This window comes from Enterococcus sp. 9E7_DIV0242 (genome assembly GCF_002140975.2).
Classification (GTDB): domain Bacteria; phylum Bacillota; class Bacilli; order Lactobacillales; family Enterococcaceae; genus Enterococcus_L; species Enterococcus_L clewellii.
Genome location: NZ_CP147247.1, coordinates 2,082,501 through 2,140,171 on the forward strand (window position 1 = coordinate 2,082,501; position 57,671 = coordinate 2,140,171).

Sequence of the window (57,671 nt, forward strand, 5' to 3'; positions counted from 1 at the left end):
TCCGCTACCCACACCTCATCCCCGCACTTTTCAACGTACGTGGGTTCGGTCCTCCAGTGCGTTTTACCGCACCTTCAACCTGGACATGGGTAGATCACATGGTTTCGGGTCTACGACCACATACTCATTCGCCCTATTCAGACTCGCTTTCGCTACGGCTCCGACTCTTCATCTTAACCTCGCATGTAATCGTAACTCGCCGGTTCATTCTACAAAAGGCACGCTATCACCCATTAACGGGCTTTAACTTGTTGTAGGCACACGGTTTCAGGATCTATTTCACTCCCCTTCCGGGGTGCTTTTCACCTTTCCCTCACGGTACTGGTTCACTATCGGTCACTAGGGAGTATTTAGCCTTGCGGGATGGTCCCCGCGGATTCCGACGGAATTTCACGTGTTCCGCCGTACTCAGGATCCTCCTAGGTGTTGCCAAAATTTCGTCTACGGGGCTTTCACCCTCTCTGGCGGACTTTTCCAAGTCCTTTGACTATCCTGACAGACTACCATATCGGAGTCCTACAACCCCAATGAGCAAGCTCATTGGTTTGGGCTCTTCCCGTTTCGCTCGCCGCTACTCAGGGAATCGAATTTTCTTTCTCTTCCTGCAGGTACTTAGATGTTTCAGTTCTCTGCGTCTACCTCAATTACGCTATGTATTCACGTAAATGTAACATCCTATAAAAGATGCTGGGTTTCCCCATTCGGAAATCTCTGGATCATAGCTTACTTACAGCTCCCCAAAGCATATCGGTGTTAGTCCCGTCCTTCATCGGCTCCTAGTGCCAAGGCATCCACCGTGCGCCCTTATTCACTTAACCTTATCAACCTTGCGGTTGGGTTTTGACTCGTTTCTCTAGCGATAGAGGCGTCATCAAGAAAAATAAGCTATCGAACAATTTTAAAAAACTCTTCAACGCGGTGTTCTCGGTTTGTTTGTGTTGTTGATTTTCTTTCTATCCAGTTTTCAATGAACAAATAGTTTGAGAGTTGTCTCGTTTCAAAGGCGGACAGCATAAAAAATGTTGTTAACCATCTTATCAACTTTTGAGTAAACCTCTCAAAACTGAACAAAGTAAAGTTAAACCGTGTAGTTTCCGTAATATTCCTTAGAAAGGAGGTGATCCAGCCGCACCTTCCGATACGGCTACCTTGTTACGACTTCACCCCAATCATCTATCCCACCTTAGGCGGCTGGCTCCAAAAGGTTACCTCACCGACTTCGGGTGTTACAAACTCTCGTGGTGTGACGGGCGGTGTGTACAAGGCCCGGGAACGTATTCACCGCGGCGTGCTGATCCGCGATTACTAGCGATTCCGGCTTCATGTAGGCGAGTTGCAGCCTACAATCCGAACTGAGAGAAGCTTTAAGAGATTTGCTTAGCCTCGCGACTTCGCGACTCGTTGTACTTCCCATTGTAGCACGTGTGTAGCCCAGGTCATAAGGGGCATGATGATTTGACGTCATCCCCACCTTCCTCCGGTTTGTCACCGGCAGTCTCGCTAGAGTGCCCAACTGAATGATGGCAACTAACAATAAGGGTTGCGCTCGTTGCGGGACTTAACCCAACATCTCACGACACGAGCTGACGACAACCATGCACCACCTGTCACTTTGTCCCCGAAGGGAAAGCTCTATCTCTAGAGTGGTCAAAGGATGTCAAGACCTGGTAAGGTTCTTCGCGTTGCTTCGAATTAAACCACATGCTCCACCGCTTGTGCGGGCCCCCGTCAATTCCTTTGAGTTTCAACCTTGCGGTCGTACTCCCCAGGCGGAGTGCTTAATGCGTTTGCTGCAGCACTGAAGGGCGGAAACCCTCCAACACTTAGCACTCATCGTTTACGGCGTGGACTACCAGGGTATCTAATCCTGTTTGCTCCCCACGCTTTCGAGCCTCAGCGTCAGTTACAGACCAGAGAGCCGCCTTCGCCACTGGTGTTCCTCCATATATCTACGCATTTCACCGCTACACATGGAATTCCACTCTCCTCTTCTGCACTCAAGTCTCCCAGTTTCCAATGACCCTCCCCGGTTGAGCCGGGGGCTTTCACATCAGACTTAAGAAACCGCCTGCGCTCGCTTTACGCCCAATAAATCCGGACAACGCTTGCCACCTACGTATTACCGCGGCTGCTGGCACGTAGTTAGCCGTGGCTTTCTGGTTAGATACCGTCAAGGGATGAACAGTTACTCTCATCCTTGTTCTTCTCTAACAACAGAGTTTTACGATCCGAAAACCTTCTTCACTCACGCGGCGTTGCTCGGTCAGACTTTCGTCCATTGCCGAAGATTCCCTACTGCTGCCTCCCGTAGGAGTCTGGGCCGTGTCTCAGTCCCAGTGTGGCCGATCACCCTCTCAGGTCGGCTATGCATCGTTGCCTTGGTGAGCCGTTACCTCACCAACTAGCTAATGCACCGCGGGTCCATCCATCAGCGACACCCGAAAGCGCCTTTCAAATCAGAACCATGCGGTTCCGATTGTTATACGGTATTAGCACCTGTTTCCAAGTGTTATCCCCTTCTGATGGGCAGGTTACCCACGTGTTACTCACCCGTCCGCCACTCCTCTTTTCCGGTGAGTGCAAGCACTCGGTGGAAAAGAAGCGTTCGACTTGCATGTATTAGGCACGCCGCCAGCGTTCGTCCTGAGCCAGGATCAAACTCTCATAAAAAGTTTAAACTTGACAGTCTTGCGACTGTTACGCTCAATTTGTTTGCTAGCATATTGCTTGCTTGTTAAATCATGTTGTTGTCTTGATCGAATCAAGACATACTACACATTTGGTTTGTCTTACTTTGTTCAGTTTTCAAAGGTCTACTTGATTGCCTTGCAGCAACTTTTATATCATATCAAAGTTCTGATTTGATGTCAACTCTTTTTTTGAAGAAGTTGAAGTTTTTTTCTGCTTGGCTGTTGTCATTTTGTTTCATAACAACTCTTATATCTTATCAACTTTTTTGTTATTTGTCAACAACTTTTTTATTGATAAAACAAGTTTTTTCTTTTACTCAGCTGTTATTCTATTGTGCTGTTTAAAAGAAGTTGTTGTGTCTCAGCGACATGTAATAATATACCAAGATTCCTTCCTCAGGTCAACTCTTTTTTTTCATTTTTCTCAATTATTTTTTTGCTGGTTTATTTGATATGAAAACAGCTCGAATTCTCCTCCTTTACTTTCCTTTACTGTCCCTTTATTTGTGAAGCCATTTCTACTATATAATGAGATCAGTTTGGGATTAGTCGAAATGCAGTCCAGACGTAATTCATCTGCTATATCAGAAAAATGGCTTTTTAATATTGTCAGCATCTGACTACCATAACTTTTTCCTCGGTAGGCTGGATGAACAATTAGACGATGAATATAATAGCTACGTTCTGGAAAATCCAATGATTGCCACAGCTCTTTATCCCAATCTGTCGGCGTATTCCAAACAGCTGCTATTCCAACAACTTGTTGCACAACCGTAAATAGATACACATCTCCTTTTTTGATAGCACCTAACAAATCATGCTTATCTGTTCCTTCCAATACATCTGCCCATTGACTACTGCCTTGTTCGTTGAGCCATAGTGCTGTATCTTTAAGCATCCCTACTACCGTATCACTATCTATCCATTCTGCTTTTCTTATCTCCATTTTCTTCACCTCATCTTTTTTCTACCCAAATTATAGCAAAAAGAAGCAAGTTAATCCCCTGCTTCTTCGTTTCTTACTTAAGAGTTTATTTTTAGAACATTGGCATTCCAGCCATATCATAGGTTGCTAATAAACCTTTCAGACTTAACGGGCTCTCCCATATATAGGTATCGGTTCCCAATACTGCCGCTGCTCCTTCTTCCATTTCAAATACAAACAATGGAAGGTCTTCTGTTTCACTATGTGCATTCGTCAATTCAACTAAGCTGATCGAAGTTACATCTAATTGAATGTTTTCTTTAAAGAACTGTAAAATACTGGCTAATCCTGTCATTTCTTCTGAAACTTCAGTAACAATAAATTCCGCTTGTGCTTCTGTTGGGTGAACAAGAAACTTTTTGGTGCCATCCTGTAAGTTCAACATAATCGTACCGGCCACTCTTTTGTTAGACAAAACTTCCACCTCTATTGATTTTTGTTTTCATGAATACAGGAAAATTGTAACACATTTTCTGAAAAAAAACAGTTTTATTTCAGACTTAAATCATCTAAAGCAGCCAGTATCCATTGAGGTAGTTTTTTTTCTAAACTAGCAAAGCCAATTTTTTTATTTTTGTTGGTAAAATATTTTTTTCTTCTGTACCCACTAGGTTGAGGAATACTCTTTAGCGTTCTAAGAGATAGACTGACTTTTTTAGAATATTCATCAATGTCAATGACTTGTACATTTACCTTATCTCCTATGTTCAATATACTATTGATGTTTTTAGTGTATCCTACTTGAATTTCAGATACATGGATCAGACCTTGCATACTATCTCCCAAAGAAACAAATGCTCCGTATGGCTGCAAACCAGTCACTGTTCCTTCTATGATCATTCCAATTTTGTATTCCATTTGCTTCCCGCCATTCTTTTATCAGATATATATCATCTCCACTAAATCATATCATGTCCGGTAATTTATGAATAGATTTTTTATTTGGCTTTTCTCCCCTTTTTCATTTATCTTTCTTTTGATCTATTCTATACTTCATTTATAGTCATTTATAAAAATAGAAAGTAAAGGGGTAGTGAGATGGTTAATTTCGATCATGTATACGATAGAAAAGAGACAAATTCTGTAAAGTGGGACGCTGTCCAACAGATGTACAAAGAAAATGATTTGCTTCCTTTATGGGTTGCAGATATGGATTTTAAGGTTCATCAACCAATTTTAGATGCAATGTCTGAGTATATCGCTCAAGGTATTCTGGGTTATAGCATTATACCAGACAGTCTGTATAATGCTATTCAAGAATGGCAAAAGAGAAGACATCATTATATAGTAGAAAAAGAAGCTATTTTGTTCAATAGCGGTGTTGTTCCAAGTGTTGCATTAGCGATACAAGCCTACACACAGCCTGGTGATTCTGTCATGATTCATGATCCCGTCTACCATCCTTTTGCAAAAGTGATACAGGCAAATCATCGAGAGGTTGTTCGTAGTCCTTTGTACGTAGAGAACGGAAATTTTTTGATTGATTTTGATGAAATGGAGAAATTGCTGAAAAGCGAGGAAGTAAAACTCTTTATTCTTTGTAATCCTCACAATCCTGGCGGTCGTGTTTGGCAAAAACAGGAATTGGTTCGTATCGGTAATCTATGTAAAAAGTACAATGTACTTGTGATTAGTGATGAAATTCATCAGGATTTGGTCTTTCCTCCAGCCGTATTTACGACATTTACAAATGCAGATCCATCATTCAAGGATTTTTCAATTATTTTGACAGCTGCAACAAAAACATTTAATCTTGCCGGAATAAAAAACTCCATGATTTTTATTCACGATCCTGTCTTGAGAAAGCAATTCAAAACTACTCAAGAAATGAATCAGCAAAATGAAATAAATACACTAGGCTTGATAGGAACCGAAGCAGCCTACAACTCAGGTGACGAATGGCTCAATGAACTCCTTAGCTATCTTAAAGATAACATAGAAGAAGTGGAGAAATTTTTGACTATGAATTTGCCGAAAGTCCAAATGATGAAACCAGAAGGAACGTACTTAGTTTGGCTAGATTTTTCCAATTATCAATTATCTGACAAACAGTTGGAAAACAACCTGCTTCACAAAGGAAAAGTCGTGATGAACACAGGAATTTCTTTTGGCCCTTCCGGAAGTCAACATATGCGTCTGAATATTGCTTGCCCTCGAGCAACATTGCTTGAAGGTCTTCAAAGAATTCACTCATCTTTTGAGAATTAACAGGACATATGAAACCTGATAGAAACACTATCATGAAAAGTATCTGTCACTCCGATAAGCTGTCATCCCTTTAATCAAAAAAAAACGCTTTTCCAACATTCGGAAAGGCGTTTTTCTTTACATGCTAGCTTATTCAGTAATTTCTACTCCGTCAATTACAACATCAAATGTTGGTCGATCTTGTGCGTCACGTTGGACTCCAGCAATCTCATCAACGATCTCTAATCCTTCAATCACATGGCCAAATACTGTGTGACGGAAATCAAGCCAAGGTGTACCTCCACCTTTGTAGGCTTCGATGATCTCAGCTGGAAAACCTGCTCCTTCCAATTGCCCAAGCATGTTCGCAGGAACATCTAGCTTGTTGACAATAAAGAATTGGCTTCCGTTTGTATTAGGACCAGCATTGGCCATTGAAAGGGCACCTCTAAGGTTGAAGACATCCTTCGAGAATTCATCTTCAAATTTTTCTCCATAGATACTCTCTCCACCCATGCCTGTTCCAGTAGGGTCTCCCCCTTGAATCATGAAATCAGGAATCACACGGTGAAAAATCACCCCGTCATAATAGCCTTTTTTCGCAAGCTCAACAAAGTTTTGAACAGTTTTTGGTGCCTGCTCCGGGAAAAGCTGAACCTTGATATCGCCCCGATTAGTTTTAATTGTTGCTTTAGGTCCGTTTACTTCTTCTAAATTTAACTGTGGAAATTCACTCACAAATAGTTCCTCCTTAACAATCTTTACTTTGTTTATCATACCGAATAATGAAAGAAATTGCTATTTTCTTTTCTTAGATTCTCTAAAGCTTTCATTTCTTCACAAACTATCGCTTGCTTTTTCCCACTATAAATGCTATTTTGTGAAAAATGATTGAAATTTATTTTTTCTTTTATCCGATGATTTTACTTAAGAATTTTGGAGGAAATTGAATGTCACATACAAATGAACTATACGATATAACTATTATTGGCGGTGGTCCGGTTGGACTTTTTGCCGCCTTCTATGCTGGAATGCGAAAAGCAAAAACGAAAATTATTGATAGCTTGCCTCAATTAGGCGGACAATTAGCGACACTCTATCCGGAAAAATTCATTTATGATGCTCCTGGATACCCGGCTGTCAAAGCAGCTGATCTAGTTGCCAATCTAGAAGAACAGCTAGCTTCATTCAATCATGATATTCTTTTAGAAGAAGAGGTTGTTAACCTTACAAAGGAAGAAAACTATCTAGTCTTGGAAACGACGAAAGGTATTCACTACTCAAAAGCAGTGATTTTTGCAATAGGAAACGGGTCCTTCCAGCCAAGACGCTTAACTATTGATGGAGCAGCACAGTTTGAAAATCAAAACATTCATTATTACGTAAAAGATATGCAGGACTTTGCAGATAAAAAAGTTGTGATCGCTGGTGGTGGCGACTCAGCAATTGATTGGGCCCTCATGTTGGAGAAGGTCGCTCGTGAAGTCTCAATTGTTCACCGCAGACCAGAGTTTCGTGGTCACGAGCACAGTGTGGAAAAGCTTAAAAATTCAACAGTTCAGATTTTGACACCTTACATGATCGAACAGCTCAATATTGAAAATCAAGAATTCAAAGGGGTCCAGATAAAACATACCAAGGAAGAGGACTTCCAGCTATTGCAGGTAGATTCCCTAATTGTAAACTACGGCTTCACTTCTTCACTCGGACATTTAAAAGATTGGGGGCTTGATGTTTCTCGACATTCTATTATTGTTGATTCAGATATGTCCACGAATATTCCCGGTGTCTATGCTATTGGAGACATCTCCGCTTATAAAGGAAAAGTTAAATTGATTGCTACCGGGTTTGGCGAAGCTCCGACAGCTGTTAATAACGCACTTCATTTTATTCAGCCAGATATCCGTACGCAGCCGATGCATAGTACAAGCCTGTTTGAAAAATCAGCAAGCCAACAAGTATTACAGAACTAAAAAAACGATCTGAAGCCAACTTAGCTTCGGATCGTTTTTCTGTCACATCATTTCTTCCTGCCACTCACGTATTGCCACTTTAACTTTTTCTATCAGCTCTTCCGGCGTCTTTCCTGTAACTCGTTCGCCTTCAAATAATGCATAAAAGCTCTGAGCACATAAGACACATTCATTCATACATGAATAGGTGACTAAATCACTGTTCTCTTGGATAAATGCATCTTCTGAAAGAGCAAAATTGCCTTTTGATAAATTTTGTTCACAGCATTCAATTAGAGGATTCATTGATTTTCTTCCTTGCTTTTTCTTATGTATTTATTATACCATTGACCTATTATAGTAAAAAAATTGTTTTGGAGGAAATAATATGGTTATTCAGGGAGATACGTTGGAACAAACAGCTCGTGCATTACTGAAGCAACGTGGAGTAGAGATTAAGGATATAGCAGAATTAGTGATGTTTCTTCAAGAGAAATATGTAGATCAGCTCGATATGGATACATGCATTGAAAATGTTGAGGCTGTACTGACGAAAAGAGAAGTTCATAACACTATCATTACGGGTATCCAATTAGATATCCTAGCTGAAGAAGGAAAACTATTGCAGCCTCTCCAACAAATCCTAAGTGATGATGAAGGATTATATGGGATTGATGAAATTTTGGCATTATCGATTGTAAATGTCTACGGTTCTATTGGCTTTACTAATTACGGCTATATCGATAAAGTAAAACCTGGCATTCTGGCAGAACTTAACTCGCACGATGGAAAATCTGTCCATACGTTTTTGGATGATATCGTAGGTGCTATTGCAGCTTCTGCCGCAAGTCGTTTGGCTCATTCCCAACCTGATAAAAGTAGAATCACGCAATAAACACTGATACTCTTTCTATCAAAGCCTCTATCATAATAATTAAACAACAAAGAACGGCGCTCTATCCATTTATAGAAAGAGCACCGTTTTTTTTATCCGTTGGTTGAAGTTGCCATTTTTACTACTTGTATTGCATTGAAGTGATGTATTTTATAAACAATATTCTTCTTTTGCCAGACCACCGAATTGGTTTGGTAATCCCCGTTCTCGCCAACTTCTAATTGAATATTTCCATCCTGTTCCGGAACAGGCAACATATTTTCTTCTAAATGCATAACGACTTCTTTTCCAAGCTTCACTGGATCTTCACCATCAATATTGGATGCTTTGATTGTTACATTCCAATTTCCTTCAGCCCAAGTCAGGTAACTCGACCCTGCAGCGCCCTGCATATAGCCAGTGAGACCATACCCTAGATCTACTTCCGATCCCGAATAATCTTCGATTTTTCCAACCTCACTTTTTGCCTCTTCATCCGAAGCAAAAGTTATTTTTTCCATTGCAGCAATCGGTTTAAGTTCATTTAATTCCGTACTATTCACTTTTATTGGCTGATCTTCTGCATAATACAAAATATTGAAATTTGTCTGATCTCCTGCAGATGTAGTAGCTGCACTAATATAATTTTTTGTTGTGCCAGTCAATATTGAATTAGGTAGCGCATGACCAGGAAACAGCGTTGCTAACTCACTAAGTACTTGCTCCGCTTGATCGGCTGGTGTAGTTTCCGTGCTTGATGACGATAGCTGTGTTGAATTTTGTGTACTTGAATCCTCTGATTTCGTTGAAGCGGTAGATTCTTTGCTGCTACTGGCAGCAGTTGCTTCACCACTATTTTTGGTTGTTGATTCTGCAGTTTTTTCAGAACCGTTACTGCACCCAACAAGAACTCCTACTGTCAACGCTAAAAGACCCAATGATAGATACTTCCTTTTCATAACTTTCCCTCCTAAAACCTGTTGATACTTAGTAATTAACTTAGAAATGCAACAGTGAAAATAAGCATATCATAGAAATAGTGAACAAAATAAGAAATCCATATATTTTTTGTCTGGATGTATGGCAGAGTAAGGATCATCCGGCTTCCGCCAATAACAAAAAGACATTGAAGCAAGTTCCAATCATATGTCGGAAGATGCAATAGCCCAAATACAATAGATGATACGATCCAGCCAACAATTATGCCAGTTTTTCTTTTCCAAGCAAATTTTACCGTAGTAAGGTGCAAGACTGCCAAAAAAGGCAGAATTGCTAAAAATTCCTCGCCAAGTAATTGGAATAACTCCTGAAACCTTAGCTGTAAATACGTTATCCACGCATTCGGATCGTTGACATTAATTGCCGCAGGATTGTCGGTCAGCGAGCCATTAAAAAGTTCAATAATTCCTCCAATGATAGAAGCTACCGCGATTGCGCTTAGCACATAAGCAATGACCAGTAGTATATCTTTCCAACGTATTTTTTTAAATAACAATTCCCAATTTTCTCCAACTGTCAGACGCAAGCCTAGCAAAGAAAACAATAACAAAATAATTCCACTCAATAATTCATTAATATACATGGAAATAAATGGGACATAGACTTTCGTAAGTATAAGAAATCCTATAAAGGGAAACAACAGAATGATTAGCCACTGCCCTACAGAAACCTTTTGCGGCTGGTCGTCATAAAAAGGGAAATCTTCCTTCCTCCTTTCAAACCAGAAACGATTCTCCATAGCTTATCCTCCTTTTGTTTTACAACTGAAGCATAGCATAGAATTATTTTTTATTGAAAAAAAAAGATTTTCAATAAAAAAAGCACTGCCTCATTCTTTTGAACAACGGGGCTGTACTCCTCTTTTTTATGAACCCAACTCTTTCATTCAACTCAATTTCATTAAATTCAGTTAGTCCCCCAAGCTATATTAACAAGATCAATCAGATAAATGCCATATAAAAACGCAAACATCCTTTTAATTTTTACGAGAAAACAAGTGTCAAAAAAAAACAGCTCAAACTGTTTGATAATCAATCAAGAAGTGAAAACAATCCATTTCTCGATTTTTTTATCAAACAGTTGACCTGTCTTTTCTCTATAATTTTCTAGCGTATGTTCAGTTCTGGTATTCCATCCGAGCATACTTCTTCATTAACATCTACAATTAATCGAAATCAGTTGTTAAATTATCTATGCCGAGTGCTTCCATTTTCTTGAATTCACTTTGAGGAACACCCCATAAATGAACGGCTAATCCTTTTGCCTGCGCTTTAACGATCAAATCGACTTTCGATATTGCACCATCATATCTGATGTCCAGCCCAGCATTGACACCTAAGCTACTGACTTTATTGATCACATCATCTGTGAGCACTTCTCCTAACAGTTGAACCTGCATCTGAGGTGCCCGCTTCTTCACTTCTACTAAATTTTTATAGTCAAAAGAGATAACTACCGATGTTTCTAAAAGACCATATTGGCTAATTGTATTGATTAAATTATCATAATCACTTCCAGCCACATTCGTTTCTTTGATTTCAAGAAACGGTATACTTTGCTTATTCGCCATGATAGTCAAGTATTCTTCAAGTGTAGGAACAACAAGTTGGCTCTGATCATACAAGTCTTTGTTTGAACCAGTATCAATACGTAATTTTCTAATTTGTTCCAGTGTCATATCACTGATTTTACCAGTTCCATTGGTCATTCGATCAACTGTGCCATCGTGCATAACGACCCATTTTTTGTCCTTAGTTAACCAAATATCTGTTTCTATTCCCCAAGCAGTTGCTTTTTGGAATGCAGGCAGAGAGTTTTCCGGAGCTTCTTGATGATTTCCTCTATGAGAAACATATTTTATGTCATTCGACATTTCGCTGACATCAATGTCTGCCGAAGATACGTATCCTTCATTTGTTTTATAGACTTTCTGGTCGGAATTAAAAACCACAGCCTGCACATAAGCCATGCTGTTAGCGGAAATATCCTTAATTTTTTGTGTCAATCGTCTATCTTGAAACAAAGAAGTATTGTTTAAAACTCGGATACGTACAGGATGACTCATATTAATTTCGGCTGTTCCAGCTGAACTATGGGCAGTCAGTCCATTTCTACCTGTAAAATAAGCAGACGCTGTGTATAACCCATTCTCATAGGAAAAATCCTCATAATCAACATGAACCTTATAGCTATTTGCTCCTTGTCTTACCGCATCATACCATTTTAAGTCACTTTGATCTTCTTTCGACCAAATCGGTATAGAAAGCTTTTCAACATCGGATTTACTATCCACAGCTATATTGACCTCAAACTGTCCTTTGTCTACTCTGGAACCATCTATAGATGCCTGAATAGTCGGTTCCGAAACATTAAATTCTCCCAGTTTTACTTGTTCGATTTTTCCACTTTTCTTAGTTATCAAAAGATCTGTTTGATACCGACCACTTTCCTGATGCTCTTTAACAGGAATCTCCGCCTGCCAAGTATTCGTAGCAGAATCATATATCCCTTCATAAAACTTAACATCACGGTTACCATCTTTTTCTCCCCAAGCTGGAAACTGAACGCGCTCAATATGGTTGATACTTGCTAAATTGGCAATGACCTTATAAACTGTTTGTTTTCCAAAAACATCATTTAAATAGAAAAACGGGCGACTGCTGGGAACTGTTAAAAGTTCTTTAATTTGATTGCTCCATTCTTCAGTATGTAGAGCAATATTACTATACTTAGGATTTATTTGAACCTCTGCGTCATTTATCTCCTCTTGTACCGGCGCCATTGCAATCGGTGTTTTTCGTGATAGAAAATCCAATTGTGAAAACTCGTAGCCTTCATAAGACGAAGGATCTGCATCCTTCTGATAATCTAAATTAAAATAAAATAGATATCCTGCTCCTACGCCACATACCGCAATCGCAACGGCTATCATTAATGGTTTAGCCCACTTCTTTTTTTCTTCACGCTTATTCTTTTTATGCTTCTTATTCTCTTGTCTTTTTTTCGATCTATTTTCTTCCATGATGAAACCTCGTATTTCTTAGCAATTAAAAATTTTTATGATGCTCTCTGTCATGACTTCTTCTTTTCAATGCATCTGTTTCAACATATACACATTTTGTTCCTTAAGCTTTTCGAAAAAGCTTACAAACGGGATAAAAATGAAGAAAAGTCAGTTATACAAGCTTCTTATCAGCATTCACAACTCTTTACAGTATAGTATAAAATGATAAAATAGCCCATATAAAACTCAGAATTTTATAGATATTTTATAGATCACAAGCGTTTTGCTAAAAAATAGGCTTCATCTTCGTCTATTCATTTTGATTTAAATTTTCACCTGTACAGCTTTTTAAAAAGACACTGAGTAAGCTCGTGAGACTAGACAATTATGTTATGAATATCTTGGTTAATATTGATACTCTTGGACTACATATCTCTAGAGTCTCTTAACAATCAAAGAAATAAGTACTTTACTCAATTATTCCATAACCAATAATGACTGCTGAATTGACTGCATATCTTTGCTCCTTTACTTCATCGTTACTATTTCCTTCAACAGTGTAAACAACCCCATCTGCATATTTATTTACCAACCCGACATGATCACTAATTCCATCTGATTCCCAATCAAAAAAAATAATATTTCCTGGCTTCGGTTTTTCTCCAGCTGTCAGCCATTTGTTACTTTCTTTAAACATATTGACGCCTGTCGGGCAATAAGCAAATCGTTCAAAGTCGCTGTTTATCTGCTTTCCACACCAAGAAACAAACACTGCACACCATTCAACACGGTAATTATAGCCATACCAAGACCAAAATTTTTCCCCACCTTTATTTCCAAGCTCTTTCAATGCAACTTCAACAATCGAACTGCTTCCGCTTCCATTCTCATTAAAATTTGTTCCTGAAAATAGATTGAACCATTTTTGAGCCAGCTCTTGCCTTTCTGGATGATCATCTCTTGGCCGCTCACGGTTCTTTTCATACACACGTGCAGCTAATCGTGAGTCTCCTAATCGTTTAAATTCTTCTCCTGAATAAGGATATCTTTGAGTTGGGATATATCCTCGACCGCTATCACTTAATTCCCAATCAATGACTTCTACTTGAGTTGCCAACTCCTTATAATTACCAGTAATTCCAGCTTGATTGATGTGGTTCAATAAAACAGATCTCGGTGTCCACTGTATTAAACCATATCCAACACCCTCTGTTTCGTCAATGTCAGATTCAAATGTTCCACCTGTCTCTTGATCGATATTGCCAAGAATTCCTGCTCGAGCTTCCTCTGAGTAATTTTTTTGCCCCAATAGCTTCCAGATTTGTGCAGCATTTTTCTCTGGTTGAGTCAGATTCAGATCCTGAGTAGCATCAGCTTCATGTAAAATACTGCTACTTAACAAGATTCCTCCCATAAAAAGAAGAATGATCACTCCACTAAACCCACTAATAGTTCTCAACATGTCCTTAACTCTTCGAGCAGCTTATAAAATGATTTTTTCTCCTCTAGCTCTTCCATTTCATAAGAATGTCTTTCAACACTCTCATCAAGTGAAGCTATTCTAATTTTTTGCGATCTTACTTCCTCCGTACTATTTCTATCGGATATCTCGTTTTGCTCCTGCGGCTTTACTACTCTATAATAGTTTCTATTCGACGCTTGTTGTCTTTCAGTTATTTGTTCTTCTATTGTATTATCCAGTTTTTGTATGACGTTATCACTTATTTCCAGACTGGTCTCATCTTTCATTTTCAAATCTAAGTATGATCTATTTGGGGAAATCTTTGGGGCATCATTTCTAATCTTCGTCTCTGTCTCTATCTCCAGCCACTTCGTTCCCTGTTGTTCATTCATAACAAGAATATCTCTGAAATCAAAATCTGTTGCTCTTTTTTCATGCTCATCCTTGTTTTCAAAAAAAGAGTGTACAGCGGATAAAGAAGAGTCACTTTTCTTTTCTTGATTGAATAATTGCTTCCTATGCTTATAAGTAGCAGTTTCTATCTGAGTAATCGCTCCAGCAGTAATTACACTAATAATTTTTCCCTTCCCTTTTAAGAGTAGCAGAATCAGAGTTGCTTTATTCACAGTTCCCAGCATACTGCTTATTAGTGAACTGTTGCCTGCCATAGCAATGATTGAGCCATCGATCAAGGTCATTAGAAAGAAAAATATATAAACTACTAAAGACATAAACATACCAATAAAAAAGAACAACATCATTTTCCCAAGAAGATTAAATAGGACATTAGAAAATTTAGGGAGTAGACTAAGAAGACTAACTGGTGGTAAGCCAAAAATCACACATAGAATAAGTATCTTCAATAAAAATTTCAAAGCAGCCATCAGCAATAAGGGAACACCAACAAATAAATTGTTTACCCATGCATAAACAGATAAAAACCATTTATCAAGTGAACCATCAGGAGTCATATATCTATTTTCTTTCCCCTCTTCCTTCACTTTTATAAGCAGCTCTTCTTTCGCTCTCTCATTATTTTCCTGTTCATCTGTATATAAAAATAGATCAAACCTTTCTTCATAAATAGGTGTACCGAAATTGATCATTGCAAAAGCTTGTCGCACTGTCATATCGAAATAGGCATCTCTGATTTTTTGCATACTTTTTTCCGAACCTATATTTTCCGATTGCCCTTGCTCTCCTGATGGAAGAGTAACTCCTTGTAACATCAAAGTTTCAGCTTCATCAAAAATCAAATTTATATCCTTTAAGTATTCCTCCCCATTTGTATAAATAACAAAATTCATTCCGATTATAGCAAATAAAACCAACATTTTTTTAAAGGACTCCTGTGGACTCTTAAACACATAGATGAAAAAAATGATTACTAATGCTATCAGAAATAGTACAGCACCCAATGTATCAAATAGTGAGTGATACAACGTGATTGCTGTTTTGAAGACACGTCCAACGGTATCCTCAAAAACCGTATTGCTCAGAAGAAGCTGTAGACTCAAATCTACAATCTGATAAATCCAACGATTCACAGTCATTCCACTATTAATTAAAAAATTGATAAGCTGATACATTTCTTCGCTGCCTATTGCACGCCACTTTCCTTCTGTGTCAAGGAGGGAAGCATACGAATGTATTGAAAAACTATTCATTACTATTCCCTCCTTAAATGAACATTGACTCAGCTTTGCTACTACTAGTTTCTTTCACCGTATCAAATGTCTTGCTGATTTCAGGAAAGAGACAGTGAATACTTATCTTTTGCACGTTTTTATAAGGATCAAGCATGAGACACTGACCTTTTTTCATTCCAGAAAGCCATTCTCGATTTTTTCCAATAACATCAACACCAACATGCTTCAAAATCTTGTCTTCTTCTGTCGGCTCATTAAAGGCAAAAATTGTTCCAAAATTCCCATGGTCATCTTCCGCTGCTACATCTGACACCGATTGAGTTGAATAAATCAGCATATTATTTTGACTACGACCTACTCTTTTGATTGCATTCAATATTTTCTTTCCAACAGACGAAGTATTAAAGATCCAAGCTTCCTCAAAAACTTCGACCGTCTCCTGTTCATCGTCCAGCGACCCGAACTTCTCACAGAATTTTCCCAGAGGAATCATTAAAGCCAAGCTTTTCTTCTCGCTTTGTGTATAGTAGTTCGGATCATCACTTTCCTTTGGAATCGACAACCCGAGAACGCCTATTACTGTGATTCTCTTATTAAAGTTTAATCCTTGATTCCTGCCATCACTGAATCCAAGTCGAAGAACACTTCCCTTTATCTTTTCATCTAAAAGATCTCCAATCTCACTGACTGCTTTTTCCTTATGTTTCTTTAGCAGTTTGATCACTTGGAGCATCCCTACCTTCTCTCCATTTTCTTTGCGTTCGATAACTTCCCTAATCGCCTTTGATACTTCTGACTGTCCTAAACGCGTATCATCAATATTGATGATTTGATGGATCATCGCTTCAGCAGTATCCTTCGCATCCGCTCCAGATAAAAAAGTAATTGGATCAAGCACACCCCAATTATCAGAGTTTTCCGGATCGAATGTGATTAAATGGAATTGTGAGATAAGGTCATAATAATATGGGTAGCGTTCTTTATTTTCACTATCAGCAAGAAACTTTTTATATTGTTTGATTTTTTCAGTTTTTGGATCAATAAACAATCCTTTTACATTCAGCATGGCAATAAATGTGAACAATAGACTTACAAGATATGTTTTGCCCATGCCGGTTTCACCTGTCACAGCAATATGTGGGCTAGCTGTGCCCATCCCTTCATTCCATTTGTTCGCTGTAAATGGATTGGAAAGAACAATGTTATGACTGGAATAAATAGCACTTTCTAAGCTTTTAGCTCCGGACACATGTGGATCTACACGTCCTATATACCATCCTGTATGGAAACCTATTCGTTGATCAACTGCTAAAAAATTTTCACAAAATCCTTCTATCGTTGTTGTCTGTACCCATTTTGTATCGTTTGTCTCTAAGCAGACCCCTGGAAGATTTTTATAAAATAGATACACTTGCTGAGAATGTGCCAAAGACAGATTTACTTTTTTTGTTTTAAAAAGAGAGAGCACTGTGTGAATTCTCTGCCTACACTGTTTTTCATTATCAGCATAAACAACGATGCTGCCTAACCAATTGGTAATCGCATGCTCTCTATTGACTTGTTCCTTTAAATCCTCTATAACTATCCGACTTTGAGCGATTTCACTTCCTTCTGAATTGCCGATTGCTCTTGTTTCTTTTACGACGTTTTTCAGTCTTAATGCAGAACGTCGAGCTTTTCCCTCCATCCCGAAACTGCCTTTTAGACGTTGAAATCTCAGCTTGTATCTCAGTTCCACAGGAAATGGTAGGGTTTGAATAGCTTCTGCAATGTGTAGGCCGGTTACATCCAGAGGAGTATCTGCAATTGGTAGAAAAGCGATTGTACTTTCCCCTTCTATACTTCGTAAAGTTAGCATCCCGGCTTTTGAACTGGGATCAATTATACTGTCTGTCATGTTTTCAAAAGTGACAGTTTTTACTTCATTTGACGTACAGGGCATGTTTCGAATAAAATTTAGACGGTTCAAATAATACATTTCATTTTCTGACAGCCCTTCTCCTTGAAACAAACTCATCTTTCCTAATACAAGTTTTTGTACCTCTTTTACTGAGTCAAACACTTCCTCGCTATCATCCAATTGATAACCAATTCTGCTCATGATATTTTGCTGTACACTTCTATATGATTGCTTGATTCCTTCACGAATTGATTCTACCTCAAACTGAGATTTTAGAGGGATGCCTATAATCCATTCATAAGTATAAATCATGCCCATTTCTGCTTGAAGAATATTGACAGTCTTTTCAGCATAATGATTCGCAGTCTCCATACATTCACTACTAAAAGATTTAGACAGTTCTTCAAAACGTTCCTTCAAACTCATTTCTTTCGGAATCATCAAAATATCAATATTCAGGTATTCCTGCAATTCAGTGAGCAAATGTTGAAATTTCAGCTTTAGCTCTTCCTTTTTTCGATCTGAGGTTGGGGGGACACTGATTGAACGTATTCGATAATATGCCCATACTTCATTCTTGTCTGTATACATCATATTATTCCTAATATTTTTTAATGGAAATCGTAATTTCATTTCTGCACTCCTTGATCCTCCAATTTAGAAAAATTTAAGGTCGTTCCTATCTGGATTTTTTCAAAAACGACCAGCTCTTCAACATTTCTGACGGTCTCATTTTGATTGATGACTCTTTTTCTGATTTTGAAGTTGATCATATAAAAAAGATAATCGATAACATATACAGGTATCTTCAAGCCATCAGGTTCTACTTGCTCCCAAAGCATCACCGCGCCAATCGGAATCAACAAATATCCAGCGAAACTTAATCCCTTTACCAGACCTAACAACCACATAAGCGGACGAAAAACAGTAAACAAAAGTACGAGCGTTCCACCAAATACTATGATTTTTGTTAACTCAATTGGATTTTCTAATGTAAAACCACGCCAAAGCTTCTGAATCATAAATGGTAGTAATAATGCTTTTTTATAATTGTACAATCCTTTTTTTTGCATCCTTCTCGCCATCATCCTCCGAATATTTTCTTGAATAATTCGCCGATTCCATTAAAGATCGCAGCTGGATCATTCGCCATAAAAAAGATGAATGCCGCAACAACAATGACCCCAATCAATGGACCTATCTGCTGTTTTGCTGCTAGGATGATACATAAGACTAATGTCACTAGACCGATTCCAATTTGGACCTCTGTTGTAAAGTAATTGCTCAATCCAGACAAGCTTGGTAGTGCACCTAGTATTAGCTTTTCTCCAATACTCTGCAGGTTATTGTTCATTTTCTAAAGACCTCCTAAATTGTGCACCAATTTATGTGCTCGAAATTGATTTGTTTCTTCTACCAGCATTATTGAAAATGCTTCTTTATGAAGTAGCCCTGAATCCTTCTCATTAAATTGAACTTGGGTATAAACAATAATTGAGTTTTCTCGAAAATATGCCTCGACTGATTCGATCTCAACCAATTGATAGTTACCTCCCATCGCCTCAACCTCATCCATCAAGTAAGATAGCTCTTCTTTGCTTCCACTAGCATATTTTTCAAAAAAGATTGTAAGAAATCGTTTTACTTCCTCTAGCTTTTCTCCATCGACAGCCAAGTTCGCGTCTTCTTTTTTTCGAACACCGGCATCTTCAAGATGACTAACCAGCTGTTCACTGAAATAGGGATATGAAATAATGGAGAAGCTTCTATCCTGCTGGATGAAGTCAATTGACAGAAATGAAGTATATTGCTTTTTTTGATATTCTACAAAGGTTTCAACAACACCTGTTCCCTCTTGCTCTCTGGTTTGCTCTACCGGTATTTCCAATGAATAGATCACCTTATAATATGCAGTCGAATACACATCTTTGTGTACCACATTTGCAAGCTCACTAGAAATAAGTGTCCGCTTGACCATTGAGATTTCTCGATCTAAAGATACTTCTTCCGAAAAGAATGTATTCAACGTTTCAACGCGCTCATCCATTGATGAACTATCATTAGACAGAGGTATATAGTATTCAATGAATGTTTGCATAAAGAGGTTCATCTCATACGGATATTGAGCAACAGTAGTCTTTTCCATTCTTGAATCCGATGCCATCATTTCTTTTTGACCACTCTCTAGTTGATTGATTCTACCATCGAACATAATTGTTCGAATTAAGGCAATCATGCCACTTGCCAAAACAAAAACTATTGCAATGAGAAACAACTGATTAAACGTCTTACTCTTCATCTTCTTAACGGTCGGTCTTTTGATTTTTTTTACTTTCGAAAATATTTTCTTTTTTGGCTTCTCTTCTGACAACGCTTCTTCAAGTTCAACTCTTGTTTCAGCAACATGGCTCACAGGTATCTGTTGTTCAAAATCATGTATCTCTTCTATTTCAAAAAAGTCTGTTGACTGCTCAGGCTCTTTCGTTTGGCTCTCACTTACAGAAGAATCAACAAACAGCTTTCTTTGAAGAAAATCAATTTGGTTGATGTTTCTACGGTTTATATAATGCTCCCCTGCTTCATCCATGATCAAAAGCTCGTGGTCATTCACATAAAAGCGATCGTTCAAAATAAACTCTTTCGTCAAACTATCATCATAAGAGTAAAAATCATATTCCTTTGGTGTGTCATTTTCAAAATAAATTGTCAGTTTATACCAATTTGTTCGATCTCCCTTTTCCAAAAACAACTCATCTGTCCATTCATGTATGGCAGTCTCGCTATATTTATCTGTTTCTGGCATAGTTGCACTTTCTTTTCCAATCAGTCGACTCTTTGATCGTTTCAAGGTAAAAATTGTACCCATGTATCCAATAAACAGAACAAACAAGCCTCCTATCAGCAACAATTGTACCGTCAATTTTATTCCTCACTTTCCGGAGTTTTTGGACCATGAATGAGCTGTACTCTAGCCACAGCTTTATATCCTCTCTTTCTTCGTATACTTATAGGCAATGACAAACAGTACTAAGGCTATTCCTAAAAGACTGCTTAGCCTTAAAATCTCTCCTGTTTCCGGAAGCCTACCAAATGGTTTTTCTCCCATACTTAGTGGTTTTAAGGTAACGATATTAGAAGGTGTTTCTTTCCCATTAACAAGTAATTGCAGTTGATTTTTAAATGTCTGGCCTTGGTGGTCAGCAGCATATTTATAGGTAGTCGTAATCATCCAACATAATGTGCTTCGTTCAATTTTTTCAGCATATTCAGTGTGTATAGTTAAATCAATTTGCTGACCGTTAACAGAAACAGAACTATGCTTTGTGATATCTCGCCCTTCTTCATCGTAGACATTTGAGCTGACATAAGTAAATCCTGTTGGTAAGCGATCAGTGATTTGCAACGGGCTTTTTTTCTCATTGTCGCCAACATAAGCAAGTCCTTTGAATACAATGTTTTCCTCTGCTTTCAAAAGATCATAGTGCTCGACTTCCTTACCATCCTCTTTAACGATTGACTTTACAATACTATTTTCGGTAATTTTTCTATTCTTTATCGGTAACATTTCTGTAGATTCAGGTAATACTTCAGGTTCAGCTTCTTTTGATAGGTAGCTCTTATTCGACTTGTTTTCTGTAAAACCATTTTCAAATAATTGAATTTCATGCACAGGTTCATTCGTAACTGGATTATAAATAAACGGAAACTGCTCTGTGTTGAGTTGGTATCCGGCTTTAGTAGAGATTTCCTGGACATAGTATTGCTGTCCTGAAATTAGAATACCTTTGTATGCTCCGATGCCCTTTTTTATTTCGATTGTAGATACTAATGTATCTGCCTTGATTATCAGATCTTCCACCTTATAATCCTTTGCATGATACAGACCAAAAGTAGCACCATCTGACGCCTCAAACAATTCATTTTCCTGTTCAAACACTTTATTGATAATAATTTCCACTTCTTGTAGTTCATTTTCTTGATTCGCAGTGGCTTTTAACTCAGTGCTGCTATTAGCTTTCAAGGCAACGATAATCGGCTCCATATCTAGCTGAATACCAGCTGGTGCAGCAACTTCCACAAAGGAATATTCTCCTGGATAAAGATTCTTTATAGTTGCCTGTCCTTTCTCATTCGTCGTAATCTTTCCATAGTCCTGTCCCGTTTTCGCGATTACTTCTCCGTTTGGAAGTATAATATCTTTATGTGCATTTACCTGATAAGTAACACCTTCTTGTGGCCGCTTTTCCCAAATCAGCGGGTCTTCTTCAATCGACTTTTCTTTTGTTTCCTTGATACCAACCAGTTGCTTTGTTACTTTATTGATCGTGATCGATCCTTTAGGTAATTTTGTCGTGTTCTCTACTTCGTTGGTTTTCTGTGATTGTTTGTTAATTGAGGTACTGCCGCTATTTTCAATTCTCTCTTTATCGCCAATTTCTTGGTTCACTTTCGTTTTGATTTGAAGAGTATAGGTTTCATTCTTCATCGTCATATTTTTTAAAAATGCCGCGTCCCCAGTAAAAATGACTGTATGACTGTTTTTGTCATAGCTGATTTTCTCTGCTTTGATTTCCTTACCATCCTTTAAGATTTTCGCAGATAAAAACGATACTTGTGAAGGCAACGGATCATTAAAAGAAAATTCCGTGTATTTAGATGTAGTATCTTTATTTAACTCATTTACGGGTTGATCAATTTCATATATCAGAACCTCTCCTTGAAGAACTTCTTTCTTATTGATATCCTTACCATTTTCATCAACAACTCGCTTAATTGGTTTCGGAAGCTTGGATTGAGGAATTTCTGTTACTGTAGTATTTGATTCTTTTGCAGTTCCATCAATGGTTACCTGCGCTGTATTATTCAATAGAACCATACCATCAGAAAATGACAGTACTATATCCTTCCCAATTTTTGCATGAATCACTGTTGTATAGTAATGGTTATAAAAATTTGCACTTTTTAATGTAGCTTCTTTAGCTGTATAACTTACTACATTGTCGGCTATAGATAAATCAAATAACTCCTTACAGTCCTTCCCCGTTTCGTCTTCGATAGTAACTTTTTGAACCTCGAATATCGGGTCTAAAATATCTTTGAACTTATAGCTTTTATAATGGAAGTCTTCATATTCATCTGGTACTTGATGAACAACTGTATAAATTTGCGTCTCATTACGATCGATCAACGTATTCTTATCAAGTAGCGTTTCATCTGAATCACTATTCTTTTTTACAGGTGATAATGTTTCTGTTTTCAAAGGTTTTTTTGCAATATAGCCAAAGTACGCTCCTTGGTATCCGGTATCACCTATATGATCTTTTTCAAAATTCAATGTTTCATAATCCCAACCTAACAATGTTTTGTCCACACACCATTTGAATCGAAAAGAATTCTGCTCACTATAAAGAAATGTAAACGTAGCAAACAAGTCTTCATTTTCAGCACCGGTGCCCGTACTGTCAAAAAATTTATACTCTCCATTGATGTTTTCATAATTGATCCAATTATCAGTAGCGGCAACATAAATTTTATCAATAGCATTTGTTGTTTCTTTAGAAAATTGTACCCCTTGTCCGGCATCAATATCATTGATTGTCATAAATCCCGATACTTTAACCGGCAAACCTGTTGCATGGTCAATGAACTCCCATAACTGATCAACAAATTCGTATCCTTGGGCAAAATGGCTGATATCCTCTTTGGAATAGGAGATATACCCCTGATATTTTGAAAATTGATGCCAGTCTTTGATAGTGATCTTCAAATCAATTGTTTTACCATCATAGCTCCCGACATTTGAGTATATTACCCCATTCTTTCCTTTTAGATCAGCAGTTGGGCGCATAGAGAAATAACCTTCCTCTTTTCCGTCTCCCCATATGTTTTTTGTATTGCTCCACCCTGTTCCAAAAGTGCTGACCTTCGTCACTCCATTTGTGTACTTCGCAATAAAGCTGTACTTGCTTGAGATGACTTCCGAATTGTTGGGAATCGAAACATTAGGCGCATCTAAGATAGATGCTGCATCAACTACTCTTCCGCCTGCCCCCATACCAAATAACAAAAATAATAATCCGAAAAAAATCTGATAAAGCTTGTTTCTATTGTTCACACTGGTCCCCTCTTTTCTCATGCTTAATCGTTTCAGTCTTTTCTTATCAAATCCATTGGAAATAAAACTGACTTCTAATGTTTCTTAGTAAAATCTCCTCTCGTTAATAAAGTACTAAAATTTTGCTATTCTTCATTTTTTCTCTCAGTCATTTCTATGTAATTTTTCCAAAATAAAAAAGCTTCACAGAACTTATACGTTGTGTATAAATTCTATGAAGCTTTTCGATTGTATTCTGTTTTATGATTCTTTATCTAGCCAACTACCATACAGAGTGTACCAATAACAATCAATATCAATCCCAGCATAGCCTTTATCGTTAATTTTTCTCTAAAGATAAGGTACGCAAAAAATACCGTGACCACAATACTTAATTTATCAATAGCAACAACCGTGCTTGTTTGTCCATCCTGTAATGCGCGATAATAGCACAACCAAGATGCTCCTGTAGCCAAACCTGATAAAAAGATGAAAAAGAGTTCTCGTTTGTTAATCCTTTTCATTTTTACACTTTTTTTCGTAAAGAAAACCATTAACCAAGCCATAATTAAAACAACCGTTGTTCGTATTGCCGTACCCAAATTAGATTCTACGCCGTCAATTCCAATTTTTCCTAACACTGTCGTCAAACTAGCAAAGAGTGCTGAAACGCCCGCATAAAGAACCCAAGATTTATTTTTTACACTATTTTCAACTGATTGCTTTTTCACCATCATTAAGGTTCCACAAGCAATCAAAATAATCGCCGTTGATTTCATTATAGTCAACTGCTCGCCTAAAAAAATGAACGCGAACACTAAAGTAAGCACTATACTCGATTTATCAATAACAGCTACCTTGTTTACTTCACCTATCTGAAGCGCTCGAAAATAACATAGCCATGACGCCCCTGTAGAGATTCCTGATAAGATTAGAAATGCCCATGTGCGAACAGATAGTTCTGATAATGTACTCTGAGATTCAACAATTAGAACCATCAGCCATGAAAGAATCAGCACAACAATCGTTCGAAGTGCCGTTGCTAATGTTGAATTTGTTTCTTTAATTCCAGCTTTTGCTAATATAGATGTGAACCCTGCAAACAACGCTGAAAGAGCTGCATAAATAATCCACATACTTCCTCCCAGTATCACAGAAGCATCTTTCGCTTCCGCATTTCCTTCTATTTAATGATAGCACAGGAAAACTCTTAAAAAATTCCATATGTCAAAAAAAGCCGCAAAGTCAAAAGAGCATTTGCCTGCAGATACCACTCATTTAAAAGAGAGAAAAGTCATTTTCTCAACTTTTCTCTCTTTTTTATATCACAATACTCTTTAATGCTTCATAGATTATTCGCTTACTAATATTTAATCCCCTACATCAAAAGCCTTTTTCACAATAAATGCCGTTCCATCATCAGAACCTTCTTTGACATCTGAAATATCGAACAGCAAATGCTCTCCATTTTCTGGATCTTCCACAACAATCAGCTGCCCTTTCAGCTTTCGATTATCGTACTCGATTTGGGCCATTCTCATTAATTCCTTTTCGTCTTTGCTTGCAGCAATTGCATTCCCTAGATTAAAAAAGATTGTTTCTTCCATGAGTAATCCCTCCTGTCTTTGTACTTCTATTTTACCATGCCAGGAGAAATGTAGCAGTTTATATGTGGTACTAATCAGAACTTACCAAAAAAATTATTTCATCTACTGGATGCACACACAGGAAGTAGCTCTCTTTTTTTTTCTAGTTTATCACTCGTTCTAATCGATTGAACAATACCAGTAATCATACCTTCAAAAGAAAAAAAGATCTCTCAGCGATTTTCATTAGAATAGGGCAACTAAGTGTTTATTCTCTCTCGTAAGTAACATAGGAGGAATAAATTGAATCCCATACTATGAAATAGTTTCTATAAACCAACATATAAAATAAGTAGGCATTTTTAGTCATTGAACATTTGCCAAACAAAAAAAAGAGAATGCGCATTCCGTCTTCGAAACGTCCGAAGACGCCGACAGAATACCATTCTCGTGGGTTTGGCACCCAATGGGACGTGAGGGGCTCGAACCCGCGACCCGCTGATTAAGAGTCAGCTGCTCTACCAACTGAGCTAACGTCCCAAACAATACTTTACTATTGTAGCACCAGAGTCTTACATATTCAAGTGAAATATTAGATAAATTTCAATCCAACATTCCTCTCATGTTTTCTGTCTCTTTTACCTACTACTCGTCCTATCTTAAGCGAGGCAACAAGGATTATCAAGCATCGACTTGTTGCTCGCTCTTGTCTTTCTTTTGGCGGCTACAGTGCCATTTTATTGTTTGATTCTTAAGATTCCTGTTCTTTCTTTACCGGACAGGTTGTATGACAGTCAGAGCAATTCTGCCCTTTTTTGATTCGAGCGTACACGACATAGCCGGCACTGCCAAAAATAATCATACTTAAAATAATTGTTGCCATTTCATCTATCCTCTTTCTACTGCTGTAAGAATCGGCAGTTCTTGATCTATAGTTTTTGGTTTTCGCACGAGCATGTAGATGATACCTGCAATCAGCGCTACGGCAATCGCTGTATTTACACCAAATGTCCCTTGTTCAAATACAACATGACCAATTTGATAAATGATGAAGCTGACTACATAAGCCAACCCACACTGATAACCAATTGCTCCAGCTAGCCATTTCAAATCTGGTAGCTCTCGACGAATCGCACCAATCGCGGCAAAGCAAGGCGCGCATAATAGATTGAATGCCAAGAATGAATAGGCAGCGACAGGTGTAAAGGCCGTCTGAAGTAAAGTCCAATATTCTTGCCCATTTTCAGAAACTTCTTCAAGATTCCCAAATAATATGCCAAAGGTACCAATCACATTTTCTTTCGCAACCAAACCTGTAATTGTCGCCACTGCGCCACGCCAGTTACCCCAACCCAAAGGAGCAAAAATCGGTGCAATGATTCGACCAAGACCGGCAAGAATACTATTTTCTCCATCGGCTTCCTGTAATGTAAGTGTGTAGGTTGACGTAAACCAGATAATGATACTCGACACAAAAATAATCGTTCCAGCTTTTTTAGCAAAAGCTTTGCTTCTATCGTAAGAATAACGTAGGACATTTTTTAAGTGGGGCATGTGGTAAGCTGGTAGTTCCATGATAAATGGCGCTGGATCACCTGAAAACAGCTTCGTTTTCTTTAAAGCAATCCCAGAAAGAACAATGGAGCCTATCCCCAGAAAATAGGCAGACGGTGACACCCAACTGCTATTTGGAAAAAATGCACCAGCAATCAATGCGATGATGGGTAGTTTTGCCGAGCAGGGCATAAATGTTGTAACCATAATCGTCATATGACGGTCTTTTTCATTTTCAATCGTCCGACTTGCCATAATTCCCGGTACGCCACAGCCTGTAGCAATCAACATAGGAATAAAAGATTTACCTGACAAGCCAAATTTTCTGAAAAGTCGATCCATGACAAAGGCTATTCTCGCCATATACCCGCAATCCTCTAAGAAACCAAGACATAGGAATAATACAGCTAGCTGTGGCAAGAAGCCCAAAACAGCGCCAACACCTGCAATAATCCCATCTAAAATCAAGCTCTGCATCCAACTAGCAACTTGCCAACTTTCAAGTAATGAGCCAACTGCTGAAGGAATGATCGCCCCGAATAGCTCCTCGTTTACCCAATCAGTCATCATTACCCCGACGGTTTGAATCGAAAGATAATAGATGAACCACATGATGACTGCAAAAATTGGCAGAGCCAACCAGCGATTCGTTACGATTTGATCAATTTTATCACTGAACTTCAAAGTGATTTCATCTTTTTCTATAGCACACAATGCAATCAAGCGCGCAATGAATTCATAACGCTCATTAATGACAATTGTCTCACTGTCATCGCCAAAGATCTTTTCAGTAATTTGAATAATTTCTTCTACTTCTTTTTTCTGCTCTGTACTTATCGCTAGTTTTTCAGTAATGTGGATATCTCTTTCAAATAATTTGATGCTATAAAATCGGGCCTGACTCTTTGGCACAATAAAACCAATAACTTCACTAATTTCATTCAAAGCTGTTTCTAACCGCTTGTCATATTGTGGATAGTGAATTTCTTGTTTACTCTTCTTAAGCTGCAACGCTTTTTCAACTGCCTCATCCAGGTTTCTCTTTTTTATCGCGCTGATACCAATAACTTCTGTATCCAGACTATAGGCCAGTTTTTCAAAGTTGATTTGCTTGCCCGTCTTTTCAACAATATCCATCATATTCAAACATAAAACAGTTGGAATTCCTGATTCAATCAGCTGTGTCGTCAGATAGAGGTTTCTCTCGAGATTTGTCGCATCAATCACATTCATGAGTACGTCCGGCTGTTCTTCCAGCAAATAATCACGGGCAATCACTTCTTCCGGTGTATAAGGAGACAGCGAATAGATACCAGGCAAATCTTGAATCAAAACGGCTTTATCCTTTTTCCATTTTCCTTCTTTACGCTCAACAGTGACCCCCGGCCAATTCCCTACATATTGGCTAGCTCCGGTCAGGCCATTGAACGCCGTCGTCTTCCCACTATTGGGATTTCCTGCTAATGCTACTTTACACCCCATACCTTACCCCTCTTTCTTTACCAGAACCAGTTCGGCTTCATTTTTTCTCAAGGTCAATTCATAGCCTCTAAGATTGATCTCAATCGGATCGCCTAATGGTGCACGTTTACGAATCAAGAGCTCTGCATTTCTTGTCAATCCCATGTCCATCAGGCGACGACGGACAGCTCCTTTACCATACACACTGATCACCTTTGCTCGTTCTCCAACCTCTAAGAGGTCTAAAGACAACCAACTTTCTTCCGACTCCATTTCCTCACTGACCATGATTCGCTTCAATATAGCACTATCCAATGCCAATCTGCTGCTATGTAAAACAACAATTCCGTTTCCTTTAGCATAACTCACCAATGCTATCTTTGTGCCAACCAGTAAACCTAAATCATTCAAGTGCCGCTTCATGTCTTCTGAAACATCCAACATTTTTACCGTGTACACCTTGTTTAACTCTGCGCCTGTCAAAGCAATCATGAGTAGCCTCCTTCTTTTTGAGCGAAACCAAGTGAATCCCTCCTCAGTTTCTTCTATATATAGTGATACTTATTTGTTTCAATTTTCCAGTCCATTTTCCCACTTCTATTTTGTGAAAAAGTTTCAACCTTTTCATCAACGAAAATGAGAATCATTATCAATAAGAATACTCCTAGAATAAAGGGTTGTCAATGCTCTTTCGGTTGAAAAACAGGAAAACGGAGCATTCTTTCTAAAAATTGTGTCTCAATCAAAAATAGCCCCTATATCTTGTGTTCTTCCCTTAGGAAAATTCTGCAAAAAAATTTTATTTTCTCTATTTATAAACGAAAAATCTTATGCTTTCCTGCATAAACTCTTGTAGCCATTGGTTTTCATAAAAATTAAAAAAACACAAAACATAGTATCTACATCAAAAAGCGACCACAATATGTAGTGCTTAAGTGTTGACTTTTTTTTAAAGAGATTTATACTAGTGAATGTAGATTAAACGAGGGGGAAAAAACAATGAACGTAAAAATCTTTTCTAAAAATAATTGTATCCAATGCAACATGGCGAAGCGCTTTTTAAATGAAAATCACATTCCTTATGAGGAAGTAAATATCGATAGTCAGCCTGAAATGATCGACTGGTTGAAAGAGCAAGGCTTCCAAAGCGTGCCTGTCATTACTTCTGATGCAGCAACAGTTGTAGGATTCCGTCCTGACCAATTAAAACAATTGGCGAACTAATGATGAAAATTGTCTATTTTAGTGTAACCGGACAAACAAGACGCTTTATAAAAAAATTGGATTTGCCAGCTTATGAGATTGAGCCTGCGAATCCTTTTTTTGAGATAAATGAGCCGTTCCTCTTGATTGTTCCTACCTATGATATTGAAATCACAGAAGTCGTAAATGATTTTCTGGATCATAAAAATAATAAAGAGTACCTCCGTGGTGTAGCAGGCGGCGGCAACCGAAATTTTGCTGATCTGTTTGTCTATACAGCGAAAGATATTGCCAGAGATTACCATGTACCCCTTGTGTTCTCCTTTGAATTCAGCGGTACATCCGAAGATGTTGAATCCTTTAAGAAAGTAGTGAGTGAATTTGAGTCTGAAAGAAATTAAAGATGTCAGTTATTTCAAATTGAATAATGAAATCAATCGTCCGGTCAATGGACAGATTCCACTGAACAAGGACCAAGAAGCCTTGAAGGCTTTTTTTAATGAGAATGTTTTGCCTAATACAAAGAAATTTGCAACGGCTACAGAAAAAATACATTTTTTAACTGAAAATGAGTACATCGAAAAGCCATTTATCCAAAAATATTCTATTGCATTTATTGAACGTCTTTATCAATTTCTTGATGAACAAAATTTCCAATTTAAGTCTTTCATGGCTACCTATAAATTCTATTCTCAATATGCATTGAAAAATAATGCCGGAACAGAATACCTTGAAACCTATGAAGATCGTGTGGCATTCAATGCACTGTATTTTGCAGATGGAAACGAAGAATTGGCATTGACACTTGCTGATGAAATGATCCACCAACGCTACCAACCGGCAACACCTTCTTTCTTGAATGCGGGTAGACAACGTCGTGGTGAATTGGTTTCCTGTTTCTTGATCCAAGTAACAGATGACATGAACAGTATTGGTCGTTCGATCAACTCTGCATTGCAGCTTTCACGAATTGGAGGCGGTGTGGGTATCACACTTTCTAATTTGCGTGAAGGTGGCGCACCAATCAAAGGCTACGAAGGGGCAGCTAGTGGTGTGGTTCCTGTTATGAAGCTTTTTGAAGATAGCTTTAGTTATTCAAACCAGCTTGGGCAACGTCAAGGAGCCGGCGTGGTTTACTTGAATGTTTTCCATCCAGATATCGAAATGTTTTTATCAACAAAGAAGGAAAATGCGGATGAAAAAATTCGTGTGAAAACTCTATCATTAGGCGTTCTTGTTCCAGATAAATTTTATGAGCTAGCACGTAAAAATGAAGATATGTACCTATTCAGTCCATATAGCGTGGAAAAAGAATATGGTGTACCTTTCTCTTATATCGATATTACAGAAGAATATGACAACCTAGTTGCTAATCCAAATATCCGTAAAAAGAAAATCAAAGCGCGTGACTTGGAAAATGAAATTTCTAAATTGCAGCAAGAATCAGGCTATCCTTATATCGTCAATATAGATACAGCAAACAAGCAAAACCCAATTGACGGAAAAATCATCATGAGTAACCTATGTTCAGAAATCTTGCAAGTACAAACACCTTCTGTTATCAATGGAAAACAGGAATACGAGGTACTTGGAACAGATATCAGTTGTAATCTAGGTTCAACAAATATTGTTAACTTGATGGAAAGTCCTGACTTTGGTAAATCTGTTCGTGCCATGACGCGTGCATTGACATTTGTTACAGATTCTTCTGAAATTGATGTGGTTCCTACGATTCAAAACGGCAATAAGCTCAGTCATACGATTGGTTTAGGTGCTATGGGTCTGCATACCTTCTTTGCGAAAAATCATATGATGTATGGTTCTGAAGAATCCTTGGATTTCACAAATATCTATTTCATGTTGTTGAACTACTGGACCTTAGTAGAAAGCAATAACATTGCTAGAGAATATAAAAAATCATTCCATAACTTTGAAAAATCTGCTTATGCAGATGGAACTTACTTTGATAAATATACAGATGGAAGCTTTACGCCTCAATTTGATAAAGTAAAAGAATTGTTTGGCGATATCTTTATTCCAACAGCAGAGGACTGGAAACAGCTGCGTGATGCTATTATGACTGACGGTTTATATCATCAAAATCGTTTAGCAGTTGCACCAAATGGCTCTATCTCTTATATCAATGATACAAGTGCCAGCATCCACCCTATCACGCGAATGATTGAAGAACGCCAAGAAAAGAAAATTGGGAAAATTTACTACCCTGCAGCTTATCTGGCAAATGACACGATTCCTTACTACACCTCTGCCTATGATATGGATATGCGTAAAGTCATTGATGTTTACGCGACTGCCCAACAGCATGTGGACCAAGGAATGAGCCTGACATTGTTCATGCGTTCAGAAATACCGGAAGGCCTTTATGAATGGAAAGAGGGCACAAAACAGACAACTAGAGATCTGAATATCCTGCGTCATTACGCTTTCCACAAGGGGATCAAATCAATATACTACGTACGGACCTTTACAGAGGATTCCGAAGAAATCGGAAGCAATCAATGTGAAAGCTGTGTGATTTAACGTTTAGGGATTGCTCGCTATATACAATCTACTCCCTAAATGTAGCAACCCATAGGTTAAAAGTGGGCTCCTCAAAATAGGCTGCTCCGCTTTTGACTGCTCACAGGACCTCTGAAGAGAAAGGAAGAAATAAAATGGCAACTTATTATGAAGCGATCAACTGGAACGAGATCGAAGATATCATCGATAAATCAACTTGGGAAAAACTGACAGAACAATTCTGGTTAGATACGCGTATTCCTTTGTCCAATGACTTGGATGACTGGCGTACACTCTCTGACATGGAAAAGCAAACTGTCGGTTATGTGTTTGGTGGCCTAACATTACTTGATACGGTCCAATCCGAAAGTGGAATGGATCAACTAAGAAAAGACGTGCGTACCCCCCATGAAGAAGCCGTGCTAAACAATATTCAATTCATGGAATCTGTTCATGCAAAAAGCTATTCTTCTATTTTCAGTACACTGAATACAAAAAAGGAAATCGAAGATATTTTTGAATGGACAAATACAAATGTTTACCTGCAGAAAAAAGCAGAAAGAATCAATGAAATTTATAAAAATGGAACACCCTTAGAGAAAAAAGTAGCCAGTGTCTTCTTAGAAACTTTTCTTTTCTATTCCGGCTTTTATACGCCGCTTTATTATTTAGGGAACAACAAGCTGGCAAATGTAGCTGAAATAATCAAGCTGATCATACGTGATGAATCTGTGCATGGTACCTATATCGGCTACAAGTTCCAGTTGGGCTTCAACGAGCTGTCTGAAGAGGAACAAGAAGCGATGAAAGCATGGATGTATGACCTTCTCTATGAGCTGTACGAAAATGAAGAGCGTTATACAGAGGAATTGTATGATGAACTTGGTTGGACAGAGGAAGTTAAAACCTTCTTACGCTACAATGCGAATAAAGCATTGATGAATCTCGGCATGGATCCTATGTTTGGAGATACTGCTAATGACGTCAATCCAATCGTTATGAACGGATTATCTACAGGAACAAGCAACCATGATTTCTTCTCTCAAGTAGGGAATGGGTATCTGCTTGGACAAGTGGAAGCGATGAAAGATGACGACTATTTAATTGGACTGGATTAATGAAATCGAAAAGCTCAGTATGGGAGAAAATCCTCCGAATACTGAGCTTTTTCTATTTCTCTATCTCTATCGAACTTTCTTTTCTCAACAGATAAATTTTACGTACATTCAATACTAATGTTTTAATCACTGCATATACCGGAATACAGATCAGCATACCGATAATTCCACCAATACTACCTGCTGCAATCAGCACTAAAATGATCGTTAACGGATGAACACTTAACGACTTACCCATTAACAGTGGCTTAATCAGATTCCCATCTAATTGCTGAATGACAAGTATCGCAATTGCTCCATATAGCGCCTGTAACGGAGAAACAAATATCCCGACTAGAATAACCGGTACTGCCCCGATAAATGGCCCTACATATGGAATAATATTGGTCACACCACAGAAAACAGCTAAAAGCATACTATAAGGCTGATTCAACAAGGATAAAGCGATAAAGCTCATGATACCGATGATCAACGCATCCAAAATTGTACTGCTGATATACGCGGATAATGTCTGATTCATTTCCTTTACCGTTTCACGCAATTCTTTACGGATACTCTTCGGGAAAAATTTAGATACAGCATCAAGAAATTTATGCCCGTCTTTAAACATAAAGAAAAGGATGAAGGGAACTGTGAACAACAAAACAAAGAATTTCATCAAAGCTCCAACAATCGTTGACAGGCTATTCGTCACGCCAACGATCGCAACATTCAAAATATTACTGATGGTTATGTTTGCCTGTGCTAATTCTTCCTGAAGATTAAAGCTTCGCAGCTCCTCACGTTGACTTAAATCAACTAACCAGTTATTGATCCCTTCTGCATACATCGGAATTGACTCGCTCAACTCAAGAAATTGATTCACCAACTGCGGAACCACATTCATCACAACTAAAGCAATCAAAATGACCAAAACAATCAGCGTAATAAAAAATCCAACTAGTCGAGGAATCTTATGCTTCTCCAAAAAAAGAACGATGGGATCAAACATGTAATAAAAGAAGCCAGCAACAAGTAAAGGCAGAAACAACGCTGAAACCATGCCAATGACCGGTGCGAAAATATTTGGCATCTGCATTAAAAAGAAGATACCAATAATCGTTAAAACTATTTCTACTGTCCAAAACAACAACTTGGACTGCTTAAACAAAGAACCCATTTAACCAAACCCTTCTCAACCATAATATATAAATTTTACTAAATAAACGAACCAATCCTATTATTTCCCACCACTGCAACAATCAGTATATACTTTTGGTGAAAAATGTAGCAGGACATACATAGCTTCATTTTATCATTATATTCTGTTATTAAATACGTCTGTCTTCAATTTTTCAGCAGAGCTTACAAAAAAATTATAGTCTTCACTAAATAATTGCTTGCTTTTCACTTATCTGCCTGTACAAAAAAGAACAGAAGCGAAATAGTTAAACTCGCCCTGTCCCTCGCATTCATTTATTCAGCGTACATGTGACGTAATAATTGGATATCGCCTTTACTAAGCTTCAAAACATCCTGTGTGTATTTTTCAATACCACCAAAGTTTTGATCAACTAATTGATACGCATAATCCAAGTAATCTTTCTTTACTTCCATCGCAACCTTGATTCCAGCTAGCTGTTCCGAACTCATACCGTTAGCTGCAGCCTCTGCCAAAAATAACTCATTTGGTTTTTGACGTTGCACATTTGTTTCCAGATAGTCCTTATAGATGGCTTCTTTTGATACTTCTAACAGCTCTAATGTTAATGCTGCCGCAATCCCTGTCCGATCTTTTCCTGCAAAGCAATGGAATAGGACACTTCCTTTTTCAGTAGAAAGCAACTCATGAAAATATTGTCTATATCCTTGTTGTGCCCCTGTATTAAGAATCAAGTTTTCATAAATCTCCATCATATGGCGGTCAACGGCCCCGATATCTGAGACATCAAACAAATCCTCCAGACTGGCATCATGATGAACTTCCTTCATGATATCGATCCATTCGTAGGCAACATTTGCCAACTGATCATCTGGACGCGTATTGATTTCCTTTTCACCACGTAAATCAATAATTTTTACCAGTTCATGGGTGTGAAGTGCATCCAGACTTTTTTCATTCAGCTGATAGACTTCTCCTGAACGAAGTAATCGGTTATGCTTCACTATTTTCCCATCGTTTGTTCTGATTCCACCTAATTCTCTAAAGTTCGCTAAATTCATAACTCCTCCTTATATACTGACTAAACGTAGTTTAGTGATATTTTCATGGATCGATAGTTCTTCAATCACTTCGGCATAGGTCATTCCTCTTGGAAGCTCGATTGTATAGATATTTGTATAAATTCTAGTGCTACCAGTGATATCCACATCAAAATTGACATCCTCGATCTCAATTTTATGCTGTTCAAAATACTGATTGATAAATTCTTTTGTCTCTTGCTTGTGGACATAACGGATCTCTAATTTCTTTATTGTCGGTACATGAATAATTCTTTTGATTAGAGTCAGAGCGATAAACACACCAACAAAACTTGTTAGTGCAATAGCATAATACCCCATACCAATCGCAATACCAAGTCCTGCAACCGCCCATAAAGATGCTGCAGTTGTCAGTCCTGTGACTGAACGCTTGGTAACGATGATCGTTCCTGCTCCTAGAAACCCTATGCCACTCACGACCTGAGCAATCAACCTTGCTTGATCTGAACGAATCACACCAGATATTTCCGGATACGCCATCGCATCCCTCAATGCAGAAAGAGCAATTTCATCTTGTATCAGCGCAATCACTGTTGCCCCCATACAAACGAGGATATGCGTGCGCATACCTGCCGGACGATTTTTATATTGTCGTTCAAAACCAATCGTCCCACCAATAATCATCGAAAGAGACAAGCGCAGAACAATCTCAGGAATGGTTAACATCAATTCTGTCACAACTCTTCATCCCCTTTGTTCGTGTTTCTAAGACTTATCTTTATTATAGCACTTATTCAAAAGAGGCGGTCAATAAAAAAACGTAAAAAGCATCTGCTCTTTACGTTTTCTATTTGCATCTTACTACTATTTTTCAAGCTTGCTATCTCGATTTTTCAATTCTATCTACGGATTAACAGTCACTTCTAACGAATCTTCCAAGTTACTGCCACTGACATCCTTCACTCGAATGGTTGTTTTCCCTGGTCCTTTTGCAATAATTTTGAACTGCTTCGCTCCATCTGCAACTACTTCTGCTACAGTTGGATCATCGGAGATCAATTCTATTTTCTTGGTGCAATAGGTATCTACCGCATACGTAAAAGTCTTTGCATCCGCTGGTTTCAATGTAATATTTTGCTTATTACTGATTGTTACAGCTTTTGTGTAGATCGGCTGTGGGTTTGTCACATCCTTCTTCAAAGAGAAATGGAATTGTGCATTGCCATCGGTAATATTGATTGTATAAACATTGATATAGATATATTCCCCTTCTTGATAATACGCTTTTGAGGTATTCCATGAAACACCGGATGTCGCCGTTCGTTGATCCCAGCCAAATACAGCCTGTTTATTATTTTCATATTGCTCGTTCATGAATGCTACTTCTACTTTTTGTCCCATAAGGAACTTCCCTTGAACAACACCGCTTGCCATGTACATCGCTGTTTCATCTTATACATTCATTCCTCTTCTATTTTAGTTACAACAAAGTAGTATAACAGTCGATTTCTCATAAAATCAGCCATCATACTTAAGTTAAGAGGATGTTTGTATTTTACTCTTTTTCATAATATTCCCACTCCTTTTTATAAAATTACATTTATTTTATCGAAAAGATAAATATTTCAGATCAAATGAAACCTGAATAAGATTTAAAATAGCGCTTTTTATATTATTAAAATTTCAAATATATATGTAAGTTCATTGTCGATAAAAAAACAAAGAATGAATAAAAAAATACCAGAAACAACTGACTCAATTTGCTTCTGGTATTTCTGTATAAAAAATTTGTACTTGATTAGGTTTTACTCCGTTACAATCACGGTAACAGTTATTCGTTCCTTTTGAAAAATTGGATCATAGAAGGTCCATTAGTATTTTCCTGGTTTTATACCCGTTACCTTAAAATCCTCAGTAAATTCAAACAAACTATTCTTTCCACTGCTCCCCTGTGAAGTTTCTACCTTTTTCATAAATCCATTGGTGTTTTCGATGTCCAGCTGAATCGTTTCACCCACAGCTACTTCATAAACTGTTTGTCCAGTTGTTGGCTTGGTTATTTTTGACTGATCATATGTCATGACTGTGACTGTATACTCCTGCATTGGTTCTAAACTAGAAGTATATTTCACATTAAAACGAATCTTTTGATACTCGATAGAGGACAACAGGGTGATAAAGAAATCATTGTTTTCATCACTGGCATACGGCGCGGTTTGATAGTTAGGAAACACTCGCCACACACCAGACATATCTTGGTACTCTTTGACAACTGTTGGCAAGTTATTATAGCCTTTTCTGCCCACTTTGATCATCAAATCCGAACCATCCGCCGGTCGCTCTACTTCAAACCAGTCTTCGTCGTTATAGTAATTCACGATTCCTTCATATTCCTTATTACTATCAATTTTTTCAGCACTATCCTTTACGTTTGGATAGTCATCACCTACTAATACACATAGTTCTTTTTTCTTTAACTGATCTTTTGTCGAAATAGTCAGTTTTGTTTGACCGTTCTTTTTACCTGTTACAATGCCTGACTCATCAACAATAGCAACGGATGTATCTTCTATTTCAAATTCTAAAAACTTTGTACTTGCGTTTTCAGGAACTAAGCTGAAATCCGCTTTCTTCTCTTCCCCAACCATTAGACTCAAATTTCTATTTATGACGATATCTTCAACAGCAATCGCTTTTTCCTTTACAGTAACTTCACAGGTCGCAGATACAGAACCACTTTGATTTTTTGCTGTTACTTTAGTTTTTCCGCCATCCTTTGCTGTAATCTTTCCTGTTTCATCAACAGAAGCAATTGCTTCATCAGAGCTTAACCAAGTTAACTGTTTGTCTGTTGCATTTTCCGGTACTAATGTTGCTTGGAGTTGCTTAGATTCTCCTATTTCAAGAGTTAACTCAGCAAAATCCACATTGATTTCTTTAAGTTCTATCGGTAAGCCAATCCTAACAGTCATTTCATTTGAGTTATCAGACAGTACCGTCATTTCTGTATCAAAATAGCTACCATCAGCTAACTTAGTTGATGGGGAAGTAATCTTGGTTACCTGATTTGGTTGCTGTTGGTTTCCTTTTTCTGTTTCACCTTTATAGAAGAATGGATTACTATGAAACAATTCATTGTTTCTATAGCGAGAATAGCCAATCAAGCCTTCGTCAGCTTCAAGAGAAGTTACTAACTGCATGTCATTATGATAATTATTATCATAATCAGTATTTACAAGATAAATAGTAATTCCACCAGGCATATTTTCTACATACCTAGTTAAGCCCCTATCAAAACCAGTTACTTGCCTATTTTCTATTAAAAAATACTCATTCGGATTCTGAGTTTGAATTTTAAAAATAGTTGGTTCTGTGTCTTTAGAAAGAGCCTTCAACTGTTTTTCATAAACCTTATTTGCATCTAATTCTTCAAAAGATGCACCCAATTGAATCTTAGAATACGCGTCCAGTCCTACAGGAGTAGTACCAGACTCCTCTACTTCCCAATATAATCCATTATGCTTACTGATAGCTCCAGAACACCCATAGCTCATCACACTAGTTATTCCTATCCCTGAGCCATTAGTGCTGTCTAAATTATATAAATCCGGTAGCCCTAAATCATGGCCAAACTCATGGCAAATAACACCAATGGTGGACGTCTTACCCCGAAATCCCATTTTTTCGCCAAATATGGTAAATTCTTGTACTTTTAAACCGTCAATTGATATATCTCGATTAACCCATCCTTTATGCGCCCATACCCCTTTTCCATAGTCTCCATCACTCCGTTCATATCCAGCAACAATAAACATAACATGGAGCTCGTTTGAATCGATAATTTTATCATTATCTGTATCATACATTGAGAAATCAATCTGATCTTTGATTTTTTTTAGAACTTCACCAGTAAATACTCCTGTATTAAAACCAAACCCTTCGCGTGTATCTGGGTGTTCTTGTTCCAAGCTAACAGTTAGAATTCCATTCTTTACAGTGTCTGTATCTTTAACAGGTTGTATGTCAATTCGGCCATTGGTCTGTTCTGTATAGAAACTCTTCAATGTACTTCCTTCTTCTGAAAAAATTTTTTTCTGCCATTCTTCTTCCGAACTAGAAAGTTTTACATCAGAAAACTCGACTCTTACTACTAGTAGATTTTGTTGTTGATTCCATTTACTAGTTTGTTGATTTTTCAGCTGTCGATTAAAAGTCTGACGCCTTACCTCACCAGTATCTTCTTTCAACAACTCACCCTTTTGAACAACGTTTGCTGGTTTTGGATCAATACCAACTTTTGCTCCTACACTTCTAGCATTAGTGTCCTCAACTTTGTAATACCAATAATTATCATCTTTTCTCTCATAGACACTGCCATCTTCTCCAGCCACATAATTGAAGAACTCGTCTCCGTATTGTGTTCCTTTGATTTCTGTTCCATTTGGTTGCTGTAATACTTGTTCTTCCGCTACAGAAGGGGCAGCCTTCACTTCTTTTGGACAAAGAAACGCTGTCGAAAGAACAGCAACACTTAATAATCCAACATACAAACCTTTTCTTTTCTTTTTCATATTTCCACTCCTTTTTCCTAATATACAACCATTATATAACAAATAATATAAAGCGTTAATAGGTTCCATGATAATAAAACTTTTGCTTTCGATATAAAAAAACCCTTAAAAAAAGAGTTTACCAAACATTATATGCGCTTTAAAAACAATCCAAAATATATAAATTCGAAAATAAAAAAACAAGAAACGATATACAGTTTCTTGTTCTTTATTTTCGGATTATTTGTATATTATAATTTTGAAGCTGCTGCTTCGTCGATGATAACAATAACATCATCATGGTTCTGTAATGCACTTGCAGGCATATCGATCGTGACAGGTCCATCAACCATTCCTTTGACTGCATCAGCTTTTGCTTCTCCGTAAGCCATCAAGATCATTTTCTTTCCTTTTAGAATAGAACCGATCCCCATCGAAACAGCTGTTGTTGGTACATCCTCTACTTTTTCAAAGTAGCGCTTGTTAGCATTGATGGTTGATTCTGTCAGCTCAACGACATGTGTCAAACTATCTAATGGTGTTCCTGGTTCATTAAAACCAATATGTCCATTTTGGCCGATGCCCAAAATTTGAATGTCTACTGTATGGCTATCGATAATTTCTTCATAACGTTTGCATTCAGCAGTCAAATCTTCTGCTTTTCCATTAGGCACGTATGTGTCTTTAAATGGTTTCTTATTGAATAGCTTCTCATTCATAAAATGACGGTAGCTCTGTTCATCGTTTCCACCTAAACCAACATATTCATCAAGATTGATCGATACCATGTTAGAAAAATCCAAATCACTTTCTACCATTTCTTTGTATAATGTTTCCGGCGTACTTCCTGTTGCAAGCCCTAAAACTTTAGCGCCTGCTGCCATACCTTCTTTGATTAGTTCAAAAGCTTTCTTTCCGCCTTCTTCTGCATTTGCTACACGAATGATTTTCATCTGTTTTTTCTCCTTTGTATTCCGCGAGTTTTGGTATAGTCCAATTGTACCACTTTTCTTTTTTCATTTCTACCTAAAAGAATATAAAATAAACAGAAATTTTTCCAACCTAGGTTTATCTAGGTACTTCATGGTTAGTTGCGGGTTATATCCCGCTATTCTCTTCACCATTTCCTTTTAAGCAAAAAAACAGAAACCATTTTTCAATAGCTTCTGTTCTTGATAATTCAATTGTTAGGATGCATCTTGTAAGCCGTCGGTTACAGAGCCGCCAGCTTCAGGTTCATCAGTTACAACACCAGCATCATTCCCATAGTTACTCACTGGTGCCGGATCAACATACGTCGGTTCATTATATGTTTGATCATAGCTTTCTGTATTGGTGTATGCGTTAGGGTCATAATACGTGCTATCTCCTGAGTAAGTCGAGCTTTCCCCCGTATAAGAAGCATAAGGAGCTAAACGATTGGTAATCTCAGCTAACATCGCATCATTTTTTTCTAAACCTAACTGCGCCCGCAATTTCGTCTGAACATCAAATAAATTTTCTGCATTTAGAATTTGATAAGATGTTCCACTGATCATTGCGTCAGAGGTTTCCAGTTGCAATGATTCAATATTTTGAAACGCAGAAGAGTATTTTTTTTGAATATCAATCATATCGTCCCAAGTCAAATCTGTCTTTACGTTATCCTTCACAGCATTAAGAATGCTCTTGTACTGTGTAACACCATTAAGACTTAATACTTTACGAACAATTTTTTCTACAACTTCTCTTTGGCGCTTTTGCCGACCGATATCCCCTTCTGGATCATCGTAACGGTAACGGGCATAAGCCAAGCCGGTTTCACCTGTCAGCGTCATAGGACCTTTTTTCAACTCAATACCATCAAGCTCGGTCTCATATGGATTATCCACATCAATACCACCAACAGCATCGATCAAGTCCTTCAGGCCTCTCATGTTAATAGAAACATAATTATCTATTGGAATATCCAACAAGTTATCTACTGTATCAATAGTCATTTTGGCTCCGCCGTATGCATATGCATGGTTTAACTTATCCTCAGTGTCATTACCGACAAGCTCGGTCAATGTATCTCGACTTAGACTAAGCATCGTCGATTTATTTTCTTTTGGATTAATAGTTACAACCATTACAGTATCAGAGCGTCCACCATCTTCTTCATCTCTACCCAAATCACCATTATCAATTCCCATCAATAAAACAGAAAATGGTTCTTGGGCATCAATATTTACAGCTGTTTCTCTTTTAGAAGAAACCCGTTCAATTGATTCATATACATCGGTTATTGTATCACTGGCATCAGAGTATATTCTAAGTCCATAGGCACATATTCCGGCAACCAGCACAAAGACCAGTCCAAGAAAAGAGAGTACCAGCTTTTTCCATAGGTTCATAAGACACTTCCTCATTTACGCAAGAATCGTTATACCTAACTATTTTCTCACAATTCTACTACAGTAGCAATAAATTTGAAAAATTGGCATCATTTCTTAACACAATTGTAAAATAAAGTAAGTCCCTAAACTAATTTATGAGCTCACAACTGAATATTTGGTCACTAATATGAAAATCAACAGTGATATTTACTATTTTTTATTAGAGAAAAATCACATAACACTTTTAACTTAAATAAACTGATGGAGTGTTACTAAATCAATCATCTTTACTATAACTATAAAAATGTGATTAAATCAAATAATAATTTTCATATTGGTTAATAAACTTTTTTGATATGTTTGTTTACTTCATTCAATTACTTGAGTAATCTGTTTGCTACCTATTCTATAGGACTTGGCTACAAGATTTTCTTCAAGGAAATTTCCTGCCGCTATGAACATGATAAAAATTTCACTTTCTTTCACGCCTAACAGCCCTCTAATAGTAGCTTCTTGTTTTTCCGAAAACATAGCGTTGAGCGCACAAGCAGCAATCTTTTTATATTCTAAAGCATAGAGTAATGACATAGAAAACAAGCCACCATCTATATACCCCTCATTTCTCTCGTTAGGACTAATAAATGAATTCAAAGATGCGGTGATTAAGAATAGATATGGGGGCAATTCATATCCTTTAAAACCACCTTGAATATCTAAAACTTTTTTAATAAGATCTCTATTTTTAACAAGGTAAATCCTACTCGGTTGTCGATTACATACAGAAGGAGTTTTCATAGCAATTGAAACAGCCTCATCTAAATCAGCTACATCGATATCGTTTTTATCTGAAAAATTTCTTATTGTAAACCTTCCAAATGAAAGATCTGCAAAATTCTTTCGCTCGTTCATCTCTTTTTCTTCTAAATTAATGATTTTAGTGCCACCAATTTTCGATTTGCATTCATTAATTTCATCTACAAAATCCACAAATAGCTCATTAAAGTAGTCTAGTGGATACTCCATTTTAGTATGCACAGTTTTATACTCATTCAATGTGGAAAAAGCATTCACTATAATGGGACTACTTAAATCCAAGCCCTTTTCTTTATAAATGAATAGCACTTTAGAAAGTTCCGTTAGTGCAGTAATTCCAAATCCTTTTCTAAAATTTTGATGGCTCAAACCCTTTTCTAACGAATGAGTAAAAAAAATAACTCTGGCATCCAATTTCTCTTTTGATAATTTATCAATTTTTAGAGAAGAGAAATGTTCCTTAAATCGTTTTTTATCTGCTCTATAATATTTGCTCAACTGACGGTTCATCTGCTTTTCTCTTATATAATCAAGTTGTTTCCTATTTAAAACTCTTAATAATATCTTTTTTGGATTCATCTTAATCTCCTTATTCAAATTGTTTTCCAGTTTATTACTTCTAGCTGTTTAAGAACTCATGGATTTAGCTTCTTGAATTCTTAAACATATTTATTAGCCAAACTATTTTCTGCCTTTCATCCGCTCTAGTGTGGCTTGTACCAAATCCTTTTCAGTATTATTCATACTGAAAAAATAATAGATAGAAAAAAATAGTAATGAGTATACAATACCGTAAATACAAAAATTAAGTAGTGAGTTTACAGAAATAAATATTTTTAGAATGCTCATTAGTACCGTTGAAAATAAAAATGGGAGAAACAATGGGAGAATTGATTTCCAAAAGAAGACCATATTCAAACGTACTTTCTTTTGATAGTACCAATTCATGATTAGACCATTACAAAGGATCATTGTAGTGAGTGTACCAAATGTGGCCCCTACTGTGCCCCATAGATTTATCGTAGTAATTGTAATGATAACATTTAACACTGCAAATGCAGTATAAAGAATCGACCTAAACCGATGCATATTCTTAGCTCTTTGAATATCAATGCCAACATTTTGAATAAGAGGTACAAACAAAGGAAGAATAATTAGTAAAGAAATATAGTAAGCTTCAGCGTATCCTTTCCCAGCCCATACCTCTATAAAAAATTTACCTAATAAAATGAATCCACCAAGAATGTATAGTAGAATTATGGCTTGAAATCGACCTACTTTTGTCATTACAGTAGTCAGCTGTTTGTTATTATCAACACTCTCTTCACTAGCTATTCTATTTATCTGGGGTATAAAAACACTTGAGAATGAAGTAGACATCGACATGAAAATCATCTTAATCTGATTTGCTACTGCAAAAATTGCAACTGATTTAGCACCTGCAAAAATCCCCAAAAGGAAATTTGGAACATTCCAATTAACTTGATCTACTATTTGATTTAAAAATATGTAAAAAGAAAAAATACTTACTTCCTTTAATAAAGAAAAATCTAAATTTTTAAATTGGAACTTCATCCCCAATTTTGAAATGGCAAATCTGGCATTTAAAAAGAGGAATAATAACGTTAAGGCAGTCTGAATAAAAACTATTGCCAACGACTTGAAACCAAAGAGTAACAACGGTATTGTTAGCACAGGTGCAACTATTGTTTGAAACAACTGTCTAGAATATTGAAATTTGAATTGCTCGGACGCCATTATATTACAATCAAAAACAGAATTAGGGAACGTTAATCCAATATTAATGACCATTAGAATCATTAAGTATTTGGCAGTATTTAGTTCAGTAGAGGTTAACGTTTTTCCGTATAAATTATTAACATTTAAAATCAAAATAACTCCACCAAGTACAGCCAAAAATCCCATAAAAAGAAAAACCAAAAGATACATTCCATTAACTTTTTCAACTTGATCTTTATCACCTTTTAATTTACTTCTAGTAAAAAAGCGTATATAAGAACTCCCGAATCCCAGACTGAATAGTGATAAAGATGTCATCACAGAGTTTACCATCTGATAAATGCCGTACTCAGACTGACCTAAAAGCCGAAGTAATAACGGCGTATACAAAAACATGACTAAATTTTTTGCTATTAAATTACTGTACGATAGCATTATCCCAATTTTTCTTTGAGTCATAGAATCAATTCCTAACTATAAATTTCAATTTATATTCAAAGCTTTTTTTAAAAATGAGAAAGATTTCTCTCGTTCATGTTCTAAAATAAGCCTCATATTATCATAATCCTTAATTATGTCAAATTCTAGATTATTTGCATCAAATTTTCGGTCGTTGAGATTGAAGGTTTTTAATAAGGTATCAATGCGTGAATTCATTGAATTCAAGTGATCATGTCTGTCGAAAACAATAAATGGTTTCTCAAAAATCAGTGAAAATGCACACGCATGAAATGAATCTGTAAATATCGTGGTTGCTTGAGAAAAAAGTTGAATAAATTCCTTTGGTCCACTTGTCCACGTGTCTAAATCACCAGAATTATTTAAGTGCTTAACCGACAAATTATTTACTTCAGCATAGTCATTTATATACTTCCTCTCTATTTCAGAAGGTCTTCCTAAAAAGTAAGTCAGCAGAAATTTTTTATCAGATTCATAATCATCAATCAACCCACCCCATTCTTCCTTCTTTAACAAGAAAGTCGGATCTAGGACGACAGGAACCTCTTTACCAGTTAATGACTTCACTATTGAAGCTCCGTTCTCTTCTCTGACAGATATCTCTTCCATTCCATTTAATCCTTGAATGTACATATCCTTTTCAACATCAGAAATTGAACTCACACCAAAACTTGCTGCATAAGATATTCGCTTTTTTTTCTCAGCATACGGAACAAAATCTAGCTTTGAAAAGCGCTGAAACTGTGGATTCCAAACCTGGTCACTCCCAACAATAAAATAATCATAATTTTTCTCAAAATCAAAATTAGTAGTAGTTTGATCAACTTTAAAGCTAGTTTCATTAATAAAATCATTTGTAAAATCAGCAAAATTTTGCTTACGTATTGAAACAACTTCTTCAGGTAATTTCAACTTTCTTTTTGGCAGCACTCTATCTAACATTTTTCCGCTTTGCAATAGATCCATAGTCTTGCGTATAAAATTACGATTATCAACTAAAGAAAAATTTTTTAACGATTCTACTTCAAAACCTAAAGACTCTAAAGCTTTTTGCAACGCATAATTTTGAAGTCTATTCCCATAATTATTATAATCGGTAATTGTTGATATACAGATTTTCATAAAATTCTCCTTTTTCAATTTTAAGTCCGTTGTTTCATTTGGACGATGAAATTAGAATAACCTCTATTTTCTAATCAATTCTCTTCATTAAGATAATTTTTTTCTTCAAAAATAGTTTATTGATCCAATACAAAGCTAGAATAAACGTTGCTATTTCTGATGAACTTGAAGCAACAATAAAATTCCCTATCGGAAATGACAACATTTGAAGGATCATAAAAAAAATTGTCAAATAATCAAAGGTTGTTTTCTTCTTTTCATTCTGTATCACCTTTGTCAATACTCCAAACAGGAAGCATACAAATAATAGCATCAGCAATCCATACTTATAAATAAACAGGACAGAATCCGGATGCCACCTTGCACCAATATCAATCATCTGAGACATCTCTTGATCTATATTTCCCTTTCCAAAAAAAATATTCATAAATGGAAATATATTAGAAAAGATATTCGAAAAAGAAGACAACCATACTTTTTCAATAAATGTTGAAACATAAAAAAAGCCAAATCCAAAATAACTAAAAATATTTAATGCTCCAAAAATTACAATTGGGAAATATTTAGAAAAAAAATCATCAGGTATATAAATGATGTCTCTTGTTAAAACAAAACTAAAATTAGAGCCACGTAAAGAAATTACATTACTGAATATTGAAATTGCAATTATAATAAATCCAAATAGTAAAATGTATCTAAATATATTTCTTCTATCCGTCTTTAAAAACATAACTGAAATAAACAATACAACTAATTCAAACATTTCAAAATTAGTGCCTCTTCCAATTCCAATGTATGCATAAGATAATATAATTAGAATCATACATATCCATTGAAACAAGCTGGTTTTACTTTTTGAAAGCCGCAACTCCAAATAACAAAAAAAGGTTGAGAATTTCACAGCAGCCATCATTATTATGAAAGGCAATTTAGCAATACTGAAAGCACCTATGTTATTTACTTTAAAATGCTCCTGATATTCAGAATACAAAGATATGTTAGTCATTAAGTTACTGATTACCGATACAGGTGTTTGTCCTGTATAAAATCTTATAGCAAAAAAAGAAAAAAAGAGGGAACTAACTGCAACAAATAGAAACTTGAATTTTTTATCAGTGATGTACTCATTCTCTATCCCATATTCTTTGATTACCTCTTTCCCTTTTGAATGATTGCCTAATGAAAAAAATGCATACATTCCCCACATTAAGAGAATTGCTGGTAAAACTTGAGTTAATGCGAGATTAGTAATATAGAAAATAAACAATGCATAAAATGTGAAAATTATATAAAATAGTCTAATTATATTTTTCCCAAACATACAGTTAGTTTCCCTTTCTTTTTTTGAAACGAAGAGTCAAAAACATTGCTGGATTAACAGCAGCTACTACTATTGCTATTTTATACTTTATCGATACATTAGAAGAGTTTACCGAAGAAAATACAATTTTCCTAGCTTCTTCTTTTAGTTTCACAATTAATGCTCCATTATCTACTCCATATGAAGCTAGTGGAGAAATCATAGAAACTATAAAATGACTTCTAGTAAAAATAAGGCTTGGAAACTCTTTTTGTATGTCTTTATCGATAGTGTCATATATTTTTAGACAACTCATCCTTTTTTCATTCAGATTTGCTCTATTTATACTGCCATCTGAGATTTCATAATAGTATAGTTGCTCATAGCAGAGGGAGACTTTATCACAAGAGTTAATAATCCTATAGTTTATTTCGAAATCTTCAAAGAAGTGTATGTCTCTATTAAATAAATTATTCTTCAATAAACTAGCTTCGTACAAATATGCCCATACTGATGTAGGAAATTGCATTAAAAAAAGACTTTTTAGGGCTGTTTTCTTATCAAAGAATGAACTTTTCTCCTCAAACAAGCTGTTTGGCTTTATTGTGTAATTAGCCAACGTACAAATTCGAGCACTATCTTTTATAATTTTCGAAATCATGGTACTATACATTTCGCTATGAATAAAATCATCGCTATCCACAAAACCGATAAAATCCCCTGTAGCAGACCCAATACCTAGATTTCTACTATCTGAAACTCCTGTATTTTTCTTGTTAATTACTAAAATTCTAGAATCCATCTGCTCATATTTTTTACAGATTTCCAACGAACGATCTTTTGAACCATCGTTTACTAATATAACCTCAAGATTTGAATGAGATTGTCCTAATATAGACTCTATGCATCGTTCTAACGTAGTTTCAGCATTATAAATCGGTACTATTACACTAATCAAACAGTCCATTTTTTTCTCCCTGTTTTTTTTTACAATAATAGTGAACCAAACAGCTCACTCATTCTTTTCTCAAACTTTTCTATATTATACTCTTCTTTGTACTGCAAAAAAGACTTTTTAGCAAATCTATCACGAGTTTCCTGATTACTGAGCAATAACCCAACTTCACTCTCTAAATCATCGATATCCGTAACACAACAGGCTATTGAAGTTAAGTAACTTATTGAAGCAAGTTCTGCCGGACCAATTGCAAGTATCGGCTTATTTAAAGACATATACTCCGGTATTTTAGTTGATAAAGAAAGCCTTGTCGATTCAACACTTTCTTTATCAAATGCTTCAACATGTACAGGAACGTCACAACGATTCAACACTAGCTTAAGCTCGTCTGAGGAAACAAATCCATGGTATTCCACAGATTCAAATCCAGTCAATCTTGCGAAATCATTTTCATCTATAGTGTTCTTAGTGTATAGATGCAATTTGGCTTTCTTTTGGTTTTTATCATCAGTATTATACTTGTCCAATACTGATGCGAGTTCCATGAGTGATTTATCTCTGTTAAAATGTAATCCACCAGCATATACAAAACTAAACTCTTTATTCGTTTGTTTAGGCTCCATATTGCCTTCAATTAATAATGACTCTGACATATTCTTTAGCACAATACTTTTCTTTCCAAATATAGTTTCATACACTGTGTTCATTTTATCTGAAATAACAAATAGAAGGTCGCTTTTTTCGATAGTTCTACCCATCGCTCGCTTAATTCTTTTTCTTCGTAACTCAAATAGAAGACTTTTATTTTCTCTTGGAAGAATATAATCATCTGTGATATACGTACAAAGTCTGGTTTTGTATCTTTCTTGAACTACCTTTACTATATCATAAGCAAATTCAGAATCTCCTGCACAAAAGAAAATTATATTTGGATTGAACGAATCAATCCAAGAAAATAATTTATCATTTTTCCAACTTTTTTTCTTCCAAATAATCTCTCTAAAAATTCTGGTTAATTGATTTCTGGAAATTGAAGCAGATACGTCATTACTATCTGCAGCTACTTCATTATTACGAACTGCTGCTGTATTAACGATATCTCCAGCTCTCTTTTTTAAAGAAAAAAAACTATTCAACATATCCTTATCTGTCACCCTAAAATAAAGTTCAGTAACATTTGAACTCGGCTGTTCATTCTTAAAGTAGAGCTGCGCAACATTCACGTTCTTTAGCCCTGAAAATACGGCTGCTAATGTTTTCCCATTATTACCTGTTTCACTGAAAGCATTATTACTGATAACTAGAATATTTGTTTCTGGTGAGTTCATTTTCTCCACACCACTCGATTTACATAATCCGTATAAGATAGAATAATTCTCAATACTTTTTCAGAAACATTTGGCATTGAGTAGTCAGAAACATATCTCAATGTATCTTCTTCCTGAGTTTCTAAAACAGCTAATCCTTCCATAATACGATCCTTTTTAAGACCTACCATCATCACGCTAGCCTCTTCCATTGCCTCTGGACGTTCATGCGCTTGACGTATGTTCAATGCCCTAAATTTCAAAATAGAAGATTCTTCACTGATTGTTCCACTATCACTTAATACTGTCTTTGCATTTATCTGTAATTTATTATAATCAATAAAGCCCATCGGTTTCATTGTTTGAATCATTTCATGGAACTTGATGCCCAATTTCTCGATCATGTTCATCGTACGTGGATGAGTACTGATGATAATCGGCAATCCATAGACCTCAGCAATACTGTTTAGGCTATTTACCAAATCCATGAAGTTCTCTTCTGAACTGATATTTTCTTCTCTATGAGCGGAAACAACAAAATATTGTCCTTTTTTCAGGGATAACTGCTCCAATATCGTTGACTGCTCGATTTCATCTTTTCGAGAATTCAATACTTCATACATGGGACTTCCGGTCTTAATGATCCGATCTGCAGGCAGTCCTTCTCTTAATAAATACTCACGTGCTATATCACTATAAGTTAAATTGATGTCAGCCGTATGATCTACGATTTTTCTATTTGTTTCTTCTGGTACTCTTTGGTCAAAACAACGATTACCTGCTTCCATATGAAAAATTGGAATATGTCTTCTTTTAGCAGCAATAGCAGCTAAACAGCTGTTTGTATCGCCTAAAACCAGAAAAGCATCCGGTTGAACTTCATCTAATACAGGATCGATTTTGATAAAGATATTTCCTACAGTTTCAACCGCTGTACCTGTCGCTGCATTTAAAAAATAATCGGGTTTCTTTAAATTGAAATCTTCAAAAAATACTTCATTCAACTCGTAATCATAATTTTGCCCCGTATGGACCAAAATATGCTCAATCGCTTCAGAAGCGTTCAACTTCTTGATAACTGCTGAAAGTCTGATAATTTCAGGTCTGGTTCCTACTACAGTCATTACTTTCAATTTCTTCACAATTAAACCTCCACAAAATAGGTATCCGGATGATTTGGATCAAAGATTTCATTAACCCACATGACAGTAACCATATCCGTTTCCCCAAGATTCTCAATGTTATGTGTATAGCCTACAGGAATATCCACGACTTCCAGTTTTTCCGCTGAGACAAAATATTCAATCACATCATCTGTATCAATTTTTCTAAATCTAATGACCCCTTTGCCACTCACAACTAAGAACTTTTCATTTTTTGTATGATGCCAGTGGTTTCCTTTAACAATACCAGGCTTAGAAATATTCACAGACACTTGCCCTCTGTCGCTCGTTTTAAGAAATTCAGTAAATGAGCCACGGTTATCTATATTCATCGTTAAATCATACGAAAAATCATCTTCCGACAAGAAGCTTAAATACGTACTATAAAGATTTTTTTCTAATCTTCTATCAAGCTTTGGAACAGCTAATGTCTTTCGACTATTTTTGAATCCCTCAATCAGCTGCTTCAGCTCACCAACAGTTGTCCAATCTATCTCAGGAACTATACAATATCGTCCGTCTCTTGTTGGACTTCCTTTAAGACAGCGAATCAGCTCTTTCACGACATCATCAATATAGCAAAGCTCCATTTCAGCTTGCGGATCATTTACTGTAACTTCTTCGTTCCGAGCAATTTTGTGACAGAAAGTCGCTACAACGGTATTGTAGTTCGGTCGTGACCATTTCCCATACAAATTGGAAAAACGATAAATGAAAACGTCAGCACCATTTTCTTTTCCATACGCTTCTAACAGTTCTTCTCCTGCCTGTTTGCTCTTTCCATAAGGATTATCCAGAGCAGCCTGTATGGAAGAAGAAATCATCACAGGACAACGATTGCTATGCTTTTTTAATAGTGCCAACAACTCCGAAGTAAATCCAAAGTTCCCTTCCATAAATTCTTCTGTTTTTTCTGGACGATTGACTCCAGCTAAATGAAAGACAAAATCCGCTTGTTTACAATAGTCTTCAAGAAGCTCTTTCGGTGTCTCCACATCAAATGTCAGAATCTGATTAAACTCCTGATTCCTAAGCTCCGCAATCAAATTTTTTCCTAGAAACCCATTCGCTCCCGTTACAAGAATGTTCATCAACTATTCCACGCTTTCAACTCTTCTTGCACATAAGTCAATTCAAGTAATTTCTCTTTGATTTGTTCCACGGTTAATCTCTGCGTATTATCAGAATTATACTCTTCCTCATTTGTAAGCTCTTGATTTCCTTCAACAAAATACTTGTCGTAATTCAAATCTCTAGTATCCGCAGGTACGCGATAGAAGTCACTCATATCCTCTGAAACTAAATACTCTTCTTTTGTCAGCAATGTTTCGTAGCGTTTTTCTCCGTGGCGGGTGCCAATAATCTTTATCTGAGTCTCTACTGCAAATAACTCTTTCACTGCTTGAGCTAAATCCCCCACTGTTGAAGCTGGTGATTTTTGGACCATGATATCTCCTGCTACAGCGTTCTGGAAAGCAAATACTACAAGCTCTACAGCTTCTTCCAAGCTCATCAAGAAACGAGTCATTTCCGGATCAGTGATTGTTAGCTCCTGACCATTTTTGATTTGATCGATAAATAGTGGAATAACAGAACCACGAGAAGCCATCACATTTCCATAGCGTGTTCCACAAATAACAGTGTCTGTATCTTCAGCAGCTTTAGCTTTTGCAACAAAAACTTTTTCCATCATTGCTTTTGAAATCCCCATTGCATTGATTGGATACGCTGCTTTATCAGTTGATAAACAAATTACTTTTTTTACCTTTTCTTGTATCGCAGCATTCAGTACATTTTCAGTCCCAATAACATTTGTTTTTACAGCCTCCATTGGGAAAAATTCACAGGAAGGAACCTGTTTTAATGCTGCTGCATGAAAAATGTAATCCACGCCATGCATTGCATTTTGCACACTATTGTAGTCCCTTACGTCTCCAATATAAAACTTCAATTTATCGTTGGCATACTTTTTTCTCATATCATCTTGCTTTTTTTCATCACGGGAAAATATACGAATTTCTTTAACGTCTGTATATAGAAATCGATCCATTACTGCATTTCCAAACGATCCTGTCCCACCAGTGATTAAAAGAACCTTATCCTTAAACATTCATTTTTTCCTCTCTATTCCATATTAAAGTGATTTAGTATAATTTCTGATGCTATTCTTACATCATAATTCTCTTTTAGAAAGCTGTAAGAATATGATGAATTTTCTTTTCTAACTTTAGGATCAAGCAATTTTTCTATATTTATTTTAAACTTTTCAGAATCCCGTGTGTTACTCCAAAATCCCAACTGATTCTCCTCCAATAGGTACTGAAGGTCACAATTGTCATCAGTCGCTGCTATAACAGGCAACGAAGCTTGAAGGTATGTAAGAAAACGCGAAGGGAAATTTGGAATAGTAAAATCTGGATTCAAAAAAATCATACCGACATCTACCGTTGAGACTAACTGATTATATTCTTCTTTAGGTAGGGAACTGATTAACAACGTATTGCTTAATCCCAACTCATCAATACCGATTTTCAAATTATTGTACTCGGTTCCTGATCCGACAATAACAAAAAATGCTTCTTTAAAATTGCATTCAGCTATATTAGAGAGTAAATATTCTATTCCCTGAGGTTTACCTAGGTTTCCTCCATAGATAAATACTACGCTGTTTTCAGGTATCCCATATTTTTTTCGAATTTCTGATTTTTTGTTTTCCTCTGAACGAATTTCAAAAGGAGAAATTGAATTTGCACATATTTCTACTTTTTGGGGATCAATCTCATTATTGGATAAAATGAAATTCACATTATTTTTGGTCATGCATCCAATATAATCTGAAATTTCATATAGCCGTTTTTCTTTTCTGAAAAAGTATCTTAAGATGATTGATTTTAACCCTGTAGGTTCTAATATTTTCAAATCTACAGCATTCTGAGGAAAAATATCTTTTAATAGTAAATACGTTTTAGCCTTGTCCCTTTTTTTAATGTATCTAATTACTTTTTCCAACGTAATAGGCGGTGTAGAATATAAAATTAAATCAAAGGTAACATCTGCAAAATATTTTTTTACTCCTTTGATATATTGTTTTTCAATCAACAACGTACTTATACCTTTTTCAATCATATTAGTTTTAGTAATATTACCAACTTTAAGTTTCAAGATATATGAATCTTCATCTGTAATAAGCCTGTCCGCTTCATTATTCCGTTTCTCTATTGGCGAAACAACATAAATATTATTTCCTTTTTCTCGCAGACTATTTAAAAGGTCTACATATAGCCCTTGATCCTCAAAAGAATTTATATTCGACAAGGTCAAAAATAGAATATTCATTTATCTAACCTCTTTATTATTACATCATTGTACTTCATCATAAATATATTCTCTTCATAGTTTCCTAATTCTGCAGTATTTACGTTCCCTTGAAGATTTATTTTTATGTATTCAATAAAATTCACACCACATTCATAGGCATGGGGGTAACCTCCACCAAATCTAGGGTTTACTTCTGAAATATAATAAAAACCATCTTTTTCGAATACATCGATATCTATTACACCTTTATAATCGCTCTTTTCTATAAAATCGATTATAAAATTTTCCAACTCAACATTTCGTATGGAAACTGACTTGTCTGTTTCACCAGCACGCATTTTAATTTTTTTCTTTATGAAAAGAGAAATCAGTTCTCCTGAAAGAAGATCAATATAGGCATCTACACCATATTCATTTCCATCCATAAATTCCTGTACAATCGTCAATTCTTTATTATCTGTAAATACATCAGCAAGCACTTTTTCTGATTCAATAATGGATATACCTAAACTGGCACTTCCCATCCTAGGTTTGACAAACAGTGGAAAAGTCACTTTATTTTTTTTCAGATCATTAGAAACAGATTGAAATGAATCATACGTTCTTGGCGTTCTTATACCCAAACTATCAAGATGGTTGAACATCGCCAGTTTATCAAGACATCTGTCTACAACTTCTTTCGGAGAGATTAAAATTTTGCACCCTATTGCTTCAAATAACTGTTTATTTTCTGAAATCAAACTAATCTCAGGATCAATAAGTGTTAGGATAAGACTTATTGATTCTTTTTTACAAATAGATAGAATTTCTTTAATATAATTTCCTTCTGTTATTTTTGGTACAACATAGTGACTATCCGCTTCATATAATGCCGGCGCCAATTCACTGGAATCTGTAGCAATTATCTTACCAACTCCTGAAAATCCCTCTTTAAAATAACGCACTAATTTATTTCTTGTTCCACAACTTAGAATTAGTATATTCATTTCCAGCCACTTTCTTACTCGTTCTATTTTTGTTCAATTCGTACATTCATCGTCACTCAGATACTTGTACATCTTACGTGAATTACTAATAATTTTAATTTTGTTTTTTCACAAAAACTTTTCTCGAATTTCTAAATCAAAATAATTGTTATCTATTAATCTATGTTTCATCTTTGTACCCACAAGTTTGTAGCCATTTTTTTCCCAAAATTGAACTGCAACTTCATTCGCTTTAACTACATCCAAATTGATTTTCCTCAAATTAAGATAATTTTTGGCATAATTTTCAATATCTTTAAGTGCTCTACTGGCTATTCCTTTCCCTTGGAAAATTTTTTCTCCTATATAGATTCCAATTTCACAAGTTCTATGAACAAAATTCATGTTATATAGACCGATAACTCCAACTGATACTAAATCATTTTCTTGCTCTACCTCAATCATAAAACGTTGATTCTCCATAGTATGCAGAATCAACGCCTCCATATGTTTTTCTAAATCGTATCTAGATTGAGGTCTATATCCACCACCTAAATATTTAAAAATTTCTTTATCGTTTTTCCACTGATATAATTTTTCTACATCATTCAATTCAAAAGGTCTAATACTAACTTTATCACTCATCTTTTTTTTCCTTTTCCAAGTAAATATTTTCAGATTTAAGAACCCGTAATATTGTCCAATATATTATTTTTAAATCCATTATAAAGGATAGGTTATCTATATACTGTATATCTAAAACTATTCTTTCATCCCAAGTAACGGAATTTCTCACAGTACACTGAGCAAGTCCTGTTATACCTGGACGAATAATAAATCTTTTTTTAGCCCACTCTGGATAACTTCCATATCCTTCATAAGGAAAATAATGTACAGGTGGTCGTGGTCCAACTAAAGACATATCACCTTTTAAAATATTAAAAAGTTGTGGTAATTCATCTAAACTGGTCTTTCTTAAAAAATTACCTACTTTAGTAATCCGACTATCTGAATCAGATTTAATTTTGAGCCCATCTCCGATATATTCTGCATTCATACACATCGTACGAAATTTAATTATCCTGAATTCTTTCCCATTTTTCCCAAGTCTAGTTTGATAAAATAATACTGAACCACGGGATTCGAATTTTATAAAAAGAGATACGACTAAAAGCAAAGGAGAAATGCATATTAACCCTAAAAAGGATATCACAATATCAAAAAGACGTTTTATTACCAATTTGTAAATCAATCCAAACACTTCCTTATGATTTCTACCACTCTTTCTAAATCGCTTGTTGTCATTTTGGTATCAGACGGAAGGCATATGCCTTTTTCAAATAAAATCTGGGCTACATTTGAACCAAAGTAATCAAATTCTTTAAATACTGGTTGCATATGCATTGGCTTCCATACAGGTCTTGCTTCAATATTTTCCTTTTCTAACATTTCCATAATTCTATCTGGAGAAACTTCTTTTGATAAAATTACACTTAGCCAAAAATTAGGTTTATTCCAAGAATTACTTGGCATAAAAGATATGGAGGAATATTCAGTCAACTGATTTTTATAATAATCCTGTATATATCTTTTTTTTGAGACTCTGTCTTCTAAAATTTTTAGTTGGCCCCTCCCAATTCCTGCCAGCACATTGCTCATTCGATAATTATAACCAATTTCACTATGCTGATAATGTTTAGCTATATCTCTTGATTGAGTCGCCCAAAATCGAACTTTTTCAATTCTTTCAACGCTATTAGAAACCAACATACCTCCTCCAGAAGTCGTAATAATCTTATTTCCATTGAAGGAGTAAATACCGTATTGTCCAAATGTTCCAGTGTAGCGACCTTTATAAGTTGTTCCCAGAGATTCTGCAGCGTCCTCAATTAACGGTACATTATACTCCTCACAGATAGACATAATTTCATCTAGTTTCGCTGATAATCCATATAAATGAACAACAATTACTGCCTTTGCATTAGGATATTTTTGAAGTGCTTTTCTCAATTCTTTCGGATCCATATTCCATGTTTCAAGATCACTATCAACAAAAACAGGTGTCGCTTCTTGGTATATAATAGGATTGACTGTAGCTGAAAAAGTTAACGTTTGACATATGACAACATCTCCCCTACCAACTCCAATCGCCTTCAAAGCCATATGAATGGCAGCGGTTCCTGATGACAAAGCTGCAGCA

48 protein-coding genes, 1 tRNA gene, 2 rRNA genes and 1 pseudogene (2 of these 52 cut by a window edge) are annotated in these 57,671 nt (G+C 36.3%); 7 read left to right on the forward strand and 45 right to left on the reverse strand.

Annotation, left to right across the window (positions count from 1 at the left end; genetic code table 11):
* The 5 genes from A5888_RS09960 to A5888_RS09980 form a co-directional block, all read right to left on the reverse strand.
* Positions 1-818, reverse strand: a 23S ribosomal RNA gene (locus A5888_RS09960) (it extends 2,093 nt beyond the left edge of the window).
* Between the two features lie 292 nt (positions 819-1,110).
* A 16S ribosomal RNA gene (locus tag A5888_RS09965) occupies positions 1,111-2,670 on the reverse strand.
* The 16S and 23S rRNA genes sit together here, the layout of an rRNA operon.
* 444 nt (positions 2,671-3,114) lie before the next feature.
* Entirely contained in the window at positions 3,115-3,636 is a 522-nt protein-coding gene (locus tag A5888_RS09970) for a GNAT family N-acetyltransferase (RefSeq protein ID WP_086349850.1), read from the reverse strand.
* 91 nt (positions 3,637-3,727) lie between these two features.
* Positions 3,728-4,090: a hypothetical protein gene (locus A5888_RS09975; protein ID WP_086349849.1), complete on the reverse strand. Its 363-nt coding sequence runs from the start codon at positions 4,088-4,090 to the stop codon at positions 3,728-3,730.
* A gap of 74 nt (positions 4,091-4,164) precedes the next feature.
* Positions 4,165-4,533, reverse strand: a complete 369-nt coding sequence (locus A5888_RS09980; protein WP_339102052.1) for a CvfD/Ygs/GSP13 family RNA-binding post-transcriptional regulator — start codon at positions 4,531-4,533, stop codon at positions 4,165-4,167.
* Between the two features lie 180 nt (positions 4,534-4,713).
* Here A5888_RS09980 and A5888_RS09985 point away from each other — a divergent pair, with 180 nt between their 5' ends.
* Positions 4,714-5,883, forward strand: coding sequence for a MalY/PatB family protein (locus tag A5888_RS09985; RefSeq protein WP_086349847.1), 1,170 nt, complete (start codon positions 4,714-4,716; stop codon positions 5,881-5,883).
* Between the two features lie 129 nt (positions 5,884-6,012).
* Here the strand turns inward: A5888_RS09985 and A5888_RS09990 are convergent, their stop codons facing one another.
* Positions 6,013-6,600, reverse strand: a complete 588-nt coding sequence (locus A5888_RS09990) for a peptidylprolyl isomerase (protein ID WP_086349846.1) — start codon at positions 6,598-6,600, stop codon at positions 6,013-6,015.
* Positions 6,601-6,812: 212 nt separating this feature from the next.
* Between A5888_RS09990 and A5888_RS09995 the strand changes: the two genes are divergently transcribed.
* Positions 6,813-7,835, forward strand: coding sequence for an NAD(P)/FAD-dependent oxidoreductase (locus tag A5888_RS09995; protein ID WP_086349845.1), 1,023 nt, complete (start codon positions 6,813-6,815; stop codon positions 7,833-7,835).
* A 42-nt stretch (positions 7,836-7,877) separates the two neighbouring features.
* Here A5888_RS09995 and A5888_RS10000 read toward each other — a convergent pair whose 3' ends face one another.
* Entirely contained in the window at positions 7,878-8,120 is a 243-nt protein-coding gene (locus tag A5888_RS10000; protein WP_086349844.1) for a DUF1450 domain-containing protein, read from the reverse strand.
* Positions 8,121-8,202: 82 nt separating this feature from the next.
* Between A5888_RS10000 and A5888_RS10005 the strand changes: the two genes are divergently transcribed.
* Positions 8,203-8,709 (forward strand): phosphatidylglycerophosphatase A family protein, encoded by a 507-nt coding sequence (locus A5888_RS10005; protein WP_086349843.1) that lies wholly within the window; start codon positions 8,203-8,205, stop codon positions 8,707-8,709.
* 92 nt (positions 8,710-8,801) lie between these two features.
* Here A5888_RS10005 and A5888_RS10010 read toward each other — a convergent pair whose 3' ends face one another.
* From A5888_RS10010 to A5888_RS10090, 17 genes and pseudogenes are all read right to left on the reverse strand, one after another.
* Positions 8,802-9,647, reverse strand: coding sequence for a hypothetical protein (locus A5888_RS10010; protein ID WP_086349842.1), 846 nt, complete (start codon positions 9,645-9,647; stop codon positions 8,802-8,804).
* A 35-nt stretch (positions 9,648-9,682) separates the two neighbouring features.
* On the reverse strand, positions 9,683-10,426 hold the full coding sequence (locus A5888_RS10015) for a CPBP family intramembrane glutamic endopeptidase (protein ID WP_086349841.1): 744 nt from the start codon (positions 10,424-10,426) through the stop codon (positions 9,683-9,685).
* Positions 10,427-10,852: 426 nt separating this feature from the next.
* Positions 10,853-12,709, reverse strand: coding sequence for a glycerophosphodiester phosphodiesterase family protein (locus A5888_RS10020; protein WP_086349840.1), 1,857 nt, complete (start codon positions 12,707-12,709; stop codon positions 10,853-10,855).
* Between the two features lie 451 nt (positions 12,710-13,160).
* Entirely contained in the window at positions 13,161-14,153 is a 993-nt protein-coding gene (locus A5888_RS10025) for a phage tail tip lysozyme (protein WP_086349839.1), read from the reverse strand.
* Positions 14,147-15,820: a CD3337/EF1877 family mobilome membrane protein gene (locus tag A5888_RS10030; RefSeq protein ID WP_422389737.1), complete on the reverse strand. Its 1,674-nt coding sequence runs from the start codon at positions 15,818-15,820 to the stop codon at positions 14,147-14,149. The genes A5888_RS10025 and A5888_RS10030 overlap by 7 nt, the downstream gene beginning before the upstream one ends.
* Before the next feature lie 13 nt (positions 15,821-15,833).
* Entirely contained in the window at positions 15,834-18,335 is a 2,502-nt protein-coding gene (locus tag A5888_RS10035; protein ID WP_086349837.1) for an ATP-binding protein, read from the reverse strand.
* The gene (locus A5888_RS10040) at positions 18,332-18,775 is read right to left on the reverse strand and encodes a TcpE family conjugal transfer membrane protein (RefSeq protein ID WP_170924818.1); all 444 of its coding nucleotides are present in this window, start codon (positions 18,773-18,775) and stop codon (positions 18,332-18,334) included. Before A5888_RS10040 ends, A5888_RS10035 begins: the two co-directional genes overlap by 4 nt.
* Before the next feature lie 11 nt (positions 18,776-18,786).
* Positions 18,787-19,056, reverse strand: coding sequence for a TcpD family membrane protein (locus A5888_RS10045; RefSeq protein WP_086349835.1), 270 nt, complete (start codon positions 19,054-19,056; stop codon positions 18,787-18,789).
* A gap of 3 nt (positions 19,057-19,059) precedes the next feature.
* On the reverse strand, positions 19,060-20,622 hold the full coding sequence (locus A5888_RS10050) for a conjugal transfer protein (RefSeq protein WP_139843877.1): 1,563 nt from the start codon (positions 20,620-20,622) through the stop codon (positions 19,060-19,062).
* Positions 20,623-20,682: 60 nt separating this feature from the next.
* Positions 20,683-23,817: an isopeptide-forming domain-containing fimbrial protein gene (locus tag A5888_RS10055; RefSeq protein WP_170924817.1), complete on the reverse strand. Its 3,135-nt coding sequence runs from the start codon at positions 23,815-23,817 to the stop codon at positions 20,683-20,685.
* Between the two features lie 254 nt (positions 23,818-24,071).
* Positions 24,072-24,530, reverse strand: coding sequence for an EamA family transporter (locus A5888_RS10060; protein ID WP_249274507.1), 459 nt, complete (start codon positions 24,528-24,530; stop codon positions 24,072-24,074).
* Between the two features lie 54 nt (positions 24,531-24,584).
* Positions 24,585-24,932, reverse strand: a pseudogene (locus A5888_RS10065) (EamA family transporter); the annotation flags it as partial.
* Between the two features lie 234 nt (positions 24,933-25,166).
* Positions 25,167-25,403 (reverse strand): hypothetical protein, encoded by a 237-nt coding sequence (locus A5888_RS10070; protein WP_086349831.1) that lies wholly within the window; start codon positions 25,401-25,403, stop codon positions 25,167-25,169.
* A 446-nt stretch (positions 25,404-25,849) separates the two neighbouring features.
* Positions 25,850-25,922: transfer RNA gene (locus A5888_RS10075), tRNA-Lys, on the reverse strand.
* 211 nt (positions 25,923-26,133) lie between these two features.
* A complete protein-coding gene (locus A5888_RS10080; protein ID WP_086349830.1) occupies positions 26,134-26,265 on the reverse strand; it encodes a FeoB-associated Cys-rich membrane protein in 132 nt (43 codons plus the stop codon).
* 5 nt (positions 26,266-26,270) lie between these two features.
* The gene (gene feoB, locus A5888_RS10085; RefSeq protein WP_086349829.1) at positions 26,271-28,418 is read right to left on the reverse strand and encodes a ferrous iron transport protein B; all 2,148 of its coding nucleotides are present in this window, start codon (positions 28,416-28,418) and stop codon (positions 26,271-26,273) included.
* Positions 28,419-28,421: 3 nt separating this feature from the next.
* Positions 28,422-28,889: a FeoA family protein gene (locus A5888_RS10090; RefSeq protein ID WP_086349828.1), complete on the reverse strand. Its 468-nt coding sequence runs from the start codon at positions 28,887-28,889 to the stop codon at positions 28,422-28,424.
* Between the two features lie 507 nt (positions 28,890-29,396).
* Here A5888_RS10090 and nrdH point away from each other — a divergent pair.
* From nrdH to nrdF, 4 genes are all read left to right on the forward strand, one after another.
* Positions 29,397-29,621: a glutaredoxin-like protein NrdH gene (nrdH, locus tag A5888_RS10095; RefSeq protein ID WP_086349827.1), complete on the forward strand. Its 225-nt coding sequence runs from the start codon at positions 29,397-29,399 to the stop codon at positions 29,619-29,621.
* A 2-nt stretch (positions 29,622-29,623) separates the two neighbouring features.
* On the forward strand, positions 29,624-30,001 hold the full coding sequence (nrdI, locus tag A5888_RS10100; RefSeq protein WP_086349826.1) for a class Ib ribonucleoside-diphosphate reductase assembly flavoprotein NrdI: 378 nt from the start codon (positions 29,624-29,626) through the stop codon (positions 29,999-30,001).
* Positions 29,982-32,141 (forward strand): class 1b ribonucleoside-diphosphate reductase subunit alpha, encoded by a 2,160-nt coding sequence (nrdE, locus tag A5888_RS10105; protein WP_086349879.1) that lies wholly within the window; start codon positions 29,982-29,984, stop codon positions 32,139-32,141. Before nrdI ends, nrdE begins: the two co-directional genes overlap by 20 nt.
* 134 nt (positions 32,142-32,275) lie before the next feature.
* Positions 32,276-33,238, forward strand: a complete 963-nt coding sequence (gene nrdF, locus A5888_RS10110) for a class 1b ribonucleoside-diphosphate reductase subunit beta (RefSeq protein ID WP_086349825.1) — start codon at positions 32,276-32,278, stop codon at positions 33,236-33,238.
* Positions 33,239-33,290: 52 nt separating this feature from the next.
* Here nrdF and A5888_RS10115 read toward each other — a convergent pair whose 3' ends face one another.
* The 21 genes from A5888_RS10115 to A5888_RS10215 all read right to left on the reverse strand — a co-directional run.
* Positions 33,291-34,397, reverse strand: a complete 1,107-nt coding sequence (locus tag A5888_RS10115; protein WP_086349824.1) for an AI-2E family transporter — start codon at positions 34,395-34,397, stop codon at positions 33,291-33,293.
* Positions 34,398-34,693: 296 nt separating this feature from the next.
* Positions 34,694-35,440 (reverse strand): tyrosine-protein phosphatase, encoded by a 747-nt coding sequence (locus tag A5888_RS10120; RefSeq protein WP_086349823.1) that lies wholly within the window; start codon positions 35,438-35,440, stop codon positions 34,694-34,696.
* A gap of 9 nt (positions 35,441-35,449) precedes the next feature.
* A complete protein-coding gene (locus tag A5888_RS10125) occupies positions 35,450-36,145 on the reverse strand; it encodes an MgtC/SapB family protein (protein WP_086349878.1) in 696 nt (231 codons plus the stop codon).
* Positions 36,146-36,322: 177 nt separating this feature from the next.
* A complete protein-coding gene (locus A5888_RS10130) occupies positions 36,323-36,820 on the reverse strand; it encodes a pilus assembly protein N-terminal domain-containing protein (RefSeq protein ID WP_170924815.1) in 498 nt (165 codons plus the stop codon).
* Between the two features lie 470 nt (positions 36,821-37,290).
* A complete protein-coding gene (locus A5888_RS10135; RefSeq protein WP_339102053.1) occupies positions 37,291-39,990 on the reverse strand; it encodes a M6 family metalloprotease domain-containing protein in 2,700 nt (899 codons plus the stop codon).
* A gap of 230 nt (positions 39,991-40,220) precedes the next feature.
* Positions 40,221-40,922 carry a glucosamine-6-phosphate deaminase gene (gene nagB, locus A5888_RS10140; protein WP_086349820.1) on the reverse strand — a complete coding sequence of 234 codons (702 nt, stop codon included), beginning with the start codon at positions 40,920-40,922 and terminating at the stop codon, positions 40,221-40,223.
* Positions 40,923-41,156: 234 nt separating this feature from the next.
* A complete protein-coding gene (locus A5888_RS10145) occupies positions 41,157-42,344 on the reverse strand; it encodes an LCP family protein (protein WP_086349819.1) in 1,188 nt (395 codons plus the stop codon).
* Positions 42,345-42,695: 351 nt separating this feature from the next.
* Positions 42,696-43,718, reverse strand: coding sequence for a nitroreductase family protein (locus A5888_RS10150; RefSeq protein ID WP_339102054.1), 1,023 nt, complete (start codon positions 43,716-43,718; stop codon positions 42,696-42,698).
* Between the two features lie 102 nt (positions 43,719-43,820).
* Entirely contained in the window at positions 43,821-45,338 is a 1,518-nt protein-coding gene (locus tag A5888_RS10155; protein WP_339102055.1) for a lipopolysaccharide biosynthesis protein, read from the reverse strand.
* Positions 45,339-45,362: 24 nt separating this feature from the next.
* Positions 45,363-46,460, reverse strand: a complete 1,098-nt coding sequence (locus A5888_RS10160) for a polysaccharide pyruvyl transferase family protein (RefSeq protein ID WP_339102056.1) — start codon at positions 46,458-46,460, stop codon at positions 45,363-45,365.
* Between the two features lie 70 nt (positions 46,461-46,530).
* On the reverse strand, positions 46,531-47,781 hold the full coding sequence (locus tag A5888_RS10165) for a hypothetical protein (protein WP_339102057.1): 1,251 nt from the start codon (positions 47,779-47,781) through the stop codon (positions 46,531-46,533).
* A gap of 4 nt (positions 47,782-47,785) precedes the next feature.
* Positions 47,786-48,727, reverse strand: coding sequence for a glycosyltransferase family 2 protein (locus A5888_RS10170; RefSeq protein WP_339102058.1), 942 nt, complete (start codon positions 48,725-48,727; stop codon positions 47,786-47,788).
* A 20-nt stretch (positions 48,728-48,747) separates the two neighbouring features.
* Positions 48,748-50,046, reverse strand: coding sequence for a hypothetical protein (locus tag A5888_RS10175; protein WP_086349816.1), 1,299 nt, complete (start codon positions 50,044-50,046; stop codon positions 48,748-48,750).
* Positions 50,043-51,167 (reverse strand): non-hydrolyzing UDP-N-acetylglucosamine 2-epimerase, encoded by a 1,125-nt coding sequence (gene wecB / locus A5888_RS10180; protein ID WP_086349815.1) that lies wholly within the window; start codon positions 51,165-51,167, stop codon positions 50,043-50,045. The genes A5888_RS10175 and wecB overlap by 4 nt, the downstream gene beginning before the upstream one ends.
* A gap of 2 nt (positions 51,168-51,169) precedes the next feature.
* Positions 51,170-52,279: a capsular polysaccharide biosynthesis protein CapF gene (locus tag A5888_RS10185; RefSeq protein WP_086349814.1), complete on the reverse strand. Its 1,110-nt coding sequence runs from the start codon at positions 52,277-52,279 to the stop codon at positions 51,170-51,172.
* Entirely contained in the window at positions 52,279-53,298 is a 1,020-nt protein-coding gene (locus A5888_RS10190) for a polysaccharide biosynthesis protein (protein ID WP_086349813.1), read from the reverse strand. Before A5888_RS10190 ends, A5888_RS10185 begins: the two co-directional genes overlap by 1 nt.
* 14 nt (positions 53,299-53,312) lie before the next feature.
* Entirely contained in the window at positions 53,313-54,524 is a 1,212-nt protein-coding gene (locus tag A5888_RS10195; protein ID WP_339102059.1) for a glycosyltransferase family 4 protein, read from the reverse strand.
* Complete coding sequence (locus tag A5888_RS10200; RefSeq protein WP_339102060.1) at positions 54,521-55,492, reverse strand: ATP-grasp domain-containing protein; 972 nt, start codon at positions 55,490-55,492, stop codon at positions 54,521-54,523. Before A5888_RS10200 ends, A5888_RS10195 begins: the two co-directional genes overlap by 4 nt.
* A 108-nt stretch (positions 55,493-55,600) precedes the next feature.
* Complete coding sequence (locus A5888_RS10205) at positions 55,601-56,116, reverse strand: GNAT family protein (protein WP_339102061.1); 516 nt, start codon at positions 56,114-56,116, stop codon at positions 55,601-55,603.
* Complete coding sequence (locus tag A5888_RS10210) at positions 56,109-56,723, reverse strand: sugar transferase (protein ID WP_422389738.1); 615 nt, start codon at positions 56,721-56,723, stop codon at positions 56,109-56,111. Before A5888_RS10210 ends, A5888_RS10205 begins: the two co-directional genes overlap by 8 nt.
* On the reverse strand, positions 56,720-57,671 hold the 3' portion of the coding sequence (locus A5888_RS10215; protein ID WP_086349810.1) for a DegT/DnrJ/EryC1/StrS family aminotransferase. 161 nt of this gene lie beyond the right edge of the window; only the last 952 of its 1,113 coding nucleotides appear in the window; the start codon falls outside the window, past its right edge — the gene reads right to left on this strand; the stop codon is at positions 56,720-56,722. Before A5888_RS10215 ends, A5888_RS10210 begins: the two co-directional genes overlap by 4 nt.

Bases quoted from the DNA above. Each gene is read 5' to 3' on its own strand.
- A5888_RS10010 (WP_086349842.1), bottom strand. From the start codon at position 9,647: ATGAAAAGGAAGTATCTATCATTGGGTCTTTTAGCGTTGACAGTAGGA.
- A5888_RS10015 (WP_086349841.1), bottom strand. From the start codon at position 10,426: ATGGAGAATCGTTTCTGGTTTGAAAGGAGGAAGGAAGATTTCCCTTTT.
- A5888_RS10115 (WP_086349824.1), bottom strand. From the start codon at position 34,397: ATGGGTTCTTTGTTTAAGCAGTCCAAGTTGTTGTTTTGGACAGTAGAA.
- A5888_RS10035 (WP_086349837.1), bottom strand. From the start codon at position 18,335: ATGAAATTACGATTTCCATTAAAAAATATTAGGAATAATATGATGTAT.
- A5888_RS10150 (WP_339102054.1), bottom strand. From the start codon at position 43,718: ATGAATCCAAAAAAGATATTATTAAGAGTTTTAAATAGGAAACAACTT.
- A5888_RS10005 (WP_086349843.1), top strand. From the start codon at position 8,203: ATGGTTATTCAGGGAGATACGTTGGAACAAACAGCTCGTGCATTACTG.
- A5888_RS10200 (WP_339102060.1), bottom strand. From the start codon at position 55,492: ATGAATATACTAATTCTAAGTTGTGGAACAAGAAATAAATTAGTGCGT.
- A5888_RS10170 (WP_339102058.1), bottom strand. From the start codon at position 48,727: ATGGACTGTTTGATTAGTGTAATAGTACCGATTTATAATGCTGAAACT.
- A5888_RS10120 (WP_086349823.1), bottom strand. From the start codon at position 35,440: ATGAATTTAGCGAACTTTAGAGAATTAGGTGGAATCAGAACAAACGAT.
- A5888_RS10160 (WP_339102056.1), bottom strand. From the start codon at position 46,460: ATGAAAATCTGTATATCAACAATTACCGATTATAATAATTATGGGAAT.
- A5888_RS10195 (WP_339102059.1), bottom strand. From the start codon at position 54,524: ATGAATATTCTATTTTTGACCTTGTCGAATATAAATTCTTTTGAGGAT.
- nagB (WP_086349820.1), bottom strand. From the start codon at position 40,922: ATGAAAATCATTCGTGTAGCAAATGCAGAAGAAGGCGGAAAGAAAGCT.
- nrdH (WP_086349827.1), top strand. From the start codon at position 29,397: ATGAACGTAAAAATCTTTTCTAAAAATAATTGTATCCAATGCAACATG.
- A5888_RS10060 (WP_249274507.1), bottom strand. From the start codon at position 24,530: ATGGTGAAAAAGCAATCAGTTGAAAATAGTGTAAAAAATAAATCTTGG.
- A5888_RS10000 (WP_086349844.1), bottom strand. From the start codon at position 8,120: ATGAATCCTCTAATTGAATGCTGTGAACAAAATTTATCAAAAGGCAAT.
- A5888_RS10205 (WP_339102061.1), bottom strand. From the start codon at position 56,116: ATGAGTGATAAAGTTAGTATTAGACCTTTTGAATTGAATGATGTAGAA.
- A5888_RS10175 (WP_086349816.1), bottom strand. From the start codon at position 50,046: ATGAACTCACCAGAAACAAATATTCTAGTTATCAGTAATAATGCTTTC.
- A5888_RS10165 (WP_339102057.1), bottom strand. From the start codon at position 47,781: ATGTTTGGGAAAAATATAATTAGACTATTTTATATAATTTTCACATTT.
- A5888_RS10025 (WP_086349839.1), bottom strand. From the start codon at position 14,153: ATGTTGAGAACTATTAGTGGGTTTAGTGGAGTGATCATTCTTCTTTTT.
- A5888_RS10045 (WP_086349835.1), bottom strand. From the start codon at position 19,056: ATGAACAATAACCTGCAGAGTATTGGAGAAAAGCTAATACTAGGTGCA.
- A5888_RS10145 (WP_086349819.1), bottom strand. From the start codon at position 42,344: ATGAACCTATGGAAAAAGCTGGTACTCTCTTTTCTTGGACTGGTCTTT.
- A5888_RS10190 (WP_086349813.1), bottom strand. From the start codon at position 53,298: ATGTTTAAGGATAAGGTTCTTTTAATCACTGGTGGGACAGGATCGTTT.
- A5888_RS09985 (WP_086349847.1), top strand. From the start codon at position 4,714: ATGGTTAATTTCGATCATGTATACGATAGAAAAGAGACAAATTCTGTA.
- feoB (WP_086349829.1), bottom strand. From the start codon at position 28,418: ATGGGGTGTAAAGTAGCATTAGCAGGAAATCCCAATAGTGGGAAGACG.
- A5888_RS10125 (WP_086349878.1), bottom strand. From the start codon at position 36,145: ATGTTAACCATTCCTGAGATTGTTCTGCGCTTGTCTCTTTCGATGATT.
- A5888_RS10030 (WP_422389737.1), bottom strand. From the start codon at position 15,820: ATGAATAGTTTTTCAATACATTCGTATGCTTCCCTCCTTGACACAGAA.
- A5888_RS09980 (WP_339102052.1), bottom strand. From the start codon at position 4,533: ATGGAATACAAAATTGGAATGATCATAGAAGGAACAGTGACTGGTTTG.
- A5888_RS10090 (WP_086349828.1), bottom strand. From the start codon at position 28,889: ATGATTGCTTTGACAGGCGCAGAGTTAAACAAGGTGTACACGGTAAAA.
- nrdI (WP_086349826.1), top strand. From the start codon at position 29,624: ATGAAAATTGTCTATTTTAGTGTAACCGGACAAACAAGACGCTTTATA.
- A5888_RS09970 (WP_086349850.1), bottom strand. From the start codon at position 3,636: ATGGAGATAAGAAAAGCAGAATGGATAGATAGTGATACGGTAGTAGGG.
- nrdF (WP_086349825.1), top strand. From the start codon at position 32,276: ATGGCAACTTATTATGAAGCGATCAACTGGAACGAGATCGAAGATATC.
- A5888_RS10020 (WP_086349840.1), bottom strand. From the start codon at position 12,709: ATGGAAGAAAATAGATCGAAAAAAAGACAAGAGAATAAGAAGCATAAA.
- A5888_RS10070 (WP_086349831.1), bottom strand. From the start codon at position 25,403: ATGGAAGAAACAATCTTTTTTAATCTAGGGAATGCAATTGCTGCAAGC.
- A5888_RS10185 (WP_086349814.1), bottom strand. From the start codon at position 52,279: ATGAACATTCTTGTAACGGGAGCGAATGGGTTTCTAGGAAAAAATTTG.
- A5888_RS10080 (WP_086349830.1), bottom strand. From the start codon at position 26,265: ATGGCAACAATTATTTTAAGTATGATTATTTTTGGCAGTGCCGGCTAT.
- A5888_RS09995 (WP_086349845.1), top strand. From the start codon at position 6,813: ATGTCACATACAAATGAACTATACGATATAACTATTATTGGCGGTGGT.
- A5888_RS10135 (WP_339102053.1), bottom strand. From the start codon at position 39,990: ATGAAAAAGAAAAGAAAAGGTTTGTATGTTGGATTATTAAGTGTTGCT.
- A5888_RS10040 (WP_170924818.1), bottom strand. From the start codon at position 18,775: ATGCAAAAAAAAGGATTGTACAATTATAAAAAAGCATTATTACTACCA.
- A5888_RS10155 (WP_339102055.1), bottom strand. From the start codon at position 45,338: ATGACTCAAAGAAAAATTGGGATAATGCTATCGTACAGTAATTTAATA.
- A5888_RS10130 (WP_170924815.1), bottom strand. From the start codon at position 36,820: ATGGGACAAAAAGTAGAAGTAGCATTCATGAACGAGCAATATGAAAAT.